This window comes from Kitasatospora sp. NPDC127116 (assembly GCF_042677365.1).
GTDB lineage: Bacteria > Actinomycetota > Actinomycetes > Streptomycetales > Streptomycetaceae > Kitasatospora > Kitasatospora lactacystinica.
Genome location: NZ_JBHXTL010000085.1, coordinates 1 through 45625 on the forward strand (window position 1 = coordinate 1; position 45625 = coordinate 45625).

Annotated in this window: 3 protein-coding genes; all 3 read right to left on the reverse strand. The window is 76.6% G+C overall.

Annotation, left to right across the window (positions count from 1 at the left end; genetic code table 11):
• Positions 1-266: 266 nt before the first annotated feature.
• Positions 267-24491 carry a type I polyketide synthase gene (locus tag ACFVHV_RS28995; protein ID WP_380354798.1) on the reverse strand — a complete coding sequence of 8075 codons (24225 nt, stop codon included), beginning with the start codon at positions 24489-24491 and terminating at the stop codon, positions 267-269.
• Between the two features lie 15 nt (positions 24492-24506).
• Positions 24507-35585, reverse strand: a complete 11079-nt coding sequence (locus ACFVHV_RS29000; RefSeq protein WP_380354801.1) for a type I polyketide synthase — start codon at positions 35583-35585, stop codon at positions 24507-24509.
• A gap of 36 nt (positions 35586-35621) precedes the next feature.
• The coding region (locus ACFVHV_RS29005) for a type I polyketide synthase (protein WP_380354804.1) at positions 35622-45625 on the reverse strand (10004 nt) is incomplete at its 5' end.

Sequence of the window (45625 nt, forward strand, 5' to 3'; positions counted from 1 at the left end):
CGCGGGCGAGCCGCCGGGTTGTCAGCCCGTCGATGCCCTCCTCCTTGAGCAGGCGCAGCGCCGTGCGCTCCACCTCGTCGCGCTTCAGCGCCATCCGATCGCCCTCCTCGTGTTCCGGCCGCCCTCCTCGTGCTCCGGCCGCCCTCTTCGTGGTCGAGCCGCTCTCCTCGTGCGCCGTTCGACGGGTCCGGCGCGGCGCGGTGCCACCGATCGACTCGGTGGCACCGCGTTCCGGCACGTCCGCGGGCCCTCCGGGGCTGGGCCGCTCAGTCCAGGTCGCTGTTGCCCAGCTCCTCCCGGACCAGGTTGAGCAGTTCCTCGTCGTCCGCGGCGTCGAGGAGGTCCGCGATGGTGTCCTCCTCCGCCTGGGCACCGGCGGACCAGCGGGCCAGGAAGGCCTGGAGGCGCACGGTGACCCTGGAACGGGAGAGCTCGTCCAGCGGGTTGACGGTCATCGCCGCCTCCAGCCCGTCGAGCATCCCGAGCAGCGGCTCGACGTCCGCGACCGACTCGGCGCCGCCCGGGAGCGCGCCGTGCAGGTGGCCTGCCAGCGCGACCGGGGTCGGGTGGTCGAAGACGATCGTCGCCGGGAGCGCGACACCGCACTCCCGCGCCAGCCGGTTGCGGAACTCGACGGCCGTGAGCGAGTCGAAGCCGAGGTCGCGGAACGGCCTGGTCTCGTCGATCTGTTCGGCCGCGGAGTAGCGGAGCACCTCGACCAGCACGTCCCGGACCAGCTCCAGCAGGACGGCCGTCCGCTCCTTGGCGTCCAGCCCGGCCAGCCGGGCGCGCAGCGCCCCGCCGTCCGCCGCCGGAGCCCCGGCCGAAGCCGCGCCCCCGGCCGGGGACCGGCCGTCGGCCGCCTCGGGCAGGTCGCCCAGCAGCGGGCTCGGCCGGCCCGAGGTGAAGGCGGGCGCGAACCGGGTCCAGTCCACGTCGGCGACGGTCAGCGCGTCCGCGCCGCCGTCCACGGCCGCCGCCAGGGCGGTGAGCGCGAACTGCGGGTCGAGCGGCGTCAGTCCGCGGCGGCGCAGGTACTCCTCCGCGCCGTCGGCCGCCATCCCGGCGCCCGCCCACGGGCCCCACGCGACCGACGTCCCGACGAGACCGCGGTCCCGCCGGTTCCGGGCCAGGGCGTCCAGGTAGGCGTTGCCCGCCGCGTAGAGGGCCTGCCCGCCGCTGCCCCAGGTGGCGGCGATGGAGGAGAAGACCAGGAACAGCTCCAGGTCCGCCTCCGCGGTGAGCTCGTCCAGGTGGGCGGCGCCGTCGACCTTGCCTCCGGTGATCCTCGCGATGTCCTCGACGCCGGTCTGCGCCAGCATCGCCGACTGGGCGACACCGGCCGCGTGCACGACACCGATCAGCGGGCGGTCGGCCGGGACCGCGGCCAGCGTCGCCGCCAGCGCCTCCCGGTCGGCGGCGTCGCACGCGGCCACCGTCACCCGGGCGCCGGCCGCCGTCAGTTCGGCGGTCAGCTCCGCGGCGCCCGGGGTCCGGGAGCCGCGGCGGCCGGTGAGGACCAGGTCGGTGACGCCCCGGCCGACCAGCCAGCGGGCGACGACCGCGCCCAGCGCGCCGGTACCACCGGTGACCAGCACCGTGCCGGGCCGCGACGGCCGCCAGGGCTCCGCCGGGGCCGCACCCGCGTCGGTGCGGACCAGGCGGCGGGCGAGCACCCGCTCACCGCGCAGGGCGAGCTGGTCCTCCCCGGTCGCCCCGTCGAGCACCGCCGCGAGCGCCGCGAGGGTGCCGGCGTCCGGCTCGGCGGGCAGGTCGACCAGCCCGCCCCAGCTCCGCGGGTGCTCCAGCGCCGCGGCCTGGCCGAAGCCCCACAGCTGCGCCTGCTCGGGGCGGGTGACCCGGTCCGCCGTGTCCACGGCCACCGCGCCCCGGGTGACCATCCACAGCGGCGCCTCCAGCTCCGCGTCGCCGAGGGCGTGCAGCAGCACGAGGCCGCGGTCCAGCCCGGTGGGCAGGTAGGCGATCCCGCGGGCCTTCTCGGCCAGCTCGCGCAGCCGCTCCGCCAGTTGCTCCCGGTCGAGGTCGCCGACGGCGAGTCGGACCGGGGCGGTGTCGGCGGGCAGTCGCGTGAGCAGGGTGTCCGCGAACGCGCCGTCGTCCTCGGTGTCGGTGATCAGCAGCCAGCCGCCGTCGAGCCGCGCCGGCGGGACCTCGACCGGCTTCCAGTCGATCCGGTAGAGGCAGTCGTCCAGGACCGCGGCGGCACCGTCGGCCCGGCCGGACGCCGCGAGCGGCAACCGCGGCCAGTACCGGTCCCGCTGGAAGGCGTACGTCGGCAGGTCCACCCGACGGCCCTCCGGCAGCACGGCCGACCAATCGACCTCGGCGCCCGCCGTCCAGAGCCGGGCGAGCGCCTCCAGGGCGGTGTCCCGCTCCTCGCGGCCCTTGCGCAGCAGCGGAGCGAAGGTGCCCGCCGCGACCGACTGCTGGGCCAACCCGCAGAGCACGCCATCGGGGCCGAGCTCCAAGTACCGGGTGACGCCCTGCTCCGCCAGGCGGGTGACGCCCTCGGCGAAGCGGACGGCCTCGCGGACCTGGCGCGCCCAGTAGTCGGGGGTGGAGAGCAGCCCGGGTTCGGCGAGCGTCCCGGTCAGGTTGGAGACGACCGGGATGCTCGGCTCGGCGAAGGTCAACCCGGCCAGCACCGAAGCGAATTCGGCGAGCATCGGCTCCATCAGGGCCGAGTGGAAGGCGTGCGAGACGGTCAGCCGGCGGATCCGGCGCCCCTCGGCCTTCCACCGGGCGGCGAACTCCTCCACCGCCTCGGTCGGGCCGGAGACCACCAGCGAGGTCGGGCCGTTGACGGCCGCGACATCCAGCCGCTCGCCGATCGCCTCGCGGACCTCGGCCTCGGTGGCCTCGACCGCCAGCATCGCCCCGCCCTCGGGCAGCGCCTGCATCAGCCGGCCCCGCGCCGCCACCAGGGCGCACGCGTCGGCCAGCGGGAACACCCCGGCGACGTGGGCGGCGGCGATCTCGCCGATCGAGTGCCCGAGCAGGAAGTCGGGCGTCACGCCCCAGGATTCGAGCAGGCGGAAGGACGCCACCTCGACCGCGAACAGCCCGGCCTGCGCCCACACCGTACGGTCCAGATCCTCCGCCCCGTCGAACACCACGTCCTTCACCGGCCGGTCCAGCAGCAGGTCCAGTTCCCCGCAGACCGCGTCGAAGGCGTCCGCGAAGGCGGGGAAGGCCTCGTACAGCTCCCGGCCCATCCCGACCCGCTGCGCGCCCTGACCGGTGAACAGGAACGCCGTCCGCCCCTCGGCCACGACGCCCGACACCAGAGTGCCGGACGGTCGGCCCGCGGCCAGGGCCGCCAGCGGGGCGTCCCGGTCGGCGCCGAGCACCACCGCACGGTGTTCCAGCCCGGCGCGCGAGAGCAGCGACCGGGCCACGTCCTGCGGCCGCAGCTCGGCCCGCCGGGCCGCGAAGGAGCGCAGTCGCCCGGCCTGGGCGGCGAGCGCCGCGGCCGAGCGCCCGGACAGCAGCCAGGGCAGCGCGCCCGACTCGACGGCGGAAACAGCCTCCACCGCGTCCGGCTCGACAACGGCCGTGGCCTCCGCCGTGTCCGGTTCGACGGCGGCCTCCAGGATGACGTGGGCGTTGGTGCCGCTGATCCCGAAGGAGGACACACCGGCGCGGGCCGGCCGGTCCACGGCGGGCCACGCCCGGCGCTCCGTCACCAGCTCCACCGCGCCGGCCGACCAGTCCACCTGCGGGGTCGGCTCGCCGACGTGCAGGGTCGGCGGCACGATGCCGTGCCGCAGGGCCAGCACCATCTTGATCACCCCGGCGACGCCGGCGGCGGCCTGGGTGTGGCCGAGGTTGGACTTCACCGAGCCCAGCAGCAGGGGCTCCGCGGTGCGCTCCCGGCCGTAGGTGGCCAGCAGCGCCTGGGCCTCGATCGGGTCGCCGAGGCGGGTGCCGGTGCCGTGCGCCTCGACCACGTCCACCTCGGCGGCCGACAGCCCGGCGTCCGCCAGCGCCTGGCGGATCACCCGCTCCTGCGACGGGCCGTTGGGGGCGGTGAGGCCGTTGGACGCGCCGTCCTGGTTGACCGCGCTCCCCCGGACCACCGCGAGCACCCGGTGGCCGTTGCGCCGCGCGTCGGACAGCCGCTCCAGCAGCAGCACGCCCACGCCCTCGCCCCAGCCCGTACCGTCCGCCTCCGCCGAGAAGGCCTTGCAGCGGCCGTCCGCCGCGAGGCCGCCCTGGCGGTCGAACTCCGCGAACACCACCGGGGTCGACATCACCGAGACGCCGCCCGCGAAGGCCAGTTCGCACTCGCCGCGGCGCAGCGCCTGGGCCGCGAGGTGCAGGGCGACCAGCGAGGAGGAACAGGCGGTGTCCACGGTCATCGCCGGGCCCTCCAGCCCGAACGCGTAGGAGATCCGGCCGGAGAGCACGGAGGCGGCGTTGCCGGTGGCCACGTGGCCGTCCACGTCCTCCTCCGAGGCGGCGAGCACCAGCGGGTAGTCCTGGCCGTTGGTGCCCGCGAAGACACCGACCGGCCGGCCGCGCATCGCCCTCGGGTCCACTCCGGCGGACTCGAAGGCCTCCCAGGAGGCCTCCAGCAGCAGCCGCTGCTGCGGGTCCATCGCCAGCGCCTCGCGCGGCGAGATCCCGAACAGGCCCGCGTCGAACTCGGCCACGCCCTCCAGGAATCCGCCCCGGGCGGCCGCGTCCACGCCCGTCCAGCCGGCCTCCCAGCCGCGGTCGGACGGGATGCCGGTCATCGCGTCGACGCCGTCGGACAGCAGCTCCCAGAGCGCGTCCGGGGAGCCGGCGCCGCCAGGGAAGCGGCAGGCCATGCCGACGATCACGATCGGCTCGTCCTCGGCCCGGGTGCGGTCCGCGACCTCGGCGACATCGGCGGCCACGGCCGGCTCGGCCGCGCCGAACAGCTGCTCGCCGAGGTGGCGCGCCAGCGCGGCCGGGGTCGGACGGTCGAAGACCAGGGTGGCCGGCAGCGCCAGCCCCGTCCGGGCGCTCGCCAGGTTCCGGAACTCCACCGCCGTCACCGAGTCGAATCCGAGGTCGCGGAACGCCTGCTCGGCGCCGACCGCGTCCGGCGAGCCGTGGCCGAGCACCGCCGCGGTCCAGGACCGCACGGCGTCCAGCAGCAGCCCGGAGCGCCTGCTCCCGGGTGCCGCCGCCAGCTCGGCCCGGAACTCCTCGGCCGGTCCGGCGCCGCGGGTGCCGGCCGTGGCCGAGGCGGCCTCCGGCAGGTCGGCCAGCAGGGCGCTGGGCCGCAGCCCGCCCGCACCGGCCGCGAACAGCGACCAGTCGACGTCGGCGACCACCAGGGCGGCCCCGTCGTGACCGATCGCCCGGGCGAGCGCCGTGACGGCGAGCGCCGGGTCCATCGGCGGCAGGCCGCCGCGCCGCAGCCGCTGCACCAGGGCCGGGTCGGCCGCCATGCCCTCGTTCGCCCACGGGCCCCACGCGACCGAGACGCCCGGCAGGCCGCGCTCGCGCCGCCCCTCCATCCAGGCGTCCACGAAGGCGTTGGCGGCGGCGTAGTTGCCCTGGCCGGCGCTGCCGACGGCGCCCGCCAGCGAGGAGAAGGCGACGAAGAACTCCGGCTCGTGGCTTCGCGTCAGCTCGTCCAGGACGACCAGGCCGGCCGCCTTCGCGGCCAGCACCGTCCTCAGGCGCTCCGGCGTGAGCGCGTCCAGCGCCCCGTCGTCCAGCACGCCGGCGGCGTGCACCACGCCGATCAGCGGGCGGTCCGCCGGCACCGCGGCGAGCACCGCGGCCAGTGCGGTCCGGTCGGTCACGTCGCAGGCGGCGACCACGGCCTCGGTGCCGCGCGCCGCGAGCTCCGCGACCAGGTCCGCCGTGCCCGGCGCGGCCGCCCCGCGACGGCCGGTCAGCACCACCCGGGCCACGCCGTGGTCGGCGAGCCAGCGGGCGACCTCGGCGCCCAGCGCGCCGGTCCCGCCGGTGACCAGGACGGTCCCCCCGGCGGTCGGCGACCAGGACGGCGCGCCCGCGCCGGCCGTCGCCCGGACCAGTCGGCGGCCGTACGTGCCGGAGCCGCGCACGGCCACCTGGTCCTCGCTGCCACCGGCCAGCACGGCGGCCAGCCGGGTGCCGGCCCGGGCGTCCGGCGTGGACGGCAGGTCGATCAGACCGCCCCAGCGGTCCGGGGACTCCAGCGCCGCGACCCGGCCGAGGCCCCACACCTGCGCCTGTCCGGCGTCGGCGGCCCGGTCCGAGCGGCCGACGGAGACCGCGTGCTCGGTCAGCGCCCAGAACGGGGCGGTGACGCCCGCGTCGCCGAGCGCCTGGAACAGGGCCAGGGTCAGTTCCAGGCCCGGCGAGACCGCCGAGTCCGGGTCCGGTTCCCCGGCGAGCGCGGCCAGCGACACCACACCGGCGAACGTGCCCGGGCCCGCCTCGGCGAGCTGCGCGGCCAGGGCCGCCCGGCCGGTGCCGACGGGCTCGAAGCGGACCACCTCGGCGCCCGCCGAGCGGATCGCCGCCGCCACGCCCTCGGTCAGCGGGTACTCGGCGGCCGCCCGCGGGACGGCCAGCAGCCACCGGCCGGTCAGTGCCGGGGCGCCGTCCTGGGTGCCGAGCGGCCGCCACATCACCCGGTAGCGCCAGGAGTCCACCACCGAGTCGACCTTGCGCCGCTGCCGCCACGAGGAGAGCACCGGCAGGGCCGCGCCGAGCAGCTCGGCGGGGTCCGGAGTGTCCAGGAGGTCGGCCAGATCGCCGAAGTCCTCGCGCTCCACCGCGTCCCAGAACCTGGCCTCCACCACGTCGCCGACGGGCTCGGTGGCACCGGCCTGCGGCCAGAACCGCTGCCGCTGGAAGGCGTACGTCGGCAGCTCCACCCGTCGGCCCTCGGGCAGCACCGCGGACCAGTCGGCCTCGGCGCCGTCCGCCCACAGCCGGGCCAAGGCCCGCAGGGCGGTCCGGGAGTCCTCCCGGCCGCGGCGCAGCAGCGGCGCGAACACGCCGTCCGCCGCGCTCTGCTGCGCCAGCCCGCTCAGCACGCCGTCGGGGCCGAGCTCCGCGAAGCGGGTCACGCCCTCGCGCTGCAGGGTCTCGACGCCGTCGGCGAAGCGGACGGCCTCGCGGACCTGGCGCACCCAGTAGTCGGGGGTGGTGAGCAGCCCGGGCCCGGCGATCCCGCCGGTCAGGTTGGAGACGACCGGGATCCGCGGCTCGGCGAAGGTCAACTCCGCGAGTACGGAGGCGAATTCGCCGAGCATCGGCTCCATCAGGGCCGAGTGGAAGGCGTGCGAGACGGTCAGCCGACGGGTCTTGCGGCCCTCGGCCGACCAGCGCGCGGCGTACTCCTCGATCGTTTCGACCGGACCCGAAACCACCACGGAGGTCGGGCCGTTGACGGCCGCGACGTCCAGCCGGTCGCCGATCGCCTCGCAGACCTCGGCCTCGGTGGCCTGCACCGCCAGCATCGCCCCGCCCTCGGGCAGCGCGTCCATCAGCCGGCCGCGCGCCGCCACCAGGGCGCACGCGTCCGCCAGCGGGAACACCCCGGCGACGTGGGCGGCGGCGATCTCGCCGATCGAGTGCCCGAGCAGGAAGTCGGGCGTCACGCCCCAGGATTCGAGCAACCGGAAGGACGCCACCTCGACCGCGAACAGCCCGGCCTGCGCCCACACCGTCCGGTCGATGCCGATGCCCTCGAACACCGCGTCGGTGAGCGGCCGGTCGAGCCGGAGGTCCAGCTCCGCGCGGACCGCGTCGAAGGCCTCCGCGAACACCGGGAAGGCCTCGTACAGCCCCCGCCCCATCGCGGCGTACTGCGAGCCCTGGCCGGTGAACAGGAAGGCGGTCCGACGGTCGGCGACCGCGCCGCGGACCACCGCCGCGTCGGGTGCGTCGTCCGCCAACGCGGCCAGTCCGCGCAGGAGTTCGGCGTGGTCCGCGCCGACGATCACGGCCCGGTGGTCGAGCGCCGCCCGGGTGCCGGCCAGCGACCAGGCGACGTCCCGGACGTCCGCGCCGGGCTCGGCGAACGCCCGCAGGCGCCGCGCCTGGTCCCGCAGGCCCTCGGCGGTCTTCGCCGAGACGGCCCAGACGGGCAGCACCGGTGCCGCCTTCGGCTCCTCCACCGGGGCCGACGGCACACTCTCCAGGATGACGTGGGCGTTGGTGCCGCTGATGCCGAAGGAGGACACCGCCGAGCGGCGCGGCCGGTCCAGCTCGGGCCAGGGACGCGCCTCGGTGAGCAGTTCCACCGCGCCGGCCGACCAGTCGACCTTCGGGCTGGGCCGCTGCGCGTGCAGGGTGGCCGGGAGCAGGCCGTGGCGCATCGCCTGCACCATCTTGATCACACCCGCCACACCGGCTGCCGCCTGGGTGTGGCCGATGTTGGACTTGATCGAGCCCAGCCAGAGCGGCTCGCCGTCGCGGTCCCGGCCGTAGGTGGCCAGCAGCGCCTGCGCCTCGATCGGGTCGCCCAGCACGGTGCCCGTGCCGTGCGCCTCGACGGCGTCGACCTCGGCGGCCGACAGCCCGGCACTCGCCAGGGCCTGCCGGATCACCCGCTGCTGAGCCGGACCGTTCGGCGCGGTCAGGCCGTTGGACGCACCGTCCTGGTTGACCGCGCTGCCGCGCAGCACGGCCAGGACCCGGTGCCCGTGGCGGCGGGCGGTGGAGAGGCGCTCGACCACCAGGACGCCGACACCCTCGCCCCAGCCCGTACCGTCCGCCTCCGCGGCGAAGGACCTGCAGCGGCCGTCCGAGGACAGCCCGCCCTGGCGGTCGAACTCGGCGAAGGCGGCCGGGGACACCATCACCGTCACACCGCCGACCAGCGCCGTCTCGCAGTCGCCCTCGCGCAGCGCCTGCGCCGCCCAGTGCAGGGCCACCAGCGAGGAGGAGCAGGCCGTGTCCACGGTGACGGCCGGGCCCTCCAGCCCGAAGACGTACGACACCCGGCCGGAGATCACACTGTTCGCCGAGCCGGCCAGGACGTGGCTCCTCGCCTCCTCCAGGCCGCCGACCGCGTTGTAGCCGGAGTTGGAGGCGCCGACGAAGACGCCGATCTGCCCGCCCCGCACCGAGCGCGGGTCGATCCCGGCGTCCTCGAAGGCCTCCCAGGAGGCCTCCAGCAGGATCCGCTGCTGCGGGTCCATCGCCAGCGCCTCGCGCGGCGAGATCCCGAACAGGGCCGCGTCGAACTCCGTCACACCTTCCACGAAGCCGCCGCGCGCCGCCTCGGCCGCGATGCCCTCGACCGACCAGGCGCGGTCCGCCGGGAAGCCGGTGACGCCGTCCGCCCCGGCGGCCACCAGGTCCCACAGCCCGGCGGCCGACCGCACGCCGCCCGGGTAGCGGGCGCTCATGCCGACGATCACCACCGGGTCGTCCGAGACGGCCACCGCCGCACCGGTCTCCTCCGCGGCCGCCACCGTCACCGGTACCGACTCCAGCAGTTCCCCGGCCAGATGGGCCGCCAGCACCGCCGGCGTCGGGTAGTCGAAGGCCAGCGTCGCCGGAAGGGCGAGCCCGGTCTCCTTCACCAGCAGGTTCCGCAGGGCCACCGCCGTCAGCGAGTCGAAGCCGAGGTCGCGGAACGCCTGACCGGCGTCCACCGCCTCCACCGACGTGTGACCCAGCGCCGCCGCCGCGGACGACCGGACCAGGTCCAGCAGCATCCGCTCCCGGCGCCCGGCCGCGGCCGCCGCCAAGGCGTCCAGGAAGGCCGAGGCCCCCTCGACCGCCGCCACCGGCGCCGACCCGCTGCCGGCCTCCGGCAGCTCCGCCAGCAGCCGGCTGGTGCGCACGGCGGTGAAGGCCGGCGCGAACCGCTGCCAGTCCACGTCCGCGACGGTCACACAGCCCTCGTCCCCGTCCACCGCGCGGGCCAGCGCCAGCACCGCGAGCCGCGGGTCCATCACCGCCAGACCACGGCGGCGCAGCTGCTCGGCGGCCTCGCCCCGGGCGGCCATGCCCTCACCCGCCCACGGGCCCCAGGCCACCGACGTGCCCCGCAGCCCGCGCGCCCGGCGCCGCAGCACCAGCGCGTCCAGGTGGGCGTTGGCCGCGGCGTAGACGCCCTGACCACCACTGCCCCAGGTCGCCGCGACCGAGGAGAAGGCCACGAACAGATCGAGGTCCAGACCGGCGGTCAGCTCGTCGAGCAGTTCGGCGCCGACGGCCTTGCCGTCGAGCACCCGGGCGATCTCTGCCTCGTCGGTGTCCGCCAGCGGTGCGGCGCCCTGGCCCACCCCGGCGGCGTGCACCACGCCGGTCGGCCTGTGCTCGGCGAGCAGCGCGGCCAGCGCCTCCCGGTCGGTGGTCGCGCAGGCGGCCACCACGACCTCGGCGCCCGCCTCGGTCAGCTCGGCGGCCAACGCGGCTGCGCCCGGCGCGTCCGCGCCCCGGCGGCTGGTCAGCACCAGCTTCGGCACCCCCCGGCCGACCAGCCAGCGGGCCGTCTCCGCGCCCAGCGCGCCGGTGCCGCCGGTGATCAGGACCGGACCGGACGGCGTCCACGGCGCGGCGGGCGCGGCACCGGAGGCGGCGCGCGCCAGGCGGCAGCCGTAGGCCCCGGCGCCGCGCACGGCCACCTGGTCCTCGCCGGTGCCGCCGCCGAGGACGGCGACGGCACGCTCGGCCGACTGCGGGTCGAGGACGGCCGGGAGGTCGATCAGACCGCCCCAGCGCTGCGGGTGTTCGAGCGCCGCGACCCGTCCCAGGCCCCAGAGCTGGGCCTGGACGGGATCCCGCAGCGGGTCGGAGCGGCCGATCGACACGGCACCGCTGGTGACCAGCCAGAGCGGGGCGTCGACGCCCGCCCCGCCCAGCGCCCGCAGCAGCGCGACCGCACCGGGCACCGGGGCGTCCGAGGGAAGCAGCGCCACGACGCCGGCGATTCCGGCCACCCCGGCCGGGACGGCGTCGACGTCGAACGGGAGCACCTCGGCGCCGGCCTCCCCCAGGGCGGCGGCCAGCGCGGCCCCGGGCCCGGAGCCCTCCGGCGCGGCCAGCAGCCACGTCCCGGAGAGGCCGGTCCCGACGAGCCCGGCGAGCGGCTTCCAGGTCGCCCGGTAGCGCCAGGAGTCGATCACCGCGTCCTGACGGCGCGATCGCCGCCAGGCGGTGAGCACCGGCAGGACGGAGTCCAGGCCCTCGGGCGTCCGGTCGGCGTCCAGGGTGGAGGCGAGGCCCGCCAGGTCCTCGTTCTCGACCGCCGCCCAGAACCGGGCCTCCGCCGGGTCGGCCGCGACGCTCGTCGGCTCGGCCGCCTCCGGCCAGTAGCGCTCGCGTTGGAAGGCGTAGGTCGGCAGCGGCACGCGCCGGGAGGCGGGGAGCAGCGCGGACCAGTCGATCGCGGCGCCCGCCGTCCAGAGCGCGGCCAGCGCGGTCAGGACGGTCTCGCGGCCGTCCCGGTCCTTGCGCAGCAGCGGCACGCCGACCACGTCCGGGGCGCTCTGCGCGGCGAGCGCGGTCAGCACACCGTCCGGGCCCAGCTCGACGAGACGGGTCACGCCCTCGCGGTGCAGGGCCTCGACGCCGTCGGCGAAGCGGACGGCCTCCCGGACCTGCCGCACCCAGTACTCGGGACTGGCGAGCAGCCCCGGCTCGGCGATCCCGCCGGTCAGGTTCGACACGATCGGGACCTGCGGCTCGGCGAAGGTCAACTCCGCGAGGACGGAGGCGAATTCGGCGAGCATCGGCTCCATCAGGGCCGAGTGGAAGGCGTGCGAGACGGTCAGACGGCGAAGCTTGCGGCCCTCGGCCTTCCAGCGCGCGGCGTACTCCTCGATCGTTTCGACCGGTCCGGAAACCACCACGGAGGTCGGGCCGTTGACGGCCGCGACATCCAGCCGGTCGCCGATCGCGTCGCGGACCTCGGCCTCGGCGGCCTGGACGGCGAGCATCGCGCCGCCCTCGGGCAGCGCGTCCATCAGCCGGCCGCGCGCCGCCACCAGGGCGCACGCGTCCGCCAGCGAGAGAACACCCGCCACATGGGCGGCCGCCACCTCACCGATCGAGTGGCCGAGCAGCACGTCCGGGACCACGCCCCAGGACTCCAGCAGCCGGAACGAGGCCACCTCGACCGCGAACAGCCCGGCCTGCGCCCACACCGTACGGTCCAGGTCCTCGACGCCGTCGAGGACGACCTCGCGCACCGACCGCCCGAGCTTCCCGTCCAGCTCCGCACAGACCGCGTCGAAGGCCGCCGCGAACACCGGGAAGGCCTCGTACAGCTCCCGGCCCATCCCGACCCGCTGCGCGCCCTGCCCCGTGAACAGGAACGCCGTGCGGCCCTCGGTCGCGATCCCGGTGACGACCCCGCCCGAGGGGCGGCCGTCCGCCAGCGCGGCCAGGCCGTCCAGCAGCGCCGCCCGGTCGTCGCCGAGCACCACCGCACGGTGGGCCAGCCCGGTCCGCCCGGTGGCCAGCGACCACGCCACGTCCTGCGGACGGGCCCCGGACTCCAGCGCCTCGGGCTCCAACTCCCCTGCCAGGCGGGCCGCCTGGGCCTTCAGGGCCCCGGCGCTCTGCGCCGACACCACCCACGGCGTCGGCCCGGTCGCGTCTCCGACCGGCGCCATCTCCTCGGCCGGCGCCTGCTCCAGCACCACATGCGCGTTGGTGCCGCTGATCCCGAAGGACGACACACCCGCCCGGCGCGGACGGTCCGCCGCCGGCCACGGGCGGGCCTCGGTCAGCAGCTCGACCGCGCCCTCCGACCAGTCCACCTCGGAGGTCCGCTGCTCGGCGTGCAGGGTGGCCGGGAGCGTCCCGTGCCGCATCGCCTGCACCATCTTGATGACGCCCGCCACACCGGCCGCCGCCTGGGTGTGCCCGATGTTCGACTTGATCGAGCCCAGCCAGAGCGGCTCGTCGCCGCGGCCCTGGCCGTAGGTGGCCAGCAGCGCCTGCGCCTCGATCGGGTCCCCGAGCCGGGTCCCCGTCCCGTGCGCCTCCACCGCGTCCACCTCGGCCGCCTCCAGGCGGGCGTCGGCCAGTGCCTGCCGGATCACCCGCTCCTGCGCGGGCCCGTTCGGCGCGGTGAGGCCGTTGGACGCACCGTCCTGGTTGACCGCGCTGCCGCGCACCACCGCGAGCACCTGGTGCCCGTTGCGACGGGCGTCCGACAGCCGCTCGACCAGCAGCAGGCCGACCCCTTCGGACATCCCGGTGCCGTCGGCGTCGGCCGAGAAGGCCTTGCAGCGACCGTCCGAGGCCAGGCCGCCCTGCCGGTCGAACTCCGTGATCACGCCGGGCGTGGCGAGGGTGGTCACGCCGCCGGCCAGCGCCAGGTCGCACTCGCCGCCGCGCAGCGCCCGCACCGCGAGGTGCAGCGCCACCAGCGAGGAGGAGCAGGCGGTGTCGACCGTCATGGCCGGGCCCTCCAGCCCGAACACGTAGGCCAGTCGGCCGGAGGCGATGCTGGTCGCGCTGCCGGTCATCAGGTGGCCGAGCGCGCTGTCCGGGATCTGCATGCCGAGGCCGTAGTGGGACGCCGCCGCGCCGACGAAGACGCCGGTGGAGCGGTTGCCGAGGTCGGCGGCCACGATGCCGGCGTCCTCGAAGGCCTCCCAGGCGGTCTCCAGCAGCAGGCGCTGCTGGGGGTCCATCGCCAGCGCCTCGCGCGGCGAGATCCCGAACAGGCCGGCGTCGAACTCGGTGGCGCCGTCCACGAATCCGCCCCGGGCGGCCTGTCCGTGCACCACGTCGAGGGGCCAGCCGCGGTCGGCCGGGAAGGCGGCGGTGCCGTCCTCGCCGGCGGCCACCAGCCGCCACAGGTCGGCCGGGGAGGCGACGCCGCCGGGCAGCCGGCAGGCCATGCCGACGATCGCGATCGGCTCGCCGGGGTCGGCCGTCGGCGCCGGCGCGGCGACGGCGGGGGCCGGTGCGCTCTCGCCCAGCAGCCTGGTGGCCAGGTGGTCGGCGAGCGCGGTCGGGTTCGGGTGGTCGAACACCGTGGTGGCGGGCAGCCGCAGGCCGGTCGCGGCGTTGAGCCGGTTGCGCAGTTCGACCGCGGTCAGCGAGTCGAAGCCGAGGTCGCGGAAGGCCTGCCGGGCGCCGATCGCCTCGGCGTCCGCGTAGCCGAGCACGGTGCCGGCGTTGCCGCGGACCAGGTCGAGCAGGATCTGCCGGCGCCGGCTCGCGGAGGCGTTGCGCAGCTGTCCGGCCAGGGTGCTGGTGTCGCCGGCCTCGCGCTCGGCGGCGCGGCGCACCGCGGGCCGGATCAGGCCGCGCAGCAGTGCCGGGACCTCGCCGCCGCCGGTGCGGTCCAGGGCGACCGGCACCAGGTGCGGGGCGGGCAGGGCGGTGGCCGCGTCGAAGAGGGCGAGGCCCTGTCCGCTGTCCAGGGCGGTGCCGAGCTTGTCGGTCCGCGCGTCGGCGCCCGGGTTCAGGTGCCTGGTCATCTCGCTGGCCTCCTGCCACAGGCCCCAGGCCAGTGACTGGGCGGGCAGCCCGAGGGCGCGCCGGTGGGAGGCGAGGGCGTCCAGGAAGGCGTTGGCCGCCGCGTAGTTGGCCTGGCCGCCGGTGCCGAAGGTGGCGGAGGCGGAGGAGTACAGCACGAACATCGCGAGGTCGCGGTCGGCGGTCAGCTCGTGCAGGTTGACGGCGGCGTCGACCTTGGGCCGCAGGACGGCCTCGACCCGCTCGGGGGTCATCGCGTCGAACACGCCGTCGTCCAGGGTGCCGGCCGCGTGGATGACGCCGGTGAGCGGGTGCTCGGCGGGGATCGCGGCGAGCACCGCGGCCAGCGCCTCGCGGTCGGCGGCGTCGCAGGCCGCGAGGGTCGTGTCGGCGCCCAGGTCCCGCAGCTCGTCGGCGAGTTCGGCCGCGCCCGGGCCGTCGGCGCCGCGCCGGCTGAGCAGCAGCAGGTGCCGCACGCCGTGCTCGGCGACCAGGTGGCGGGCCAGCAGCCCGCCCAGGGTGCCGGTGCCGCCGGTGATCAGGACGGTGCCCTCGGGGTCGAGCGGCGCCGGGACGGTGACCACGTTCTTGCCGACGTGCTTGGCCTGGCTGATGTGCCGGAACACCGCGGGCGCCTCGCGGACGTCCCACGCGGTGATCGGCAGCAGCCGCAGCGCACCGGACTCGAACAGGCCGATGATCTCCGCCGTGATCTCCCGGACCCGCTCCGGGCCCGCCTCCGCGGGGTTGAACGCCCGGTAGCGCACGCCGTGGTCGGTGGCGACCTGCTCGGCGTCGCGCGGGTCGGCCTTGCCCATGTCGGCGAAGCGCCCGCCCTCGGCGAGCAGCCGCAGTGAGGCGTCCGTGAACTCGCCGGCCAGCGAGTTGAGTACCACGTCCACGCCGCGTCCGCCGGTGGCGGTACGGAAGGACTCCTCGAAGGCGAGGTCGCGGGAGGAGGCGATGTGGGCGTCGTCCAGACCGGCGGCGCGCAGCGCGTCCCACTTGCCGGGGTTGGCGGTGCCGTACACCTCCAGCCCCAGGTGGCGGGCCAGTTGGACGGCGGCCATGCCGACGCCACCGGCCGCCGCGTGCACCAGCACCGACTCCCCCGGCCGGGCGGCGGCCACGTCCACCAGCCCGTAGTACGCGGTCAGGAAGGCGACGGGCACCGAGGCGGCCTCGGTGAAGGTCCAGCCGGCCGGGATCCGGGCCAGCAGCCGCCGGTCGGTGACCGCCCGGTCGGCGAGGCCGCCGCCGTCGAAGTGGCCGAACACCCGGTCGCCGACGGCCAGATCGGTGACCTCGGCGCCGACCTCGGTCACCACACCGGCGGCCTCGGCGCCCATCACGGCCCGGTCGGGGTACATGCCGAGCGCGAGCAGCACGTCGCGGAAGTTCACACCGGCCGCGCGGACGCCGATCCGCACCTGGTCGGCGCCCAGCGGGGCGTCGGCCTCGGCGGCGGGCACCAGGGCGAGGGCCTCCAGGGTGCCCTCCTCGGTGACGTCCAGGCGCCAGGCGCCGGGCCCGTCGGGGGCGGTGAGGCCGTGGGCGGCGCTCTGCCGGACGAGCCGGGGGGCGCGGGCCCCGCCCTCGCGCAGGGCGAGCTGCGGTTCGTCCTGGACGGTGGCCCAGGCCTGCCAGTCGGCGTCCTGGCCGGCCGGGTCGCGGTCCAGCAGCAGCACGCGGCCGGGGTGCTCCGACTGGGCGGAGCGCAGCAGGCCCCACACGGCCGCGCCGGCCAGGTCGGTCACCGGCTGCCCGGGGGCGGCCGGGACGGCGCCGCGGGTGACGACCACCAGCCGGGTGTCGGCGAAGCGGTCGGCGGCGAGGAACTCCTGGACGGTGCGCAGGACTTCGGTGGTGGTCCGGCGGACGGCCAGGGCCGTTCCGTCGTCGGATGCGGCGGGCGGCAGGGTCAGCACGACCACCGGGGGCGTCGCGCCGTCCTCGACGGCGTCGATCCCCCGCCAGTGCGAGGTGTCGGGCCGGGCCGGGGCCGGCTGCGCCAGCGGGGTCCAGTCGACGGTGAACAGGGCGTCGTGGACGGCGCGTTCGCCGGCCCGCCGCAGCGTCGCGGCGGCGACCTCGCGCAGGGTCAGCGAGGCGATGTCGATCACCGGCGCGCCGGTGGGGTCGGCGGCGTGCAGGGCGGCTCCGTCCGCGCGGACGGTCAGCGCGACCCGGAGCACGGTGGCCCCGGTGGCCCGGAGGTGGACGCCGTCGAAGGAGAACGGCAGCCGGGTGCCGGTGGCGGGGTCGGCGGCGAGGCCGATGGCGTGCAGGGCGGCGTCCAGCAGTGCGGGGTGCATGCCGAAGCCCTCGGCCCGGACGTCCTGGGGCAGGGCGACCTCGGCGTAGACGGTGCTGCCGTCTCGCCAGGCGGCGCGCAGGCCCTGGAAGGCGGGGCCGTAGCCGTAGCCGGCCTCGGTGAGCGCCTGGTAGAAGCCCTCGACCTCGACCGGCCGGGCCCCGACGGGCGGCCAGACCGCGAGGTCGGGGCCGTCCTGCGGGGCGGTGGCGGCCGGGGCGAGGACGCCGGTGGCGTGGCGGACCAGCTCGGTGCCGGCGGCGTCCGGGCGGGAGAACACCTCGAAGGTCCGGCAGCCGGTGTCGTCGGCGGTGCCCACGCTCACCTGGACCGCGACGCCGCCCTGGGCGGGCAGCACCAGCGGCGCCTGGAGCACCAGTTCGGACAGCAGGGCGCAGTCGGCCCGCTCACCGGCGGCCAGCGCCATCTCCACGAAGGCGGTGCCCGGCACCAGCACGTCGCCGTGCACCGCGTGGTCGGCCAGCCAGTCCTGGCCGGCCGCGCTCAGCCGTCCGGTCAGGACCAGGGCTCCGCCGGGCAGCGGGACGGCGGCGCCCAGCAGGGCGTGCTCGGTGACGACCTGGCCGACCGTGCTCAGGTCGCCGGCGGCGACCACGGCCCGCGGCCAGTACCGCTCCCGCTGGAAGGCGTAGCTGGGCAGCTCGACCCGGCGGCCCGCGGGCACGACCGGGGTGAAGTCGACGGACGCCCCGGCGGTCCAGGCCTCGGCCAGGGCCGTCAGCAGCTGCTCGGGGCCGCCCCGGTCGCGCCGCAGCGTGCCCAGCGCGGCCGCGTCGGCGCCGGCGGCGTCGGCGCTCTCCTGCACGCCGACGGTCAGCACCGGGTGGGGGCTGCACTCGACGAACACCGAGCGGCCGTCGGCCAGCAGGGCGCGGGTGGCCTGCTCGAACAGGACGGTGGAGCGCAGGTTGTCGTACCAGTACCCGGCGTCCATCCGCGCGGTGTCGATCGGCTCACCGGTCAGCGTCGAGTAGAGCGGGACCTGGGAGGTGGTCGGGCTGATCCCGGCCAGCTCCGTCAGGACCCGTTCACGGACCCGCTCCACCTGGGCGGAGTGCGAGGCGTAGTCCACCGGGATCCGGCGGGCCCGCACCTCCCGCTCCTCGCAGAGCGCCATCAGCGCGTCCAGCGCGTCCGGTTCGCCCGAGACCACCGTCGACGACGGCCCGTTGAACGCGGCCACCGAGATCCGGCCGTCGAAGCCGGCGATCAGCCCCTCGGCGGTCTCCTGGCCGACCGCCAGCGACACCATGCCGCCGTCACCGGCGAGTTCGATCAGCGCCCGGCTGCGCAGCGCGACCACCTTGGCGCCGTCCTCGACGGACAGCGCACCCGCGACCACGGCCGCGGCGATCTCGCCCTGCGAGTGGCCGATCACGGCCGAGGGCTCCACACCGTGCGCCCGCCACACCTCGGCCAGCGACACCATCACGGCCCACAGCACCGGCTGGACCACGTCCACCCGGGACAGCAGCTCCTCGTCGTCCAGGGCCTCGGTGAGCGACCAGTCGGTGTACGGCGCCAGCGCCGCCTCGCACTCGGCCAGCCGGGCCGCGAACACCGGTGCGGCGGCGGCCAGTTCACGCCCCATGCCGAGCCACTGCGAACCCTGGCCCGGGAAGACGAACACCACGTCGCCGGGAACCGCCCGGCCCTTCACGACGCCCTCGCCGTCGAGGGTGCCCAGGCCGTCCAGCAGGGCGGCCCGGTCGGCGCCCAGCACCACGGCGCGGTGCTCCAGGGCGGCCCGGGACAGCAGCGAGCGGGCCACCTCCGGCCCCGCGAGCTCGGGGCGCCCGGCCGCGAACTCCCGCAGCCGCTCGGCCTGTTCGGTGAGCGCGGCCGGGGTGCGGCCCGACAGCAGCCAGGGCTGGGGGCCCTCGGCGGCCTCGGGCTCCACGGTCCCGACGACCGGCACGGACTCCAGGATGACGTGGGCGTTGGTGCCGCTGATCCCGAAGGAGGACACCGCCGCCCGGCGCGGCCGGTCGAGCTCCGGCCACGGCCGGGCCTCGGTGAGCAGCTCCACCGCCCCGGCCGACCAGTCCACGTGCGGGGACGGCGCGTCCACGTGCAGGGTCGCGGGCAGCAGGCCGTTGCGCAGCGCCTGCACCATCTTGATCACACCCGCCACGCCGGCGGCGGCCTGGGCGTGGCCGATGTTGGTCTTCACCGAGCCGAGCCAGAGCGGCTCACCGGCGCGCTCCTGGCCGTAGGTCGCGAGCAGTGCCTGCGCCTCGATCGGGTCGCCGAGCCGGGTGCCGGTGCCGTGCGCCTCGACGGCGTCCACCTCGGCTGCGGTCAGTCCGGCGTTGGCCAGGGCCTGCCGGATCACCCGCTGCTGGGCGGGGCCGTTGGGCGCGGCGAGGCCGTTGGAGGCGCCGTCCTGGTTGATGGCGCTGCCGCGGATCACCGCGAGCACCTGGTGGCCGTTGCGGCGCGCCTCGGACAGCCGCTCCAGCACCAGGATGCCGACGCCCTCGGCCCAGGAGGTGCCGTCGGCGGCGGCCGCGAAGGCCTTGCACCGGCCGTCGGCCGCCAGGCCGTTCTGCTTGTCGAACTCGGCGAACACCCCCGGGGAGACCATCACGGCGACACCGCCGGCGAGCGCCAGCTCGCACTCGCCGCGGCGCAGCGACTGGGCGGCCAGGTGCAGGGCGACCAGCGAGGAGGAGCAGGCCGTGTCCACGGTGACCGCGGGGCCCTCCAGGCCGAAGGTGTACGCGATCCGGCCGGACAGCACGCTGCTGACGGTGCCGGTGAGCAGGTGGCCCTCGACGTTGGCGGGCATCTCCATGCCGAGGCCGTAGCCGGAGGCGGAGGCGCCGATCACCACGCCGGTGGACGAGTGGCCGAGCGAGTACGGGTCGATGCCGGCGTTCTCGAACGCCTCCCAGGCCGTCTCCAGCACCAGGCGCTGCTGCGGGTCCATCGCGAGGGCCTCGCGCGGCGAGATGCCGAACATGCCGGCGTCGAAGTCGGTGGCGTCCTCGACGAAGCCGCCGCGCCGGACGTAGCCGCCGCCCTCGGGCCAGCCGCGGTCGGTGGGGAATCCGGTGACACCGTCCCGGCCCTCGGTGACCATCGCCCACAGCTGCTCGGCCGAGCGGACCCCGCCCGGGTAACGGCAGCTCATGCCGACGATCGCGATCGGCTCGTCGTCCGCCGCGGCCGCCACCGGGCGCGCCGGCCGGGCCTCGTCGGGGGTGCCGAACAGCTCGCCGAGCAGGTACTCGGTCAGCGCGGCCGGCGTCGGGTGGTCGAAGACCAGCGTCGCCGCCAGCTTCAGGCCGGTCTCCGCGCCGAGCCGGTTGCGCAGCTCCACGGCGGTCAGCGAGTCGAAGCCCAGGTCGCGGAAGGCGCGTCGCGGCGCCACCGCCTCGGTCGACGGGCGTCCCAGCACCAGCGCGGTGCGGTCCCGGACCACCTCCAGCAGCAGCCGGGACCGCTCCCCCTCGGGCGCGGCGGCGAGCGAGTCCCGCAACTCCGAGGAGGGGGCGGACGATCCGGTGTCCCCGGCCGCGTCGTCCCGGTCGGCCAGGCCGCTCAGCAGCGGGCTGGGCCGGCCGGAGACGAAGGCGGGCCCGAACCGCTCCCAGTCGACGTCCGCGACGGCCACGCAGCCCTCGTCCCGGTCGACGACCCCGGCCAGCGCCCGGATCGCCGCCGTACGGTCCAGCGCGGACAGGCCGCGGCGGCGCAGGTAGTCCTCGAAGCCGGCGTCCGCGGCCATGCCGGCCTCGGCCCACGGGCCCCAGGCGACCGAGGTCCCGGCCAGGCCGCGGGCCCGCCGGGCCTCCACCAGCGCGTCCAGGAAGGCATTCCCGGCCGCGTAGGCGCCCTGGCCGCCGCTGCCCCAGGTGGCGGCGATGGAGGAGAAGACCACGAACAGGTCGACGTCCCCGGCCAGTTCGTCCAGGAGCGCGGCCCCGGCGGCCTTGCCGCCGATCACCTCGGCGACGGCCTCGGCGTCGGTCTCCATCAACGGGCCCGGCGCGCCGACCCCGGCGGTGTGCACCACGCCGCTCAGCGGGTGCTCGGCCGGGATCCCGGCCAGCAGCCCGGACAGCGCCTCCCGGTCGGTCACGTCGCAGGCGGCGACGGTCACCCGGGTGCCCAGCGCGGTCAGTTCGGCCACCAGCTCGTCCGCTCCCGGCGCGGCCGGGCCGCGGCGGCTGGTCAGCAGCAGGTGCGGCACGCCCCGCCCGGCCAGCCAGCGCGCCACGTCCCCGCCGAGGGCGCCCGTGCCGCCGGTGATCAGGACGGTGCCGTCGGTGCTCCACTCCGCCGCGGGGGCCCCGGGCAGCGGTGCCCGGACCACCCGACGGCCGAGCACCCGCGCCCCGCGCAGGGCCAGCTGGTCCTCCCCGCCCGCACCCGCGAGCAGCGCCGCCAGCCGGCGGCCCTCCTCGGCGGTGACGGTCTCCGGCAGGTCGACCAACCCGCCCCAGCGGCCGGGGTGTTCGAGCGCCGCGACCCGGCCGAGGCCCCACAGCAGGGACTGCTCGGGGGACGGCGACCGGTCCTCGTCCCCGGTCGACACCGCGCCCCGGGTCAGGCACCAGAGCGGAGCCTGCGAGCCCGCGTCCCCGAGTGCCTGGACCAGCAGCAGCAGGGCGCCGAGGTCGGCGGGCACCGGAAGGCCCGCGGCGGCCGAACCGGCCACGAACACCACGCCGGCGAAGTCCTCCGCGGCCAGCCGCCCGGCGAGGGCGGGCCGGTCCCCGGTCAGCGGCAGCCGGGTGACCCGCGCACCGGCGGCCAGCAGCGCGGCGGCCACGTCCTCGGCGGCCGCGGACTCGTCAGCGGTGGCGAGCAGCCAGGTGCCGTTCGGCCCGGCGGCGTCCGGCAGCGGCAGCGGCTGCCACTCCACCCGGTAGCGCCAGGAGTCGACCACCGCCTCCTGGCGGCGCGAGCGCCGCCACGCGGAGAGCGCCGGGACGACGCCGTCCAGCACCTCCGGGGTGTCCGACAGCCGCAGGGTGGCGGCCAGTTCCGGGACGTCGGCGCGCTCCACGGCCGCCCAGAAGCGGGCGTCCTCGGCCGAGCCGGGCGCGTCGAGCAGGACGTCGGGCCAGTAGCGCTCGCGCTGGAAGGCGTACGTCGGCAGGTCGAGGCGGCGCCCGGCCGACAGCACGGACCGCCAGTCGAGTTCGGCGCCGGTCGTCCACAGGGTGGCGAGCGCGGTCAGCGCGGTCTCGGACTCCGCGCGGTCACGGCGCATCAGCGGGGCGACCACGCCCTCGGCCGCCTGCTGCCCGACAAGACCCGACAGCACGGCGTCCGGGCCCAGCTCCACGAACCGGGTGACGCCCTCGCGGTGCAGGGCGTCGACGCCGTCGGCGAAGCGGACGGCCTCACGGACCTGACGCACCCAGTAGTCGGGGGTGGCGAGCAGGCCGGGATCGGCGAGGCCGCCGGTCAGGTTCGACACGACCGGGATCTGCGGCTCGGCGAAGGTCAACTTCGCTAGCACGGACGAGAATTCGGCGAGCATCGGCTCCATCAGCGCCGAGTGGAAGGCGTGCGAGACCGTCAGCCGGCTGGTCTTGCGACCCTCGGCCTTCCAACGGGCCGCGAACTCCTCGACCGCGTCCGCCGGCCCGGAGACCACCACGGAGGTCGGGCCGTTGACGGCCGCGACGTCCAGGCGGTCGCCGATCGCGTCGCGGACCTCGGCCTCGGCGGCCTGGACCGCCAGCATCGCGCCGCCGCTCGGCAGCGCGTCCATCAACCGCCCGCGCGCCGCCACCAGGGCGCACGCGTCGGCCAGCGAGAACACGCCCGCCACATGGGCGGCGGCGATCTCACCGATCGAGTGGCCGAGCAGGAAGTCGGGGACCACGCCCCAGGACTCCAGCAGCCGGAAGGACGCCACCTCGACCGCGAACAGCCCGGCCTGCGCCCACACCGTCCGGTCCAGGTCCTCGACGCCGTCGAGGACGACCTCGCGCACCGACCGCCCGAGCCTCGCGTCCAGCTCCGCGCAGACCGCGTCGAACGCTGCCGCGAAGGCGGGGAAAGCCTCGTAGAGGTCCCGGCCCATGCCGACCCGCTGCGCACCCTGCCCGGTGAACAGGAACGCCGTCCGCCCCTCCACCGCGACACCCGCGACCACGCCGCCCGTCGGACGCCCGTCCGCCAGCGCGCCGAGGCCGTCCAGCAGCCCCTCACGGCCACCGGTGCCCAGCACCACCGCGCGGTGGGCCAGCGCGGCCCGGGTCGTCGCCAGGGACCACGCCGCGTCGCCCGCGTCCACGTCCGGCCCGAACCGCTCGGCCAGCCGCGCCGCCTGGCCCCGCAGCGCCTGCGCGCTCTGCGCCGACACCGGCCACGCCACCGGGCGGACGCCCTGCCCGGGCGCCTCCGGCTCCGTCCGCGGCTCGGCCTCGGCCACGGCCGGGCTCTCCTCGATGAGCACATGGGCGTTGGTACCGCTGACGCCGAATGCGGAGACGCCGATCCGCCGGGTCCGCTCCGCCTGCGGCCAGGGCCGGGCCTCGGTCAGCAGCTCGACGCCGCCGCCCGTCCACTCGACGTGCGGGGTGGGCGCGTCCACGTGCAGGGTGGCCGGGAGCACGCCGTTGCGCAGCGCCAGCACGCTCTTGATCACGCCGACCGCGCCGGCCGCGGCCTGGGTGTGGCCGACGTTGGACTTCAGCGAGCCGAGCAGCAGCGGCCGGTCGGCCGCGCGGCCCCGGCCGTAGACGGCCTGCAGCGCCTCGGCCTCGATCGGGTCGCCGAGGCGGGTGCCGGTGCCGTGCGCCTCCACGGCGTCCACGTCGGCCGCCTCCAGCCGGGCGTTGGCCAGCGCCTGCCGGATCACCCGCTCCTGCGAGGGACCGTTCGGCGCCGTCAGACCGTTGGACGCACCGTCCTGGTTGACCGCGCTGCCCCGGACCACCGCCAGCACCTCGTGCCCGTTGCGGCGGGCGTCGGAGAGCCGCTCCAGCAGCAGGACGCCGACGCCCTCGGACCAGCCGGTGCCGTCCGCCGCCGCCGCGAAGGACTTGCAGCGGCCGTCGGCGGCCAGGCCGCCCTGCTTGCCGAACTCGGCGAAGGCGGCCGGGGTGCTGATCACCGCGACGCCGCCGACCAGCGCCAGGCCGCACTCTCCCTGGCGCAGCGACTGGACCGCCAGGTGCAGCGCCACCAGCGCGGAGGAGCACGCGGTGTCCACAGTGACCGCCGGGCCCTCCAGCCCGAAGACGTACGAGAGCCGGCCGGAGAGCACCCCGCTCGCGGTGCCGGTCAGGTGGTATCCCGCGGTGTTCTCCGGGAGCCGGCCGGCTCCGTCGTAGCCGGACGGGGAGGCGCCGACGAAGACGCCGGTCGCCGTGCCGGCCACCGACTGGGGATCGATGCCCGCCCGTTCGAAGGTCTCCCAGGCGACCTCCAGCAGCAGCCGCTGCTGCGGGTCCATCGCCAGCGCCTCGCGCGGGTTGATGCCGAACAGCTCGGCGTCGAACCCGGTCGCGTCGCCGAGGAAGCCGCCCCGGCGGGCGTAATCACGACTGCCGGGGAAGGACTCCTCCCAGCCGCGGTCGGTCGGGAACCCGCCGATCGCGTCGGTGCCGTCCGCGACCAGCCGCCACAGGTCCTCCGGGCCGGTGACGCCGCCCGGCAGCCGGCAGCCCAGCGCGACGATCGCGATCGGCTCGCGGGCGGCCGCCTGGATCTCCCGGTTCTGCCTGCGCAGGCGCTCGACCTCCTTGAGGGAGGCCCGAAGTGCTTCGACCGCCTTGTCACCGCGGGTGTTCATCGATTTCTCCATGGCTCAGGCGTCGTCTCGTTCGGTGTTCAGGGCCATCTCGATCAGCGCGTCGGCGTCCAGATCGTCCAGGTCGTCCAGATCATCAAGGTCGTCCGACCCGACCGGCACGTCCGGACCGTCCGGCTGGTCCGGGCCGTCGGGCCGGTCGGGTGTCCCGGGTGTGCCCGACGGCGCCGGGTCCGCCAGGCTCAGCAGGGTGTCCATCAGTCCGGCCTCCCGCAGCCGCTCGATCGGGATGGCCGCCAGCGTCGCGCGGACCGCCGCCTCGTCCGGGCCGGCGGGCCGCTCCTCGACCAGGACGCCCAGCTCCTCGCCGAGGAAGGCGGCCACCCGCTGGGGGGTGCGGTGGTTGAACACCAGGCTCGGCGGCAGGCGCAGGCCGGTCACCCGGCTCAGCCGGTTGCGCAGCTCGACCGCGGTCAAGGAGTCGAAGCCGAGGTCCTTGAACGCCTGGCCGGCCGCGACGGAGCGGCCGTCCTGGTAGCGCAGCACGGTGGCCGCCTCGGCCCGCACCACGTCGACCAGGATCTGCGGGCGCCGGCGCGGCGGCGCCGCCGCCAGCCGGGCGGCGAGGGCGGACGCCTCGTCGGCGTCTCCCGTCGCGGCCGGCTCCGCGCCCGCGGCCGCCGCCGGCTCGTCCAGCAGTTCGTGCAGCAGCGGGCTGGGCCGGGCGGAGGTGAACGCCGCGCCGAAGACCTCCCAGTCCACGTCGGCCACGGTCAGACCGCTCTCCGCCCGGTCGACGGCCTGGGCGAGGGCCTGAACGCCGAGTTCGGGATCCATCGGGGTGACGCCGCGGCGCAGCAGGCCGCCGGTGTCCCCGCTGACGGCCAGTCCGGCGCCCGCCCACGCTCCCCAGGCCACCGAGGTGCCGGCCAGGCCGCGGGCCCGGCGGTGCTCCACCAGGGCGTCCAGGAAGGCGTTGCCCGCCGCGTACGCGCCCTGTCCGCCGCCGCCCCAGACCGCGGCGATCGAGGAGAAGACGACGAACTGCTCCAGGTCGAGCCCGGCGGTCAGCTCGTGCAGGTGCACCGCTCCCCCGAGCTTCGCGGCCAGCACCGCGTCGAGCCCGTCGGCGTCGGCCTCGTCCAGCCGGCCCAGGCCGTCGACCCCGGCGGCGTGCAGCACGGCGGTCAGCGGCAGGTCCCGCGGCACGGCGGCCAGCACGCGGGCCAGGGCGTCGCGGTCGGCCACGTCGCACGCGGCGAGGGTGACCCGGCTGCCGTACCCGGCCAGTTCGGCCGCGAGCTCCCGCGCGCCGGGGGTGTCCGCCCCGCGCCGGCCGAGCAGCACCAGGTGCGCGGCGCCGCGCCGGGCCAGCCACCGGGCGGAGTCGGCGCCGAGCGCGCCCAGCCCGCCGGTCACCAGGACCGTTCCGGTGGGCCGCCAGCCCTCGGGCGCCGGAACGGCGGTGTCCAGCGGGGCGCGCACCAGTCGGCGGGCCAGCAGGCCCGTCCCGCGGATCGCGACCTGGTCCTCGCCGGGGGCCTCGCCGAGCAGGACGGTCAGCAGGTCGCCGGCACGGGCGTCCACGGTGACCGGCAGGTCGACCAGGCCGCCCCAGCGCTCCGGGTCCTCCAGCGCGGCCACCCGGCCGAGGCCCCAGACCGACGCCTGGGCCGGGCTGTCCAGCGGATCGTCCCCGCCGGTGCGGACGGCGCCCCGGGTGGCCACCCAGAGCGGCGCCCCGATCCCCGCGCGGCCGAGCGCCTGGAGCAGGGCCACGGTGGCGGCGGTGCCCTCGGGCAGCGCCGATCCGGGCAGCGCGGAGCCGACGGCGGCGGTCAGCGACAGGACGCCGGAGACCTCACCCGCCGCTCCGGCCGCCTCGGCGAGCCGGGCGGCCAGCGCGTCCCGGCCGGTGCCCGGGTCGACCACGACGGTGACCTCGGCCCCGGCGGAGCGGAGCGCGGCGGTGGCCCACTCGGTCAGCTCGGAGTCCTGCGCCGCGACGACCAGCCAGCCGCCGTCCAGCAGCCCCGTGGCGGGCAGGCCGGTCAGCGGCGTCCAGTCGACGCGGTAGCGCCAGCCGTCGATCGTCGCGTCCCGGCGACGCCGGGTCCGCCACGCGGCGAGCGCGGGCACGACCGGGTCCAGCGCCTGCGGGCCGAGGTCCAGCGTGTCGGCCAGCTCCGCCAGGTCGCCGCGCTCCACGGCGGCCCAGAACCCGGCCTCCGCCGGGTCCGCCGGGTCGGCGTCCTGCGGCTTGCCGGCCGGGGCCTGGGCCGGGTCCGGCCAGTAGCGGTCCCGTTGGAAGGCGTAGGTCGGCAGCGGAAGGTGACGGGCCGTGGGCAGCAGCGCGGACCAGTCGATCGCGTCACCAGCCGTCCAGAGCACGGCCAGCGCGGTCAGGACGGTCTCGCGGCCGTCCCGGTCCTTGCGCAGCAGCGGCACGCCGACCGCGTCGGGCGCGCTCTGCGCGGCGAGCGCGGTCAGCACACCGTCCGGGCCCAGCTCGACGAGACGGGTCACGCCCTCGCGGTGCAGGGCCTCGACGCCGTCGGCGAAGCGGACGGCCTCCCGGACCTGGCGGACCCAGTAGTCGGGGGTGGTGAGCAGGCCGGGCTCGGCGATCCCGCCGGTCAGGTTGGAGACGATCGGGATGCGCGGCTCGTTGAAGGTCAACTCCGCGAGGACGGCGGCGAATTCTTCGAGCATCGGCTCCATCAGGGCCGAGTGGAAGGCGTGCGAGACGGTCAGCCGGCTGGTCTTGCGGCCCTCGGCCTTCCAGCGCGCGGCGTACTCCTCGATCGTTTCGACCGGACCCGAAACCACCACCGAGGTCGGGCCGTTGACGGCCGCGACGTCCAGGCGGTCGCCGATCGCCTCGCAGACCTCGGGCTCGGTGGCCTGCACCGCCAGCATCGCTCCGCCCTCGGGCAGCGCCTGCATCAGCCGGCCGCGCGCGGCCACCAGGGCGCACGCGTCGGCGAGCGAGAACACGCCCGCCACATGGGCGGCCGCGATCTCACCGATCGAGTGCCCGAGCAGGAACTCCGGTGCCACGCCCCAGGATTCGAGCAGCCGGAACGACGCCGCCTCGACCGCGAACAGCCCGGCCTGCGCCCACACCGTACGGTCCAGATCCTCGACGCCCTCGAACACCACGTCCTTCACCGGCCGGTCCAGCAGCAGGTCGAACTCCGCGCAGACCGCGTCGAAGGCCTCCGCGAAGGCGGGGAACGCCTCGTACAGGTCCCGGCCCATGCCGACCCGCTGCGCGCCCTGACCGGTGAACAGGAACGCCGTCCGGCCCTCGGTCGCGATCCCGGAGACGACCCCGCCCGAGGAGCGCCCGTCCGCCAGCGCGGCCAGACCGTCCAGCAGTGCCGCCCTGTCGTCGCCGAACACCACCGCACGGTGCTCCAGCACGGCCCGGGAGAGCAGCGTCCCCGCCACCTCCACCGGCGCGAACTCCGGCTCCCTGCCGAGGAATTCGGCCATCCGCCCGGCCTGCGCCGCCAGCGCGCCGGCCGAGCGTCCCGACACGAGCCAGGGCAGCACGCCCTGGGTGGTCTCCGTCTCCTCGACCACCACCGCCGGAGCCGCCTCCAGGATCACGTGGGCGTTGGTGCCGCTGATCCCGAAGGAGGACACACCCGCGCGACGCGGGCGACCGGCCTCCGGCCACGGCCGGGCCTCGGTGAGCAGCTCGACCGCGCCCGCCGACCAGTCCACCTCGGAGGTCCGCTGCTCCGCGTGCAACGTCGCCGGGAGCACGCCGTGCCGCAGCGCCTGCACCATCTTGATGACGCCCGCCACGCCGGCCGCCGCCTGGGTGTGGCCGATGTTGGACTTGATCGAGCCCAGCCACAGCGGCTCGTCACCGCGGCCCTGGCCGTAGGTGGCGAGCAGCGCCTGCGCCTCGATCGGGTCGCCCAGGCTGGTGCCGGTGCCGTGCGCCTCGACGGCGTCCACCTCGGCGGCCGTCAGCCCGGCGCTCGCCAGGGCCTGCCGGATCACCCGCTGCTGAGCCGGACCGTTCGGCGCGGTCAGACCGTTGGACGCGCCGTCCTGGTTGACCGCGCTGCCCCGCACCACCGCCAGCACCTGGTGCCCGAGCCGCCGGGCGTCCGACAGCCGCTCGACCACCAGCACGCCGACGCCCTCGCCCCAGCCCGTACCGTCCGCGCCGGCCGCGAAGGGCTTGCAGCGGCCGTCCGCCGCCAGCCCGCCCTGCCGGGCGAACTCGGTGAACACTCCGGAGCCGGTCATCACCGTCACCCCGCTCGCGAGGGCCAGGTCGCACTCGCCGGAACGCAGCGCCTGCGCCGCGAGGTGCAGCGCGACCAGCGAGGACGAGCAGGCCGTGTCCACGGTCATCGCCGGGCCCTCCAGCCCGAACGCGTACGCCACCCGGCCGGACAGGACGCTGGTCGCGCCACCGGTCAGCCGGTGCCCCTCGGTGTCCTGGGGCAGGTCCACGTCGACGCCGTAGTAGGAGGGCGCGGCGCCGGCGAAGACGCCGATCGGCTCGCCCTTGAGCGCCCGGGGATCGAGGCCGGCGGATTCGAAGGCCTCCCAGGAGGCCTCCAGCAGCAGCCGCTGCTGCGGGTCCATCGCCAGCGCCTCGCGCGGCGAGATCCCGAACAGGCCGGCGTCGAAGTCCGCGACGCCGTCGACGAAGCCCCCGAGGGTGGCGTAGGCGCCGGACTGCCCGGTGAGGTCCCAGCCGCGGTCGGGCGGGAACCGCACGATCCCGTCCCCGCCCGTGGAGACCAGTCGCCACAGGTCGGCCGGGGAGGCCACGTGGCCGGGGAAGCGGCAGGACATGCCGACGATGGCGATCGGCTCGCCGGGGTCGGCGACGGCAGCCGTCGCGCGGGGCCGGTCGGCCTCCTCTGCCGCCCCGAGCAGCAGGGTGGCGAGGAAGTCCGCGAGGGCCGCGGCCGTCGGGTAGTCGAACACCAGGGTGGCGGGCAGCCGCCGCCCGGTGGCGGTGTTCAGCCGGTTGCGCAGTTCCACCGCGGCCAGCGAGTCGACGCCGAGGTCCTTGAACGCCTGCTGCGGCCCGACCGCCTCGGCACCCGCGTGGCCGAGCACGGTGGCCGTGTTCGTCCGGACCAGGTCGAGCAGCAGTTGCCGCCGCTCGCCGTCCTCCAGGCCCCGGAGCCGGCGTTCCAGCGTGGCCTGCCCGCCCGTCGCCGGGCCGTCGGCGGCGTGCCGCAGGGTGGGGCGGACCAGGCCGCGCAGCAGGGACGGCGGCTCGGCGCCCGAGGCGCGGGCGGCCGCGAGGTCGAGCGGGACCGGCAGCAGGTGCGCGGCGGGCAGGGCGGCCGCGCGATCGTGGAGGGCCAGTCCGAGTTCGGCGGTCAGCGTGCCGGAGAGCCGGTCGCCGCTGGTCACGGTGGAACCCTCGGCGAGGTGCCCGGTGAGGGCGCTGGCCTTCGCCCACAGGCCCCAGCCGAGCGACTGCGCGGGCAGGCCGTGCGCCCGGCGGTGCGCGGCGAGGGCGTCCAGGAAGGCGTTCGCGGCCGCGTAGTTGGCCTGGCCGCCGGTGCCGAAGGTCCCCGCGGCGGAGGAGTAGAGCACGAACGCGGCCAGGTCGGCGTCGGCGGTGAGCTCGTGCAGGTTGACGGCCGCGTCCACCTTGGGGCGCAGCACGGCGTCGAGCCGGGCCGGGGTGAGCGCGCCGAACACGCCGTCGTCCAGGACGCCCGCGGTGTGCACGACGCCGGTGAGCGGGTGCTCGGCGGGGATCGCGGCGAGCACCGCGGCCAGCGCCTCGCGGTCGGCGGCGTCGCAGGCCGCGAGGGTCGCCTCGGCGCCCAGTTCCCGCAGGTCGGCGACCAGCTCCGCGGCGCCGGCGGCGGCCGGGCCCTGACGGCTCAGCAGGAGCAGGTGCCGTACGCCGTGCTCGGCGGCCAGGTGGCGGGCCAGCAGCCCGCCCAGGGTGCCGGTGCCACCGGTGATCAGGACGGTGCCCTCGGGGTCGAGCGGCGCCGGGACGGTGAGGACGTTCTTGCCGATGTGCCGGGCCTGGCCGATGTGCCGGAAGGCCTCGACGGCGTTGCGCACGTCCCAGGCCGTGGTCGGCAGGTCGTGCAGCGCGCCGGCGTCGAACAGGGCGATGACCTCGGCGAGGATCTCGCCCATCCGCACCGGTCCGGCCTCGCCGAGGTCGAAGGCGCGGTAGCGGACGTCCTCGCGCGGGAGGTCGGTGCGGACGTCGGCCTTGCCCATCTCCAGGAAGCGGCCGCCAGGCGCGAGCAGGCGCAGCGAGGCGTCGACGAACTCGCCGGCCAGCGCGTTGAGCACGACGTCCACGCCGCGTCCGCCGGTGGCGGCCCGGAAGGACTCCTCGAAGTCCAGGTCGCGGGAGGAGGCGATGCGGGTGTCGTCGAGGCCCTGGGCGCGCAGCACGTCCCACTTGCCGGCGCTGGCCGTGCCGTAGACGTCGAGGCCCAGGTGCCGGCCGAGCTGGACGGCGGCCATGCCGACGCCCCCGGCGGCGGCGTGCACCAGCACGGACTCGCCGGGCCGGACGTCGGCCAGGTCGCGCAGCCCGTAGTAGGCCGTCGCGAACACCAGCGGGACGGCGGCGGCCCGGGCGAAGGTCCAGCCGGCGGGGATGCGGGCCAGCAGGTCGCGGGCCGTGACCGCGGTGGCGGCGATGCCGCCGGAGAAGAAGCCGAACACCCGGTCGCCGGGGGCGAGGTCGGTGACGCCGGGGCCGGTCCCGACCACCACGCCGGACGCCTCGGCGCCCATCGGCGCGCGCTCCGGGTACATGCCGAGCGCGAGCAGCACGTCGCGGAAGTTCACGCCGCCGGCGCGGACGGCGACCCGCACCTCGCCGGGGCCGAGCGGCCGGTCGGCGTCCGGCGCGGGGACCAGGGCGAGGTTCTCCAGCGTCCCGGGACCGAGGGTGTCCAGGCGCCAGGCCTCCCGGCCGGACGGCACGGCGAGCGTGTCCGAGGGCCGGGCCAGCCGGGCGGCGAGGACGGCGCCGTCGCGGACGGCCAGCACCGGCTCGTCGCCGTGGGCGGCGACCGGGCACCAGTCGTCGGCCGGGGCCTCGCCCTCCAGGTCGACCAGCACGATCCGGCCGGGGTTCTCGGTCTGCGCGGAGCGGACCAGGCCCCGGACCGCGGCGGCGACCAGGTCGACGGGCTCCTGGCCGACGGCAACGGCGCCGCGGGTCACGACCACCAGCCGGGTGTCCGCCAGCCGCTCCTCGGCCAGCCAGGCCTGGAGGTCCGTCAGGAGGCGGCCGGCCGTCTCCCGCACCCTGGCGGGCAGGTCGACGGCCTCGGCGGCGGTCGTGGGGACGGGCAGCACGACGGCCTGGGGCGCCGGGCGTCCGTCGTCGAGCGCGGCGACCAGCTCGGCGATCCCGGCGTACCGGGGCGCGTCGAGCGGCGGGACGGCGGGCGCGGGGGTGTCCGCGCCGCCCGGGGCGGGCGCACCGAGCACGGCCCAGGTCGCGGGCCCGGCACCGGCGGCTCCCGACGGCGTGACCGGGGTCCAGTCCAGCGCGAACAGCGCCTCGGCGACGGCCGGGCCGACGGCGGGTCGCAGCTGCTCGGCCTCGACCTCCCGCAGCACCAGGGACTCGATGGTCATGACGGGCGCCCCGGTGCCGTCGGCGACGCTCAGCGCCACGCCGTCGGCGGTCACGGTCAGGGTGACCCGCAGCACGGCGGCACCGGCCGCGTGCAGCCGGACGCCGGTCCAGGCGAACGGCATCCGGGCGGCCCGGTGGGCGTCCGCGGCGGCGGAGAAGCCGACCGCGTGCAGCGCGGCGTCCAGCAGCGCGGGGTGCAGGCCGTACGCCTGCCCCTGGCCGGCGGCGGCCTCGGGGAGCAGCACCTCGGCGTGGACGCTGTCGCCGTCGCTCCAGGCCGCGTGCAGGCCCTGGAACACCGGTCCGTAGCCGTAGCCGACGGCCGTCAGGCGGTCGTAGAAGCCGTCGAGGTCGACGGGCTCGGCCCCCACGGGCGGCCAGGTCCCGGCAGCGGCGGAGCCGTCGGCGGCCGGGGCGGCGGCGCCCGCCGGGGAGAGCACCCCGGTCGCGTGGCACACCCACGCGGAGTCCTCCGCCTCGGAGCGCGACAGGACCTGCACGGTGCGGTCCCCGGCCTCGTCGGCCTCGGAGACGCTCACCTGGACGCCGACGCCGCCCTGCTGCGGCAGCACCAGCGGCGACTGGATCACCAGCTCGCGCAGCACCTCGCAGCCGGCCTCGCGGCCCGCCCTCAGCGCCATCTCCACCAGGGCGGTGCCGGGGACGAGCACGGTCTCCAGGACGGCGTGGTCGGCGAGCCAGGGGTGCACGGCCAGGCTCAGCCGCCCGGTCAGCACCAGTCCCCCGCCGTGCAGGGCGACGACCGCGCCCAGCAGCGGGTGCCGGGCCCCGGTCTGGCCGAGGGCCTTCACGTCGCCCGCCCCGGCGGTCGGCTTCGGCCAGTACCGCTGCCGCTGGAAGGCGTAGGTCGGCAGGTCGAGCCGGCGTCCACCGGTGACGACCAGGGACCAGTCGAGTTCGGTGCCGCTCGTCCACAGGGTGGCGAGCGCGGTCAGCGCGGTCTCGGACTCCGCGCGGTCACGGCGCATCAGCGGGGCGACCGCGCCCTCGGCGAGCTGCTGCCCGACCAGACCCGACAGCACGGCGTCCGGGCCCAGCTCCACGAACCGGCTCACGCCCTCGCGGTGCAGGGCCTCGACGCCGTCGGCGAAGCGGACGGCCTCGCGGACCTGGCGGACCCAGTAGTCGGGGGTGGTGAGCAGGCCGGGCCCGGCGATCCCGCCGGTCAGGTTGGAGACGACCGGAATCTGCGGCTCGGCGAAGGTCAACCCGCCGAGCACGGAAGCGAATTCTTCCAGCATCGGCTCCATCAGCGCCGAGTGGAAGGCGTGCGAGACCGCCAGCCGGCTGGTCTTGCGGCCCTCGGCCTTCCAGCGGGCCGCGAACTCCTCGACCACCTCGACCGGACCCGAAACCACCAGCGAGGTCGGGCCGTTGACGGCCGCGACATCGAGCCGGTCACCGATCTCCGAACGCACCTCCGCCTCGGCGGACTGCACCGCCAGCATCGCCCCGCCGCTCGGCAGCGCGTCCATCAGCCGACCGCGCGCCGCCACCAGGGCGCACGCGTCCGCCAGCGAGAACACGCCCGCCACATGGGCGGCCGCCACCTCACCGATCGAGTGCCCGAGCAGGAACTCCGGCGCCACTCCCCAGGACTCCAGCAGCCGGAACGACGCCACCTCGACCGCGAACAACCCGGCCTGCGCCCACACCGTACGGTCCAGATCCTCGACGCCCTCGAAGACGACCTCGCGCACCGACCGACCGAGCTTCCCGTCCAGCTCCGCACAGACCTCGTCGAACGCCGACGCGAACGCGGGGAAGGCCTCGTACAGCCCCCGGCCCATGCCGACCCGCTGCGCACCCTGACCGGTGAACAGGAACGCCGTCCGGCCCTCCGTCGCGATCCCGGTGACGACCCCGCCCGAGGGGCGGCCGTCCGCCAGCGCGGCCAGGCCGTCCAGCAGCGCCGCCCGGTCGGACCCGAGCAGCACCGCGCGGTGGGCCAGCGCGGCCCGGGAGAGCAGCGTCCCCGCCACCTCTGCCGGTGCGAACTCCGGCTCCCCGCCGAGGAATTCGGCGAGTCGACCGGCCTGCGCCGCCAGTGCCTCGGACGATCCGCCCGACACCGGCCACGGCGCCACGGCGTTCGGAGCCGGGGGCTCCTCCGCCGGAGCCCCCTCCGCCGGAGCCTCCGGCGCCGACTCCAGGATGACGTGGGCGTTGGTGCCGCTGATCCCGAAGGAGGACACCCCCGCGCGACGCGGACGGTCCGCCTCCGGCCACGGACGGGCCTCGGTCAGCAGCTCGACCGCGCCGGCCGACCAGTCGACGTGCGGGGACGGCGCGTCCGCGTGCAGGGTGGCCGGCAGGACGCCCTGCCGCATCGCCTGCACCATCTTGATCACGCCCGCCACACCGGCCGCCGCCTGGGTGTGCCCGATGTTCGACTTGATCGAGCCCAGCCAGAGCGGCCGCCCCTCGGGGCGCTCCTGCCCGTAGGTGGCCAGCAGCGCCTGGGCCTCGATCGGGTCGCCCAGGCTGGTGCCGGTGCCGTGCGCCTCGACCGCGTCCACCTCGGCCGCCTCCAGGCGGGCGTTGGCCAGCGCCTGCCGGATCACCCGCTCCTGCGACGGGCCGTTCGGCGCCGTCAGACCGTTCGAGGCGCCGTCCTGGTTGACCGCGCTCCCCCGGACCACCGCCAGCACCTCGTGCCCGAGCCGCTGCGCGTCCGACAGCCGCTCCAGCACCAGCACGCCGACGCCCTCGCCCCAGCCCGTGCCGTCCGCGTCCGCCGCGAAGGCCTTGCAGCGGCCGTCCGCCGCCAGCCCGCCCTGCCGGTTGAAGCTGGCGTACCCGCCGGGGGTGGACATCACGGTGGCGCCGCCCGCGAGGGCCAGGTCGCACTCGCCGGAGCGCAGCGCGTGCGCCGCGAGGTGCATGGCGACCAGCGAGGACGAGCAGGCCGTGTCCACGGTGACCGCCGGGCCCTCCAGCCCGAACACGTACGAGAGCCGGCCGGACATCACGCTGGCGGTGGTGCCGGTGGCGATGTGCCCCTCCAGGCCCTCCGGGGAGGCGAGCGCGACCAGGCCGTAGTCCTGGCCGTTGGTGCCCGCGAACACCCCGGTTCGGCTGCCGCGCAGCGCGCGCGGGTTCAGGCCGGCGGCCTCGAAGGCCTCCCAGGAGGCTTCCAGCAGCAGGCGCTGCTGCGGGTCCATGGCGGTGGCCTCGCGCGGGCTGATGCCGAAGAACGCCGCGTCGAACTCGTCGGCGTCGTGGAGGAAGCCGCCCTGCCGGGCGTAGTCCTCGTCCTCGTCCTCGGCCCAGCCCCGGTTGGTCGGGAAGTCGCCGACCGCGTCGGTGCGTCCGGCCACCAGCCGCCACAGCTCGGCGGGCGTCCGCACCCCGCCGGGGAAGCGGCAGCCCATGCCGACGATGGCGATCGGCTCCTGCGCGCGGTCCTCGATGGTGCGGATCCGGCGGTGCGCCTGGCGGAGCTCGCCCGTCACCCACTTCAGATGGTCGAGCAGCTTCTGGTCATCCGCCATGGATCTTCCCCTTCACGAACGGTGCCTCGACGACGATCAAGCCGGGCCCCCGAATTCCTTCCGGATGAGGTCGAGGACCTCATCGGCGCTGGCGTCGTCCAGCGCGTCGTCCGATTGCGTCTCGCCCGTGCCCGCCAGGCGGGCCAGCAGGCCCTGGAGCCGGGCGGCGACGTCCGCCCGTTCCCGCTCGTCGGCGTCGAGCCGCAGCAGCCTGGCCTCCAGCCGGTCCAGGTCCGCCACTACGTCGACCGTCCGGTCGGCCTCCTCGGGCAGCAGCAGGCTGCCGAGGTGGGCGCCGAGCGCGGTGGGCGTCGGGTGGTCGAACACCAGCGTGGCCGGCAGGTTGAGACCGGTCTCGTGGTGCAGCAGGTTGCGGAACTCCACCGCGATCAGCGAGTCGAACCCGATCGAGCGGAACGCCTGGTCCGGTGCGACGGCCTCGGCGCTGTCGCGGCCGAGGACCGCGGCGGCGCGGGCGCGGACCAGGTCGAGCAGCATCCGCTGCCGCTGCGGGGCGGGCAGCGCCGCCAGTTCCCGGCGCAGCCCGGCGGAGCCGTCGAGGACGACCGCCTCGGCCGCCGACGGGACCAGCGCCGCGAACTCCGCCAGGTCGCGCATCAGCGGGTTCGGCCGCGTCCCGGCGAACCGGGGCGCGAAGGTGGGCCAGTCGATGTCCGCGACCACCAGGTTCGGCCGGTCCCCGCCGATCGCCCGGGCCAGGGCCCGGACCGCCGAACGCGGGTCCATCGCCGGGACCCCGCTGCGGCGCAGCCGGTCCGTCACGACCTGACCGGTGGCCATTCCGTCCTGCGCCCACGGGCCCCAGGCCACCGACACGCCGGGCAGGCCCCGGTCGTGCCGGTGCTCCATCCAGGCGTCCAGGAAGGCGTTCGCCGCGGCGTAGTTGCCCTGTCCGGCGCTGCCGACGGTGCCGGCCAGCGAGGAGAACGCCACGAAGAAGTCCAGGTCACCGGTGAGTTCGTCCAGGTGCACCAGGCCGGACGCCTTCGCCGCCAGGACGGTGGCGAACCGCTCCGGGGTGAGGGCGTCGAGCGTGCCGTCGTCCAGGACCCCGGCCGCGTGCACCACGCCGATCAGCGGGGCCTCGGACGGGACCTGCGCCAGCACCGCCGCCAGCGCCTCGCGGTCGGCGGCGTCGCAGGCCGCGACGGTCGCCTCGGCGCCCAGTTCGGCGAGTTCGGCGACGAGTTCGGCGACGCCGGGCGCCTCCGGGCCGCGGCGGCCGGTCAGCAGCAGCCGGGTGACGCCGGACTCGGCGAGCCAGCGGGCGACCACCGCGCCCAGCGCGCCGGTTCCGCCGGTGACCAGCACCGTGCCGGGACCGGACGGCGCCCACGAGGGCTCCGCCGTACCGTCGGTGGCGTCGACCCGGACGAGGCGCCGGACGAGGGCCTCGCCCGCGCCGCGCACCGCGACCTGGTCCTCGCCCGGTGTGCCGCCCAGCACGCCGGCCAGGGTCCGGCCGGCCGCCGCGTCCACGGTCTCCGGCAGGTCGACCAGGCCGCCCCAGCGCTGCGGGTGCTCCAGCGCGGCGACCCGGCCGAGGCCCCACACCTGCGCCTGCGCCGGGTCGGCGAGCAGGTCGCCGGGGCCGGTCCGGACGGCGCCGCGGGTGAGCGTCCACAGCGGCGTCTTCAGGTTGGCGTCGCCGAGCGCCTGCACCGTCACCAGGGTGGCGGCCACGGCCGGCGACACGGCGCGGTCGGCGTCCGGGCCGTCGTGGGCGGCGGCCAACAGCACCGCGCCGGCCACGTCGGGCACGCCCTCGACCGCGGCCAGGAGGCGGGCCGCGAGAGCGGCCCGGTCGAGGTCCGCCGGGTCCAGTACGAGGTCGACGGTGCGCGCCCCGGCGGAGCGGATCGCCGTGCGCACGCCCTCGGCCAGGTCCCGGTCGGTCCCGTCGAGGACCAGCACCAGCCAGCTCCCGTCCAGTTCGGGCTCGGCGACCGGCGCCGGGACCGGCTTCCAGGTGACCTCGTAGCGCCAGCTGTCGAGCACCGAGTCCCGGCGGCGCAGCCGGCGCCAGGAGGAGAGCGCGGGCAGGATCTCGCCGAGCACCTCGGACCGCTCGCCGAGGCGCAGCGTGCCCGCCAGTTCGGCCAGGTCCTCGCGCTCGACGGCCTCCCAGAACCGGGACTCCACGGCGTCCCCTGACGGCAGCGGCGCGGGCGCCGGGGTCGGCCAGAACCGCTCGTGGTGGAAGGCGTACGTCGGCAGGTCGACCCGTCGGCCGCGCGGCAGGACCGCCGGCCAGTCCACCTCGGCGCCGGCCGTCCAGAGCCGGGCCAGCGCGTGCAGCGCCGTCCCGGCCTCGTTCCGGTCGCGCCGCATCACGGGGGCGAACACGGCCTCGGAGACCGACTGCTGGGCCAGCGCGCAGAGCACGCCGTCCGGGCCGAGCTCCACGAAGCGGGTGACGCCCTCGCGGTGCAGGGTCTCGACGCCGTCGGCGAAGCGGACGGCTTCGCGGACCTGCCGCACCCAGTAGTCGGGGGTGGTGAGCAGGCCGGGTTCGGCGATCCCGCCAGTCAAGTTGGAGACGACCGGGATGCGCGGCTCGGCGAAGGTCAACCCGCCGAGTACGGAGGCGAATTCGCCGAGCATCGGCTCCATCAGCGCCGAGTGGAAGGCGTGCGAGACCGTCAGACGGCTGGTCTTGCGACCCTCGGCCTTCCAGCGGGCCGCGAACTCCTCGACCACCTCGGCCGGACCCGAAACCACCAGCGCGGTCGGGCCGTTGACGGCCGCGACATCCAGCCGACCGCCGATCGCGTCGCGGACCTCGGCCTCGGTGGCCTGCACCGCCAGCATCGCCCCGCCGCTCGGCAGCGCGTCCATCAGCCGGCCGCGCGCCGCCACCAGGGCGCACGCGTCGGCGAGCGAGAACACCCCGGCGACGTGGGCGGCCGCGATCTCACCGATCGAGTGGCCGAGCAGGAACTCCGGTGCCACACCCCAGGATTCGAGCAGCCGGTACGAGGCGACCTCGACCGCGAACAGGCCGGCCTGAGCCCACACCGTACGGTCCAGATCCTCGGCGCCCTCGAACACCACATCCTTCACCGGCCGGTCCAGCAGCAGGTCGAACTCCGCGCAGACCGCGTCGAAGGCCGCCGCGAAAACCGGCTGCGCGTCGTACAACTCCCGGCCCATGCCTGCGCGCTGGGCGCCCTGGCCGGTGAACAGGAAGGCCAGGCGGCCCTCCCGCACTGTGCCGGTGACCACGTCCGCCGAGAAGGCCGCCGAGGCGAGGGCCCCGGCGCCGGAGCGCAGCGCTTCCCGGTCGGCGCCGAGCACGACGGCGCGGTGCGCCAGCCCGGCCCGTCCGGTCGCCAGCGACCAGGCCGCGTCCACCGGGTCGTGGCCGGGTTCGGCGTCCAGGTGCGCGGTGAGCCGCTGTGCCTGGGCCCGCAGCGATTCGGCGCTCTGCCCGGAGAGCAGCCACGGCAGACCGCCCGCCGGAACGGCGGCCGGGGGCTCCACCGCTTCCGCCGACTCCACCGGGTCCGCCGGGGCGGACTCCAGGATGATGTGGGCGTTGGTGCCGCTGATGCCGAAGGAGGAGACGCCCGCCCGGCGCGGCCGGTCCAGCTCGGGCCAGGGGCGCGCCTCGGTGAGCAGTTCCACCGCGCCCGCCGACCAGTCGACCTGGGGCGACGGCTCACCGACGTGCAGGGTGGCCGGCAGCACGCCGTGCCGCAGCGCCTGCACCATCTTGATCACACCCGCCACACCGGCCGCGGCCTGGGTGTGGCCGATGTTGGACTTGATCGAGCCGAGCCAGAGCGGTTCGCCCGCACGCTCCCGGCCGTAGGTGGCCAGCAGCGCCTGGGCCTCGATCGGGTCGCCGAGCTTGGTGCCGGTGCCGTGCGCCTCGACGGCGTCCACGTCCGCGGCCGACAGCCCGGCATTGGCCAGGGCCTGGCGGATCACCCGCTGCTGGGCGGGGCCGTTCGGGGCGGTGAGGCCGTTGGAGGCGCCGTCCTGGTTGACCGCGCTGCCCCGCACCACCGCCAGCACCCGGTGCCCGTTGCGGCGCGCGTCCGAGAGCCGCTCGACCAGCAGGACGCCGACGCCCTCGCCCCAGCCCGTACCGTCCGCGTCCGCCGCGAAGGCCTTGCAGCGGCCGTCGGCGGCCAGGCCGCCCTGGCGGTCGAACTCGCTGAACACGCCCGGCGTGGACATCACGGTGACACCGCCGGCCAGCGCCAGTTCGCACTCGCCCCGGCGCAGCGCCTGCGCCGCGAGGTGCAGGGCGACCAGCGAGGCGGAGCAGGCCGTGTCCACGGTCAGCGCCGGTCCCTCCAGCCCGAACGCGTACGCGACCCGGCCGGAGAGCACCGCCGCCGCGTTGCCGGTGGCGACGTGCCCCTCGACCTTGTCCTCGGCGGCGGCGAGCAGCGTCGGGTAATCCTGGCCGTTGGTGCCCGCGAAGACGCCCACGGACCGGCCCCGCGCGGACCGCGGGTCCATTCCGGCGGACTCGAAGGTCTCCCAGACCGTCTCCAGCAGCAGCCGCTGCTGGGGGTCCATCGCGAGGGCCTCGCGCGGCGAGATGCCGAACAGCGTGGCGTCGAACTCCGCGACGCCGTCGAGGAAGCCGCCGACGGCCGCGTACGAGCCCGACCGGTCGGCGAGGTCCCACCCGCGGTCGACGGGGAAGCCGGTCATCGCGTCCCCGCTGCCGGAGAGCAGCGCCCACAGGGCCTCCGGCGTCCGGGCGCCGCCCGGGAACCGGCAGGCCATGCCGACGATCGCGATCGGCTCGTCCTCGGCGGCGACGGACGCGGTGTCCGGCGCCGGCACCGGGTCGGCCGCACCGTACAGCTCGGCGAGCAGGAACTCGCCCAGGGCGATCGGCGTCGGGTGGTCGAAGACCAGGGTGGCCGGCAGCCGGAGGCCGGTGCGGGCACCGATCAGGTTGCGGAAGGCCACCGCGGTCAGCGAGTCGAAGCCGATGTCGCGGAAGGCCCGGCCCGGTTCGACGCTCGCGCTCGACGCGTGCCCCAGCACTGCGGCCGCGCAGCTGCGGATCAGGTCCAGCAGCGCCCGGTCGCGCTGGGCGGGGGGCAGCTCCGCGAGCCCCCGCGCCCCGGTCGCTTCCGCCCCGGCGTCATCGGCCCGGTCGGCCCGGTCGGTCCGGGCCGCTTCGGGCAGCTCGGCCAGCAGCGGGCTGGTCCTGGCCCCGGCGAAGGCGGGCAGCATCCGCGCCCAGTCGACGTCGGCGATCGCCACGAGGTCCTCGCCGTGGTCGACGGCCCTGGCCATCGCCTCCATCGCCAGTCGTGCGTCCATCGGCGTCAGTCCGGCGCGCCGGACCCGGTCGGCCACCACGTCCTCGGTGGCCATGCCCTGCTCCGCCCAGGCGCCCCAGGCGATCGAGAGTCCGGCGAGGCCGCGGTCGCGGCGCCGCTGGATCCACGCGTCCAGGAAGGCGTTCGCCGCCGCGTAGTTGCCCTGCCCGGCACTGCCCAGCGTCCCCGCCAGCGAGGAGAACACCACGAACAGGTCAAGGTCCAGCCCGGCCGTCAACTCGTCCAGGTGCAGCAGCCCGCCGACCTTGCCCGCGAAGACCGTCTCGAAGCGCTCCGCCGACTGCGCGTCCAGCATCCCGTCGTCCACCACACCCGCGGTGTGCACCACACCGCTCAGCGGCAGCTCGGCCGGAATCCCCGCCAGCAGGGACACCACCGCGTCACGGTCCGCCACATCACAGGCAGCGACCGTCACCCGGGCACCCAGGGCCGTCAGCTCCGCCACCAACTCGCCCGCGCCCGGCGTCTCGACACCACGACGACCGGTCAGCACCAGATGCGGCACACCACGCCCGGCCAGCCAACGAGCCACCGACGCACCCAGCGCCCCCAGCCCACCGGTCACCAGCACCGTCCCGGACGGCGCCCACCCGTCGACCCGGCCGACGGGCTGGGGCGCGTGCACGAACCTGCGACCGTACGCACCGGAGGAACGCACCGCCACCTGGTCCTCACCACCGCCCAGCACCGCCACCAGCCGACGACCGACCCGCTCGTCCACCACCGGCGGAAGATCGACCAACCCGCCCCACACATCCGGCAGCTCCAGCGCCGCCACCCGGCCAAGACCCCACACCTGCGCCTGCCACGGGCTCACCAACCGGTCCGCCCGGCCCACCGACACCGCACCGGACGTCACCGACCACAGCTTGGCCCGGACACCGGAGTCGGCGAGGGCATGCAGCAGGGTCAGCGTCGCTGCCACCCCGGCCGGGAGCAGCGAGCCCCCGGCATGCGGCTCGGCGTGCGGCTCGGCGTCGGTGGCGAGGAGCGAGACCACACCCGCCAGCCCGCCCCCGGCGTTCAACTCGCGCATCCGGTCGGCCAGTTCCTCCCGGCCGGCGCCGTCGACGGCCAGCGGAACGACCTCCGCACCGGCGGCCAGCAGCGCGCTCTCCACGCCCTCCACCGACGCACCCGCACCAGCACCCGCACCCGCACCCGTCACCAGCAGCCAACGACCGGACAGCCGCCCCTCCGCCGAACCGGCCAACGGCTTCCACGTCACCCGGTACCGCCACGAGTCCACCACCGAATCCACCCGACGCCGCTGCCGCCACGAGGACAGCACCGGCAGGACGGAGCCCAACTCCTCGGGCGCCCGGTCGATGTCCAGGGCCGCGGCGAGTTCGCCGAGGTCCTGGCGCTCCACGGCCTGCCAGAAGCGCGCCTCGTCCGGGTCGGCCACGACGGCCGTTCCGGGCGCGGCCTTCGGCCAGTAGCGCTCCCGCTGGAAGGCGTAGGTCGGCAGCTCGGTCCGGCGGCCGGCGGGCAGCAGCCCGGACCAGTCGATCTCCGCCCCGGCCGTCCACAGCGTGGCGAGCGCCCGCAGTGCCGTGTCGGCGTCGTCCCGGTCCTTGCGCAGCAGCGGCGCGCAGACCGCGTCGGGGAGCATCCGGCCGGCCAGCGCGGTCAGCACGCCGTCCGGGCCGAGCTCCACGAAGCGGGTGACGCCCCGGCCGTGCAGCGCCTCGACGCCGTCGGCGAAGCGGACGGCCTCGCGGACCTGCCGCACCCAGTAGGACGGGGTGGACATCAGCCCGGGCCCGGCGAGTTCGCCGGTCAGGTCGGAGACGATCGGCAGCTGCGGCTCCGCGTAGGTCAACTCCGCCAGAACGGCGGCGAATTCTTCGAGCATCGGCTCCATCAGGGCCGAGTGGAAGGCGTGCGAGACGGTCAGCCGGCTGGTCTTGCGGCCCTCGGCCCGCCAGCGCTCGGCGAGCTCCTCGACGGCCTCCGCCGGGCCGGAGACCACCAGCGAGGTCGGACCGTTGACGGCCGCGACGTCCAGGCGGTCGCCGATCGCGTCGCGGACCTCGGCCTCGGTGGCCTGTACGGCGAGCATCACCCCGCCCTCGGGCAGTGCGTCCATCAGCCGGCCGCGCGCCGCCACCAGGGCGCAGGCGTCCACCAGCGAGAACACCCCGGCGACGTGGGCGGCGGCGATCTCGCCGATCGAGTGCCCGAGGAGGAAGTCGGCCGTCACGCCCCAGGATTCGAGCAACCGGTACGAGGCGACCTCGACCGCGAACAGCCCGGCCTGCGCCCACACCGTCCGGTCCAGATCCTCGACGCCCTCGAACACCACGTCCTTCACCGGCCGGTCCAGCAGCAGGTCCAGCTCGGCGCAGACCGCGTCGAAGGCCGCCGCGAACACCGGGAACCGCGCGTACAGCCCGGCCCCCATCCCGGCCCGCTGCGCGCCCTGACCGGTGAACAGGAAGGCCGTACCCCCCTGCGCCGTACCCCCCTGCGCCGTACCCCCCTGCGCCGGGACGCCCGAGACCACCAGGGCCGAGGGCTCGCCCGCCGCCAGCGCGGCGACACCGGAGCGCAGCTCGTCCCGGTCGCCGCCGAACACCACCGCGCGGTGGTCCAGCGCGGCCCGGGACAGCAGCCCCGCGGCCACCTCCGCCGGAGCGAACTCCGGTTCGGCCGCGAGGAATCCGGCCAGTCGCCCGGCCTGCGCCGCCAGTGCGGAGGCGGTCCGCCCCGACACCGGCCACGGCAGCACACCCTCGACGGCCACCGGCTCCTCGGCCGCCACCGCGGGCGCGGCCTCCAGGATGACGTGGGCGTTGGTGCCGCTGATGCCGAAGGAGGAGACGCCCGCGCGGCGCGGCCGGTCCAGCTCGGGCCAGGGGCGGGACTCGGTGAGCAGTTCCACCGCGCCCGCCGACCAGTCGACCTCGGAGGTCCGCTGCTCCGCGTGCAACGTCGCCGGGAGCACGCCGTGCCGCAGCGCCTGCACCATCTTGATCACACCCGCCACACCGGCCGCGGCCTGGGTGTGCCCGATGTTCGACTTGATCGCGCCGAGCCAGAGCGGCTCACCGGCCCGCTCCTGGCCGTAGGTGGCCAGCAGCGCCTGGGCCTCGATCGGGTCGCCGAGGCGGGTACCGGTGCCGTGCGCCTCGACGGCGTCGACGTCGGCGGCCGACAGCCCGGCACTCGCCAGCGCCTGCCGGATCACCCGCTCCTGCGACGGGCCGTTCGGGGCGGTGAGGCCGTTGGACGCGCCGTCCTGGTTGACCGCGCTGCCGCGCACCACCGCCAGCACCTCGTGCCCGTGGCGCCGCGCGTCCGACAGCCGCTCCAGCACCAGCACGCCGACGCCCTCCGACCAGCCGGTGCCGTCCGCCTCGGCCGAGAAGGCCTTGCAGCGGCCGTCCGAGGCCAGGCCGCCCTGCCGGGCGAACTCGGCGAAGGCGGTGTTGGTGGACATCACGGTGACACCGCCGGCCAGCGCCAGTTCGCACTCGCCCCGGCGCAGCGCCTGCGCCGCGAGGTGCAGGGCGACCAGCGAGGCGGAGCAGGCCGTGTCCACGGTCAGCGCCGGGCCCTCCAGCCCGAACGCGTACGCGACCCGGCCGGAGAGCACCGACGCGGCGTTGCCGGTCAGCACGTGCCCCTCGACCTCCTCGCCGGAGGCGGCGAGCAGGGTGCCGTAGTCCTGGCCGTTGGTGCCGACGAAGACGCCGACGGGGGCGCCGTGGACGGACAGCGGGTCGGTGCCCGCCGATTCGAAGGCCTCCCAGGACGCCTCCAGCAGCAGCCGCTGCTGGGGGTCCATCGCGAGGGCCTCGCGCGGCGAGATGCCGAACAGGCTCGCGTCGAAGTCGGTGGCGTGCCGGAGGAAGCCGCCCTCGGGCGCGTACGTCCCGGCGTCGCGGTCGAGGTCCCAGCCGCGGTCGGTCGGGAACGGGCCGACGCCGTCCGCGCCGTCGGTCAGCAGCTGCCACAGTTCGGCGGGCGTGCCGACGTCGCCGGGGAAGCGGCAGCTCATGCCGACGATCACGATCGGCTCGTCGGTCCCGGCCGGTGCGGGCGCCATCGCCTCGGTCAGCACGGCCCGGTCACCGAGCATCAGGCCGAGCAGGTGATCGGCGAGCCGGGTGGGCGTCGGGTGGTCGAACACGAGCGTCGTCGGCAGCCGCAGCGCGGTCTCGGCGCCGAGCCGGTTGCGCAGTTCGACGGCGGTCAGCGAGTCGAAGCCCAGCTCCCGGAAGGCCCGGGCGGGCGCCACCGCGTCGACCGAGGCGTGGCCGAGCACGGACGCGGCCTGGGCCCGGACGAGGTCGAGCAGCAGCTGGCGGCGCCGGCCGGCCGGCGCCGAGGCCAGCTCGGAGCCCATCGGCACGGGGGCCTCCGCCCCGGCGGGCGCGGGCCGCGCCGCGGCTTCCGGCAGGTCCGCGAGCAGGGTGCTCGGACGGGAGCCGGTGAAGCCGCCGAGGAACTGCGGCCAGTCGATGTCGGCGACGCTGACCTCGGTCTCGTCGTGGTCGACGGCCCTGGCCAGGGCCTGGATCGCGAGTTCCGGGTCCATCGGCAGCACGCCGCCGCGCCGCAGCCGCTCGACGACCACCTCGCCGGTGGCGAGGCCGTCCTGCGCCCAGGCGCCCCAGGCGATCGAGAGTCCGGCGAGGCCGCGGTCGCGGCGCCGCTGGATCCACGCGTCCAGGAAGGCGTTCGCCGCCGCGTAGT

Excerpts from the sequence above, each read along its gene's own strand:
- ACFVHV_RS29000 (WP_380354801.1), bottom strand. The coding sequence starts at position 35,585 with ATGGCGGATGACCAGAAGCTGCTCGACCATCTGAAGTGGGTGACGGGC.
- ACFVHV_RS28995 (WP_380354798.1), bottom strand. The coding sequence starts at position 24,491 with ATGAACACCCGCGGTGACAAGGCGGTCGAAGCACTTCGGGCCTCCCTC.